We start from the raw sequence: 57,671 nt of genomic DNA, 5'->3' as shown, positions 1-57,671 counted from the left end.
TGGAGTCGGAACTGTTCGGCCATGAGCGCGGCGCCTTCACCGGCGCGCAAGCGACGCGCCGGGGCCGCTTTGAACAGGCCGAGAACGGCACGCTCTTCCTCGACGAGATCGGCGACATGCCCTTCGATTTGCAGACGCGCCTGCTGCGCGTGCTGTCGGACGGCCATTTCTACCGCGTCGGCGGGCACCAGCCATTGAAAGCGAATGTGCGCGTGATTACGGCCACGCACCAGAACCTGGAACAGCGCGTGCGCGATGGCCTGTTCCGCGAAGACTTGTACCACCGTCTGAACGTGATCCGCCTGCGCCTGCCGAGCTTGCGCGAACGGCGCGAAGACATTCCGCTGCTGGTGCGCCACTTCCTGCTGCAAAGCGCGCGCCAGCTCGGCGTGGAAGCCAAGCGCATGAGCGAACCGACCCTGGCCTTCCTGTCCAGCCTGGACTTGCCGGGCAATGTGCGCCAGCTGGAAAACCTGTGCAACTGGATCACGGTGATGGCGCCGGGCCAGACGGTCGAGGTCAAGGACTTGCCGCTGGAACTGAGCCAGGGCAAGGAGAGCATGGGGCAGGGCGGGGTGCTGGAACCAGCCGCCTCGGCGGGCCTTGCCTTGGCGGCCGGCGCCGCTGGCGCGGCCGGTGGCCAAGCGGCGGCGGGCGTTGTTGGGCAGGCGCATCTGCCCGATGGCTGGCTGGGTCTGCTCGAACAGGAGGCGGCCGCCATGCTGGCCGCCAACCAGCCCGAGGTGATGGCCGTGCTGGGCCGCCAGTTCGAATCAGCTCTGATCCGCATGGCGCTGCGCCACACGCATGGCCGCAAGAACGATGCCGCCGTGCGCCTGGGCATCGGCCGCAACACGATCACGCGCAAGATCGCCGAGCTGGGCATCGCCGGCGCGCGTGAGGACTGAAGCTGTTGGTGCAAGCGACGGTGCAGTCCGCACTGCTTTGGTGCAACGCACGGCCGCTGGAATCGGGTAAGCTCTGGGCTGCAAGGCCTGGAGCTTTTTTTATGATGGAAACCGTATGCTGATTAATTGCGTGGCCTATCAGGATGGCCGCAAGCTGGCAGATATCCCGGTCGAGGATATCAGCGACTATGTCGCCCGCCCCGAATGCTTCGTCTGGGTGGCGCTGCGCGACGCCGAGCAGCATGAACTGCTCAAGATGCAGGAAGAGTTCGGCCTGCACGAGCTGGCCGTGGAAGACGCCAGCCGCGGCCACCAGCGTCCCAAGATCGAGGAGTATGGCGATTCGCTGTTCGTGGTGGTGAAGATGGCGGCGCTGGAGCTGGACGAGCTGGTGATCGGCGAGGTCGATATCTTCGTCGGCCAGAACTATGTGCTGTCCTCGCGCCAGAACAGCGAGCAGGGCTTCCTCGGCGTGCGCGCCCGCGCCGAGCGCGAACCGCAGCTGCTGCAGCAAGGCCCGGCCTTCGTGCTGTATGCGCTGATGGATGCCGTGGTGGACCGCTATTTCCCCATCGTCGACGCCATGGAGACCGAACTCGAAGCGATCGAGGAGCGTATCTTCATCCGTGGTTCCCAGCGCAATAATATCGAGCGCCTGTATGCCCTGAAGCGCAAGGTGATGACCCTGCGCCATGCCGTCGCGCCGCTGCTGGACGCCATCGGCAAGCTGCACGGCGGCCGCGTGCCCGCCGTGTGCCAGAACACCCAGGAGTATTTCCGCGACGTGCACGACCACCTGCACCGCATCACGGCCTCGCTCGACACCATCCGCGACACCATCGGCACGGCAATCCAGGTGAACTTGTCGATGGTGGCGCTGGAAGAGGGTGAGGTCAACAAGCGGCTGGCTGCCTGGGCCGCTATCTTCGCGGTATTGACGGCATTTGCCGGGATCTGGGGCATGAATTTCAAGAATATGCCGGAACTGGACTGGCGCTTCGGCTACCCGCTGGCCTTGAGCGCCATGGCCTCGGTCAGCTTCTACCTGTACCGCCGCTTCCGCCGCGCCGGCTGGCTGTAGCGTTCCCGCCAGAAATACCGTTCCGTCTGTCAAAACCGTCAAGCTTCCGATGTACAATCATTAATGTACTGCCGGTAATACGGCCGGCAGCTTCGTCCGCGGCCCTGCGCCGCACGGAGGGTGGGATGGACGACGATATGCTGTTTGACGACGAGGCCGCTGCCGAGGCCCGCCCGCGCTTACCGCCCTGGCAAGTGCTGATCGTGGATGACGAGGAGGCGGTGCACCAGGTCACCAAGCTGGTGATGTCCGACTTCGAATTCGACGGCCGTCCGCTGCACTTCACCGACTGCTATTCCGGCGCCGAAGCGCGCGAAGTGCTCGGGCGCGGCGCCGAATTCGCCCTGATCCTGCTCGATGTGGTGATGGAAAGCGAGCACGCCGGCCTCGACCTGGTACGCCATATCCGCGAAGAGCTGGGCAATATCTCGGTGCGCATCGTGCTGCGCACGGGCCAGCCGGGCCAGGCGCCGCAAGCCTATGTGCTCAAGGCTTACGATATCAACGATTACCGCGAAAAGACCGACCTCACGCATGCCAAGCTCAGCGTGGTCTTCTATTCCGCTCTGCGCGGCTACCGCGACCTGATGCGCCTGGAGCGCGCGCGCAGCGGCCTGCGCCGCACCATCGACGCCATCACCCAGGTGTGCGAGGCGGAAAACCTGCCGCATTTCTGTTCCGCCGTGCTGGACCAGGCCGGCGCCTTGCTCGGCCATGGCGGCGAGGGCGTGTGCGCCAGCCGCGTCGACGCCTATGCCGCCGTGGCGCGCCAAGGCGGCTTAAAGGTGCTGGCCGTCACGCCGGGCTTCGCCGCATTGCAGGGCGAGAGCAAGATGGAGGGCTTGCCGCCCGAGGTGCGTGCCGCTTTCGAGCGCTGCATGCAGGAACGGCACGGCCACCACGGCGACCTGCACCATGCCAGCTACCACCGCACGCGCGATGGCAGCGAAAGCTTCCTGTATATGGCGTTCTCGGCGCCGCTGCGTGCGGAAGACCGCGAACTCCTGTCCCTGTTCTCGGCCAATGTGGCCGTCACGTATGAAAAGCTGCAGCAGCGCGAGGAAACCATGAGCACCAAGCCTGTCTCCCTGTTCGAGGAAAGCGATGGCCGCATCCTGGCCGAAGCGGCCTTGCGCTCGATTACCGCCTCGACGGCGCGCGCGCGCGGCGACGATTTCCTGCGCATCCTGGTGCGCGACCTGGGGCAGGCGCTGGACGTGCGCTATGTGATCGCCGGCCGCGTGATCTTGATGGACGATGGCGGTGAGGGCATCCGCACCCTGGCCGTGTGGGGCGGTGAAGACTATCTGCCGAATATGGATTACAGCCTGAAGCACACGCCCTGCCAGGACGTGACGGACCAGAGCATGTGCTTCCACGGCTGCGGCATCCAGGCCGATTATCCCGAGGATACCTTGCTGGTCGATATGCAGGCCGAGAGCTATATCGGCATGCCCATGGTCGATACCGAGGGCAAGACCCTGGGCATCCTGTCGGCGCTGGACACGCGGCCGATCGACGAAAACAAGCGCTTGCTGGCGCTGTCGCTGCTGTCGATTTTCGCCGCGCGCTGCGCCGCCGAACTGCAGCACCAGGACCGCGAAGCGCTGCTCGAAGAAAAGGTGCAGCAGCGCACGGAAGCCTTGCGCGCGGCCCAGGCCAATATGGTGGAACAGGAAAAGATGGCGGCGCTGGGCGCCCTGGTGGCGGGCGTGGCGCACGAAGTCAATACGCCGGTGGGCGTGGCCGTCACGGCCGCCTCCGGCCTGGCCAGCTATGCCGAGCAGATGGTGAGCATGCTGAGCGGGGAAAAGGTCAGCCGCTCGGAACTGACCGGCCTGGCCACGCGCCTGAAAGGGGCGGCCGGCCTGGTCGAACAGAATCTGGCGCGCGCCGCCCAGCTGATCGGCAACTTCAAGCAGCTGGCCGTGGACCAGGGCACCGAACATATCAGCGAGCTGGTGCTGCATGAGTATGTGCAGGGCGTGGTCTCGGCCCATAGTCCGGAATTGCGCAAGGCGCAGATCGAGGCCAAGATCGAGATCGCGCCGCAACTGCGCGTGCGCCTACCGGCGGGCAAGTTCTCGCAAGTGTTGTCGAATCTCTTGATGAACTCGGCCAAGCACGCCTATCCCGATGGCGGCCCCGGCCAGGTGAGGATCGCGGCGCGGCTGGAAGAGGACGAGGGCGGCGCGCCCTGGCTGCACGTGCACTTTGCCGACGATGGCATCGGCCTGGCGCCCGGCATCCGCGAGCGCGTCTTCGAACCGTTCTTCACCACCAAGCGCGGGCAGGGCGGTTCGGGCCTGGGCATGCACATCGTCTACACCATCGTGCACCAGATGGGCGGCCAGGTTGCGCTCGACGACCAGGCCGAGCGCGGCTGCGCCCTCAAGGTCAAGCTACCGCTGGCGCGTTTTGCCGCCAACGTGGAGTAGGGCGGATCAGGAAGCGGCGGCCATCGACAGGGCCACGGCTTCGGCCACCTTGATGCCGTCCACGCCGGCGGACAGGATGCCGCCCGCGTAGCCGGCGCCTTCGCCGGCCGGGAACAGGCCGCGCGTGTTCAGGCTTTGCAGATCGCCGTCGTTGCGCTTGATGCGGATCGGCGAGGAGGTGCGGGTTTCCAGGCCGGTCAGCACGGCGTCTTGCTTGAAGTAACCGCGGACCTGCTTGTCGAAGGCCGGGAAGGCTTCGCGCAGCGCTTCCACCGCGTAATCGGGCAGGATGCTGGCCAGGTCGGTCAGGTGCACTTGCGGTTTGTAGGACGGCACCACGGCGCCGAACTCGGTGGAGGGGCGGCCGGCCACGAAGTCGCCCATCAACTGGCCCGGCGCGCTGTAATTGCTGCCGCCCAGCACGAAAGCCTTTTCCTCCAGGCGGCGCTGGAATTCGATGCCGGCCAGCGGATGGCCCGGATAGTCTTCCGGACTGATGCTGACCACGATGGCGCTATTGGCATTGCGTTCGGCGCGCGAATACTGGCTCATGCCGTTGGTGACGACGCGGCCCGGCTCGGAGGCGGCCGCCACCACGGTGCCGCCCGGGCACATGCAGAAGCTGTAGACGGCGCGGCCATTCTTGGCATGGTGCACCAGCTTGTAGTCGGCCGCGCCCAGGATCGGGTGGCCGGCGTTCGGGCCGAAGCGGCAGGTGTCGATCAGCGACTGCGGGTGTTCGACGCGGAAGCCGATCGAGAAGGGCTTGGCTTCGATATACACGCCGCGCGCATACAGGGTTTCGAAGGTGTCGCGCGCGCTGTGGCCGATGGCCAGCACCACATGGTTGGTGACGATGTGCTCGCCATCGGCCAGGGTCAGGCCGCGCAGCTGGCGCTGGCCGTCCTTTTCTTCGATCTCGAAATCGGCCACCTTGGCTTCGAAGCGGATGTCGCCGCCCAGGGCCACGATTTCCTCGCGCATCGCTTCCACCATCTTGACCAGGCGGAAAGTGCCGATATGCGGCTTGCTGACGTAGATGATTTCCTCCGGCGCGCCGGCCTTGACGAACTCGGTCAGCACTTTGCGGCCGTAGTGCTTGGGGTCCTTGATCTGGCTGTACAGCTTGCCGTCCGAGAAGGTGCCGGCGCCGCCTTCGCCGAACTGCACATTCGACTCGGGATTGAGTTCGCGCTTGCGCCAGAAGCCGAAGGTGTCCTTGGTGCGCTCGCGGACGGTCTTGCCGCGTTCCAGGATGATGGGACGCAGGCCCATCTGCGCCAGGATCAGGGCGGCGAACAGGCCGCAGGGACCCATACCGATGACCACCGGGCGCGGCTGGCTGCCGTCGGCGTTGACCTTGTGCGCCACGTATTTGTATTCCATATCGGGCGAGGGCATCAGGTGCACGTCGTGCTGGCGGCGCGCCAGGATGGCCGCATCGTCGGTGGTCTCCACATCGACCGAGTAAATCAGCACGATCTGGGCTTTCTTGCGGGCGTCGTAGCTGCGTTTGAACACGGTAAAGCCCTGCAGCATTTCCGGCGGGATGTCGAGGCGGGCCAGGATGGCTTCGCGCAGCTCGGGTTCGGCGTGGTTCAGGGGGAGTTTGACTTCGTTCAATCGCAGCATGGTGTTCTTTCTCAAGCGGGTGGGGCGCGCAACGGGCCCAATCCGCCATTTTACCTTGCCTGACCCGGCCGCCCAAGAGCGGGCCGGCAGCCGCTCATTGTTGTTTTTGGGATGAAACTTGCATTTTGGTATTGACGATTATGCTTTTGCTATGGTTTTATTGAGGGCTTCAAATGTCCGGTCCCCGCCAATCGGAATGGATTCCTGCAAAGATAATCATCGCGCTGGAATTGGTTTTGACATCGAATTAAAAAGTACGGCGTTGATGTTTCAAATCCGGCGCTAATCCAGTTTCCCTTCCTGTTTTAAATCCCCTCTGCAAGAAAATTGGTTTTTCGAATAAGAAAAGCCGCAATTCACATATTTCTGCTTGCGATTCTGTGTTGAATTAAATTTTGAAAAATAAGTAATATTTCGAATTTTATTCCGATGAAATCCCGGAGAATCCATGCATATCGGCGGAAATCGTGGAAGATCGCCGCTGCTTTTTTCGCTCATTGTTGTAATCTTGCAGCGGAAAAAGGACGATAGTGTTGTTTTCTGCCCCGGCGAATTCTTGCGTGATTGACAGGCTTGCCATCTGCATGTTCCCATGCATTTCGTAAGTCGCTAGCATTTCAATATGCGCGGCGGCTTATTGGATTCTTTCCCGCTCTATTTGATCGGGAAGTAGTCGGGACAATAAAAATACGTGATTAAAATAAACAGCAAGATAGCTTGAGATAGGAAATCACAATGATTAGAAAGACCATTCTTGTTCGTGCTTTAGCAGTGGCTTTTGGCGCCGGCGCGCTGACGGTGGCGATGCTGCCGTCGGCGCTGGCGCAGTCGAATGCCGCCGGTAATATCTTCGGCCGTGTGGACGGCGCCGCCGGCGCTGCCGTGGTGCTTAACAACGTCGATACCGGCGTGAAGCGTACCGTCACCCTCGATGCCAGCGGCCGCTACAACGCGACCGCCATGCCGCCCGGCCACTACAAGGTCGAGCTGCAGCGCGAGGGCAAAATCGTCAACACCACCGAAGTCGATGTGATCGTCGGCCAGGGCGTGGAAGCGTCCTTCGGCGCCATCCAGGCGGTGCAGGTGACGGGCCGCCGCAGCCGCATCGACATCTCCAACACCAATAACGGCGCGGTGTTTACCGCCAAGGAGCTGGCCAAGCTGCCGGTGGCCAATAATGTGGACGCCATTATCCAGCTGGCGCCGAACACCACCCGCGCCGACTCGCGCTACGCGGCCGGCGCTTCCTTCGGCGGCGGCGGCGCGTCCGAGAATGCTTACTACATCAACGGTTTCCCTGTCACCAATCCGCTGACCCAGCTGGGCGGTTCGGAACTGCCTTTCGGCGCCATCGCCCAGGCCCAGATCCTGACCGGCGGCTTCGGCGCCGAGTTCGGCCGTTCCGTGGGTGGCGTGGTCAACGTCACCACCAAGAGCGGCACCAATAACTGGGAAGCCGGCGGCACCTTCAGCATCGAGCCGAATGCCCTGACCGCGCGCAAGAAAGACCAGTACTATCCGGTCACCGGCTCCAACCCGGCCACCGACGGCACCCTGTTCCGCCGCAAGTCGGAAGATTCGAGCACCAAGCGCACCTTCGGTGGCTATGTGGGCGGCCCGATCATCAAGGACCAGCTGTTCATGTTCGTCGCCGTCGAGCGCAAGAAGGATGACCTGGCCGGCGTCAACGCCTACGCCAACACCGTCGGCATCGTCGGCAGCCCGACCCTGGCGACCACCGGCTGGGCCGAGCGCCAGGACGTGTCGGACCGCTATCTGGCCAAGTTCGACTGGAACATCAACGATAACCACCGCCTGGAAGCGACCCTGATCGGCGACAACAACAAGGAAGACCGCCAGCTCTACGGCTACGACTATGTCAACGGCCGCGGCAGCAAGCAGACCTCGTCCGAGCACTACAAAAACAACTCGAACTACACCCCGGTCGGCGCCGATTCCAAAATCCTGCGCTATACCGGTAACCTGACCGACGACCTGACCGTGTCGGCCCTGTACGGCAAGAGCAAGACCAAGATCAGCAACACCTATGACGGCGATCTGAGCAGCATGTTCCAGATCAACGCCGCCTCGCGCGCCCGCGTGCCCGGCCTGAACTACAGCACGCCGCAAGTGTTGGTGAGCACCATCTTCCCGAACGGCGCTAAGAACGAAACCACCTCCTCGCGCATCGACCTGGAATACAAGATTTCCAGCCACACCATCCGCGGCGGTTTCGACCAGAACAAGCTGAAGTCGCTGGAAGCCGGTGACGTGACCGCCGGCGGCGGCATCTGGTTCTACGACAAGGTGGACAATCCCACCGCGGTCAACAAGCTGAACGGCGTACCGGTCGTCATCGCCAATGGCGGCGGCTACGGCACCCAGGGCTACTTCGTCAGCCGCCGTCTGTTCAACAGCGCCACCAATGCCTACTCCGACCAGGACGCCAAATACCTGGAAGACCGCTGGCAAGTGAACAAGGATCTGCTGGTGACCGTCGGCATCCGCAGCGAAGGCTTCAAGAACAAGAACGGCGACGGCGAAACCTTCCTGGAAGTGAAGAATCAGATTTCGCCACGCCTGTCCGCCGCCTGGGACGTGAACGGTGACGCCTCGTTCAAGGTCTTCGGTAGCGCTGGCCGTTACGCGCTGCAGATCCCGACCCACTTGGCCGTGCGCGGCGCCAGCCGCTCGACCAACACCCGCGAGTACTTCACCTATACCGGCACCGACGCCAACGGCGCGCCGCTGGGCCTGAAGAACCTGACCGGCGTGACCTCGACCAACAACGAGTTCGGCCAGGCCAAGGACGTCAACACGCTGACGGCGCTGGACATCAAGCCGACCTACCAGGATGAAATCACGGCCGGCTTCGAAAAAGCCCTGTCCGCCGACCTGAACGTGGGCGCGAAAGCCACCTTCCGCAAGCTGAAGCAGACCATCGACGATTACTGCGACGACCGCGCCGTGGCCGCCTGGGCGGAACGCAACCACGTCAACACCGACCACTGGAGCGGCCTGGGCTGCGTCACCTTCAATCCGGGCAAGGACAACACTTTCAATGTTGACTTCAACGGCGACAAGAAATACACCCAGGTCAAGCTGAGCAAGGAAGACCTGGGCTTCGAGAAAGCCAAGCGCGACTACGTGGCGCTGGACTTCTTCGCCGAGCACCCGCTGCGCAATGGCTGGTATGGCCGCGTGAACTACACCTGGTCGCGCAGCAAGGGTAACACCGAAGGCCAGACCCGTTCCGATAATGCCCAGACCGACGTGGCGGCCACCTCGACCTGGGATACGGCGGAACTGATGCGCGGCGCCAACGGCTTGCTGCCGAACGACCGCAAGCACCAGATCAAGGCCTACGGCTTCTATGAGCTGAATCCGGAATGGACCCTGGGCGGCAACTTCCTGGCCGCTTCCGGCCGGCCACGCAGCTGCTTCGGCAACGATCCTAACCTGCCGGACGATGCGCCGGACTACGGTTCGGTCTACTTCTGGTGCGGCACCAAGGCAGCGCCGCGCGGCACCTTCGGCAACCTGCCATGGGATATCCGCCTGGACATGAACCTGGCGTACCGCCCGGCCATGCTGAAAGGCCTGACCCTGAAGCTGGACGTGTTCAACGTGGCGAACAAGCAAACCACCCAGAACGTGGAAGAAACCTACAACCTGACCGGCACCACGATCAACCCGAGCTACCAGCGCGTGATCAGCTACACGGCGCCGCGTTCGGCCAAGTTCACGGTCGAGTACAACCACCGCTTCTAACCCTGCATCCGGCCGCCTGCGGGCGGCCGCTTGTTCGAACCGCCGCGTTTGCGGCGGTTTTTTTTCGTATGGCAAGCTATATATATGGATGCGGGGCGCTGGGCCGGCTTTTCAGCCAGGCAATGGCAACATCAGTCGATCTGGCCCCGGTTGTGCTTGGCAAAATGTTGTAAAACAGCCTCATTATGACGTTTTTTTTACATATTTTTGCTGACTTTTTCATTTGTTGGTGAAATTATCTACTATTAGTCCATAGCTTTTGGTTATTGGATAATGCACTTTCGTGGTGCAAGCATGCTTCTCTGGCATGCATCTTTGCTCACGTTCTCCAGTTTTCCTCAGTTTTTGTGCCGAATTTGCATATTTTCTAAGCGTAAATATGTGAATCACAAATTTCCTTATCTGGCAAGCTTTTCGTGTTGTTGTTTCGCAACAACTTAATCCGGGAAACTGACTTTCCACTGCCTGGAGTGTTTTCATGCCCCCCTTCGGTGATCCAAACGGATCACTGGACGATGCTTTATCACAGAAAACGCATTTCAAGCGGAGAGAGTTTTGAAACATAACCTGGTTCTCAAACAAAGCGTGATCGCGGTCGCGCTCGCAGTGGGCGGCGCCCAGTTCGCCGTTGCACAACAAGCTGCCGAGCCGGCAGTGCAGAAGGTCTTCGTGACCGGTTCCAACATCAAGCGCGCGGAAAAAGAAGGTTCGTCGCCGATCCAGACCGTAAACGCGAAACAAATCGCCGCTTCCGGCGCCAACACCGTGGCCGAACTGCTGAAGACCATCCCCGCCTTCGGCTCGGGCGCGTCCTTCGACACGTCCGCTGGCAGCTTCACCAGCGGCGCCGCCACCGCGTCGCTGCGCGGCATGGGTTCGTCCTCGACCCTGGTGCTGTTGAACGGTCGTCGCATCACCGCTTCCGCCTACGCTGACCCGAACCAGGGCAAGTCGGCCGTGTATGACTTGAATTCGATTCCGGTTTCGGCCCTCGAGCGCGTGGAAATCTTCAAGGATGGCGCTTCCGCCGTCTACGGTTCCGACGCCATCGCCGGCGTGATCAACTTCATCACCAAGTCCGACTACCGTGGCCTGGAACTGAGCGCCAGCGTGGCCGCCAACGATGACGGCGAATTCGGCAAGCGCACCGTGAGCGGTGTGTGGGGCTTTGGCGATCTGGAAGAGAACCGTTTCAACGCGCTGATCTCCTTCGACGTATCGAAACGCGACAGCACCAATGTCTACGACCAGAAGGACGTGGAAAACGGTCTGTACCGCGCCATCAACGGTCGTCTGAACCCCTACTCCAGCGCCCTGAGCGGTTCGCCTTTCTTCTACAAAGAGAAAACCCCTGGTTCGAAGGCCTTCGCCACCACCTACGCTGACCGCGCCAACATCGTCAACCGTCTGGATTGCGACAAGAGCCAGCAGATCACCGGCAACGCTGCCGCCCACATCCTGCAAGCTACCGATCCGCTGATCGGCCGCACCTTCTGCAACTACGACACCAACGGTTTCAACGAAGTGCAGAGCGCCGGCAAGGACGCCAATATCCTGTCGCGCTTCACGCTGAAGCTGAACGACAACCTGACCGCCTTCGCCGAAGCCGGTTATAGCCGCACCGAGCGCACCTATACCGGCGCGCCGATCGCCATGCGTTCGACCGCCTCGTCGTCGATCTTCACCGCCGACGGCAAGCCTGCCCAGCAATACCAGCTGATCCTGCCTGTGGGCCACGTGGACAATCCCTTCCCGGATGCCCGCTCGGCCGTCGGCCTGCGCATGGTTAACGCGCGCGGCGGTTCCGAGAACCTGAACGAATCGTTCCGCGTGCTGACCGGCCTGAAAGGCACGACCGGCAACTGGGATTGGGAAACCGGCCTGCTGTGGAACCGCAGCGAGCGTGAAGGCACGAGCTACGGCCGCCTGCACATGCCAACCCTGAACCGCATCGTGACCGAAGGCCGCAGCATCGCCGACACGATCAAAGACCCGAATGTGACCCGCGACATCGTCAACAAGGGTTACGCGCAAGTCAAACAGCTCGATGCCAAAGCCTCGACCACGCTGGGCAAACTGCCTGGCGGCGATATCGGCTTGGCCATCGGCGGCGAATTCCGCAAGGAAGAAATCAGCCTGTCCCCGGATGCGCTGACCGCCAGCGGCCAGATCATCGGTGTGGCGAACACCAGCCTGAACGGCGAGCGCAATGTGCGTTCGGCCTTCGTCGAACTGCGTACGCCTTTCCTGAAAAACTGGGAAATGGACTTCGCTGGCCGCTACGACAAGTATCCAGGCGAAAAGAGCTTCGTGCCTAAGGTTGGCAGCAAGTGGACCATCAGCGAGCGCGTCGCCCTGCGCGGCTCCTTCGCCAAAGGCTTCCGCGCGCCTGCGCTGCTGCAAGTGGCGCCAGGCGGCGTGCAATCGTTCACCAGCGCGATCGACTACCTGCGCTGCCCTGACGGCCAGAAATTCCTGGAAAACGGCGAGAAAGCCGACTGCAAGAAGAGCTTCTCCAGCCTGTCCGCGTCGACGCCTGACCTGAAACCGGAAAAATCGAAGTCCTACTCGCTGGGCCTGATCCTGAACCCGATGAAGGATCTGGACGTCCTGGTTGACTGGTACCGCATCAAGAAAACCAGCGAAACCGCGCTGATTGGCGCGCAAGCGGTGATCCAGAACCCAGGCCGCTACCCGACCGCCGCCGTAATCCGCGACACCAACCCAGCGACCTGGGTCAAGGACGCCAACGGCGTGGTGATCCCGAACTCCGGTCCGATCCAGCAGGTGAACCGCGCCTGGGTCAACCAGGGCAGCACCGAAGTGAGCGGTCTGGACTTCGAAGTGGCTTACCGCAAATCGCTGGGTGACTGGGGCCGTCTGACCCAGAACCTGAGCTGGAGCCACCTGATGGAGTTCCGCCGTGCCGAACGTCCTGGTTTCCAGGCGCACAACATCGCTGGTTCCTACGGCAATTACGCCGACCGCGCCACCAATGTGGACGACAATCCGCGTAACCGTGGTTCCTACTCCATCAACTGGAGCAAGGCGGTGCACTCGGTGACCGCTACCGTGGATTACGTCGGTCCGGTGTCCCTGGTTACGCGCTGGGACAACACCACCACCTACAATCCACCAGTCTGCTACTACGGCTATAACGCCAATGGCAAGCTGGGCGAAGGTGGCCTCGAGCACTACAGCGAGTACTTCCAGGGCTTGAACAACTGCAGCGTGAAGAGCTGGACCACCGTGGGCGTGAACTACACCTACACCGGCATCAAGAACCTGACCCTGTCGTTCAACGTCAAGAACCTGTTTGACAAGAAGGCGCCTTACGACCCACGTTATGGCGACACGACCGACTTCCAGGGCTTCGATCCTCAGCTGCACAATGGCATGGGCCGTTACTTCCGCCTGAGCGCCAGCTATAAGTTCTAATAGCAAGCAGGCTTGACCGGGCAGTCGCCCGGTCATCTGGCCACGATGCCGTCCGCTATGTTGCGGGCGGCATTTTTCGTTTACGGCCGCCATCCACGCTGTTGCACAGTGTGGCGAAATGTTAACAACTGAGCTAAGATTTTTTCCTGAAGTAAAAATTTGTAACGAAAAGTTTATGCGATGAACTTATTGATCTATAACTTTATGGAATGGATTAAATGTTCATTTACTAATGAATAACAATTTTTCTTACAGGAACGGCACTGATTTCCATTCTTTTGTCAGAAAAGGGGCCGATTCACATTCACTTCTATTTGGCAAGTATGTTCTGTATCTTGCATGCAACAGTTGATATTTGATACTGATTTTTACCGCCGGTAGTGTTCTGATCATTCCTTCGGCAAACCCTAGGGGCTTCCGAAATGGACTTCATTAAAAAAGCATTTCAAGCGGAGAGAGTTTTGAAACATAACCTGGTTCTCAAACAAAGCGTGGTTGCCGTCGCCCTGGCTGTCGGTGGCGCCCAGTTCGCTATGGCGCAACAGGCCGCTGAGCCGGCCGTGCAAAAGGTCTTCGTGACCGGTTCCAACATCAAGCGCGCGGATAAGGAAGGCTCTTCGCCGGTCCAGACCGTGGGCGCCAAAGAGATCGCTGCCAGCGGCGCGAACACTGTGGCGGAATTGCTGAAAAATATTCCCGCCTTCGGCTCCGGCGCTTCGGTTGACGGTTCCGACGGCGGTTTTTCGAACGGCGCTTCCACCGCCTCGCTGCGCGGTTTGGGCTCATCCTCCACTCTGGTGCTGCTGAACGGCCGCCGCATCACCTCGTCCGCCTACGCTGACCCGAACCAGGGCAAATCGGCGGTGTACGACCTGAACTCCATCCCGGTCTCCGCCATCGAGCGCGTTGAGATCTTCAAGGATGGCGCTTCGGCCGTGTACGGCTCCGACGCGATCGCCGGCGTGATCAACTTCATCACCAAGTCCGACTACAAGGGTGCCGAACTGGGCGCCAGCATCAGCGGCAACGACGACGGAGAATTCCGCCGCAAGACCGTCAATGGCGTCTGGGGTTTCGGCGATCTGGAGAAAAACCGCTTCAGCGGCCTGATCTCCTTCGACGTATCCAAGCGCGACAGCACCCTGATGAGCGACAAGGACGTGCAGCAAGACCTGTACGGCCCGATCAACGGCCGTTTGAACGCCTTCTCCAGCTCGCTGACCGCTTCGCCGTTCTTCTACAAGGAACGCAGCCCAGGCTCGAAAACCTTCTACAACAGCTATGCTGACCGCGCCAACGTCATCAACCGCGTGAACTGCGACGCGTCGCAACAGATCACCGGCAGCATCGCCGCCCACAATCTGCTGCCGACCGACACCCTGGTCGGCCGCACCTTCTGTAACATTAATCTGAATGACTATAAGGAAGTGCAGGGCGCAGGCAAGGACGGCAACGTGCTGTCGCGCTTCAATGTGCAAGTCAGCGAGAACGTGACTGCCTTCGCCGAGCTGTCCTACAGCCGCACCGAGCGCAGCTACCTGGGCGCGCCGATCGCCACCCGTTCGACCTCGGCCACTAGCGTGTTCGCCGCCGGCCAGCCGGTGCAAAACTTCCAGCTGATCCTGCCGGTCGGCCACCCGGACAATCCGTTCCCTGACGCGCGTTCGGCTGTCGGCTTCCGCCTGATGAACGCCCCTGGCGGTTCGAAAAACGTCAACGAGGCATACCGTGGCCTGGTCGGCCTGAAAGGCACGACCGGCAACTGGGATTGGGAAACCGGCCTGCTGTGGAACCGCAGCGAGCGTGAAGAGCTGAGCTACGGCTACATCCTGAAAGACCAGATCGCGCGCATCATGACCGAGAACCGCACCATTGCGGCCACCATCGCTGATCCGGGCGTGACCCACAACACCCTGAACACCGGCTTTGCGATGGTGAAACAGATCGACGCCAAAGCGTCGACCACCCTGGGCAAACTGCCGGGCGGCGATATCGGCCTGGCCTTCGGCGGCGAGATCCGCCAGGAATCGATCGGCCTGACCCCGGATTCGGCCATTGCCGCTGGCAAGATCACCGGTCTGGTGGGTTCCAGCCTGAACGGCGAGCGCACCGTGAAATCGGGCTTCGTCGAACTGCGCACCCCATTCCTGAAAAACTGGGAAATGGACTTCGCCGGCCGCTACGACAAATACCCGGCCGCTAAGAGCTTTGTGCCTAAGGTCGGCACCAAGTGGAGCATCACCGAGCGCGTCGCGTTGCGCGGCTCCTTCGCCAAGGGCTTCCGCGCACCGGCGCTGATGCAGATCGCCGAAGGCGGCGTGCAGAGCTTCAGCACGGCCATCGATACCCTGCGCTGCCCGGACGGCCAGAACTATCTGACCGGTGCCGACCGTACCGACTGCTCGAAGAGCTTCTCCAGCGTTTCGGCTTCCGATCCGAACCTGCAGCCGGAAAAATCGAAGTCGTACTCGCTGGGCCTGATCCTGAACCCAATGAAGGATCTGGACATCCTGGTCGACTGGTACCGCATCAAGAAGACCAACGAGACCGCACTGCTGAGCGCGCAAACCGTGATCGACCACCCGACCCAGTACCCGAAAGGGCAGGTCGTGCGCGACAACAATCCGGCGAACTGGGTGAAAGACGCCAACGGTGTGGTGATCCCGAACTCCGGTCCGATCCTGCAGGTGAACCGCGCCTGGGTTAACCAGGGCAGCACCGAAGTCAGCGGTGTCGACTTCGAAGTGGCTTACCGCAAATCGCTGGGCGACTGGGGCCGTCTGACCTCCAACCTGAACTGGAGCTACCTGCACGAGTACCGCCGCGCCGAGCATCCTGGCGACGTAGCGGCCAACACCGCCGGCTACAATGGCGGCCTGTCCGACTGGTCGACCACGGCTGATGACAATCCACGTAACCGCGGCAAAGCTTCCGTCACCTGGAGCAAGGACGTGCACGCTGTGACCGCCACCGTCAACTACGTCGGTCCGGTTTCCCTGCTGCGCCGTACCAACAACACGGAAACTTATGCAGCACCGTTCTGCCACTACGGCAAGAACGCCGCCGGCAAGACCAATCCAGGCGGCAGCGAAAAATTCAGCGACTTCTTCCCGAACCTGAACGATTGCGAAGTGAAAAGCTGGACTACCTTTGACGTGAACTACGCGTACACCGGTATCAAGAACTTGACCTTGACTTTCAACATCAAGAACCTGTTCGATACCAAGGCTCCGTATGACGTGCGTTATGGCACCACGACTAACTTCCAGGGCTATAACACCCAGTTGCACAATGGTATGGGTCGTTATTTCCGATTGGGTGCCAATTACAAGTTCTAATTCCTTTCGTCATCTGTGATAGCAAAACGCCAGTCTGAAAGGGCTGGCGTTTTTACTATTAGGGGACACAAACGGTTATGGTCTATCGGCTCCAGTTCAACTTATGCCGTTACTCGACCACCGCCATTTATCCTAGAAGATATCGGCAACAGACTCTAGCTTATATTTTGCACTCGATTGTTTGCGTATGGCTTGAGGTGGAAAATGTAGACGCCGGAGGGAAGATGATTGAGCCCTAGATAGGGCTCATATAACACTTCCTGATTATGTTTTAACTTCAGAACTTTCACAGCAGCCCGCAGTCGAATAGCCATCGATAGGTTTCTCGTGGAGGATCAATCATGGCGATCAATGAAATTCAGTTCCAGGAAGGACTGTCGCTGGCTCAGTTTATGAAGGAGTGCGGTACAGAGGAGCAGTGCGAAGCAGCGCTGGCAACGGCACGGTGGGGCCGCGGTTTCAAGTGCCCGCACTGTGACCACGGCGCAGCTTACGAGTTCAGACGCAATGGCAACCGCTACTGGGAGTGCAAAGCCTGCCGCCATCAAACCAGCCTGCGCGCCGGCACCATCATGGAACATGGCCGGCTGCCGTTGACGACCTGGTACCTGGCGATTTACCTGATGACGCAGTCGAAGACCAATATCGCGGCGCTGGCGTTGATGCGACAGCTGGGCATATCGTGGAAGGCAGCATGGCTGCTTAAGCACAAACTGATGGAGGTGATGGTCCAGCGCGAGGCGCGCTACCCATTGGAAGGCGATGTGCGGATTGACGATGCCTACCTGGGCGGCGAGCGCACCGGCGGCGGCCCAGGACGCGGCTCTTCGAACAAGGTGGCGTTCGTGGCGGCCGTCGAAATGCGCGAAGGGCGCCCGCAGCGCGTGCGCTTCGATCCGGTCAACGGCTTTTCGTTCGCCGCACTGACACCGTGGGGCCGCACGCGCGATTGTGCCAGGAAGTTGCGTCATCTCCGACGGCTTGTTGGGCTTCGAAGTACTAAGGAAACTGGGCTATGTGCACAAGACAGTGATCGCTCCCAAGGGCCAGGCCGGGACGGAAATCGAGCCGTTCCGATGGCTTAACGTCCTGCTCGGGAATCTGAAAACGGCTTTGTCCGGCACTCATCATGCGTTCAAATTGTCCAAGTATGCGCAGCGCTATCTGGCCGAGGTGCAATACCGCTTCAATCGCCGGTCTGACATGCCCGCGATGGTGCCGCGCATGGCGGCGGCCATCGTCAGCACACCGCCGTGTTCGAGCGGCGGATTCTGGGGCATCCTGAGATAAGAACATAATCAGGTAACACTTAATACTTTTATTTCCTTACAATAGGGACCTTGCATTCAATGGTCCATATTTCCGGTTTTTCCCCATCAGCAGCCTTGTATTTTATAACAAACGAACCACCGCACTCTTCCACTGCTTTTATTGCTTCCTCTTTACTGTTGACGGTTGTTACGGCTTTGTTTCCCATAACCACTCTATTCTTCAGATCAAAGGAGTAAGAGTCGAAAAAGCCATCCGAAAAATTGGTATAGTATTCCTCCGTTGCAGCGCTTGGCCATTCAATTGATTCATAACCCCCAGACACAAGCTGGGTTTCGATTTCGTTTAGTACTCTCATGTTTCCTCTTTTTGAAAATATTATGCCGCAACCAATTCAGGTAAAAATTGAATTTCTGAAATTTTCCCATCCTGTAATTTGATAATTCTGTGTGCTGACTGAATTACTTCAGGACGGTGAGCAATCATTATCTGTGTGAAATCGTCCTTTCTTAATGTTGAGATTATGTTTTTTTCATTATTTATGTCTAAATGGCTAGTGGCCTCATCCAAAATAAGAATTTTTGGATTTTTGTAGAATGCTCTCGCAAGTAATATTCGCTGCTTTTGGCCACCTGATAAGCTGCTCCCCATATCACCAACTAAAGTATAGTACGCCATTGGCATAGCTGAAATTTCATCGTGAATGGCAGCTGCTTTGCAGCATGCTACTACGCGCTCTACGTCCATAAGCGTATCAAAGAAAGAAACATTCTCTTGTATGGAGCCAGCTAGTAAAACATCATCTTGCATTACCGTCCCGACTTGTTTGCGGTAAGTATTCATGCCGATTTTACGTATTGGTACACCATCTAATAAAATTTCCCCTTCGATCGGCTTTAGAAGACCCAATATAATCTTACATAGGGTTGTTTTTCCGCAGCCACTATCACCTACTAAAGCCAATTTTTGCCCTGGAGGGATAGTCATAGTTATGCCATCTAAAATCCAAGGCTCTCCTTCTGCGTACCTAAATTTCACGTCTTTTAGTTGAATTTCATACCCAATCTTAGAGATGTCGAATTCTTCAATTGGGTCCTCCTCGATTTCCTCCATAACAATATCACCCAACCTTTCGCAGTGAAGGCTAAGCATTTTCATATTTGTAAATAAGTCAACCAAATTTAATGCTCGAGATGAAAATGTATTGGAATAGCTTGAAAATGCCATGAGCATACCTACAGTCAAACTTCCCTGCATGACCGAGTTCCCTCCTACGTAAAACAGTAGCAGGTTTTGAGTTCCAAATATAAGTGTGCTGAATACCTTAAAGAGCAAGGAAATTTTTTGCGTTTTAATATCACGATTCATTACGTCGGTTCGTAAATTAAGCCACTTTGAACGGCGATTATCTTCACGGCAAAAGAGTTTTAATGGGGATATGGCTCTAATTGTCTCTAGAAAATAACTATTTTCTTTTGAGGAGAGAACGAGTCTTTCCTGCGATGCCGCTCGAAATGAACTATAAAATGCTGCTCGGAGGGCTGTGTATAAGAAGATAGAAATACAAATTAATAGTGTAAGCTTTGGGCTGTATAGCAGCATCATGCAAAATGCAACTATTGCCATTAACCCATCTAGCGCTGATTCCAGAAAAATACTACTAAGAGTAACCTGAATGGCTCCAGTGCTAGAAAATCTGGATACGATATCCCCAACATGACGTTTTTCAAAATAGGAAACAGGGAGTTTTGTTAAATGATAAAAAATCCTTGCTCCCCATTGAAAATTAAGGCTCATTCCCCAACGCATCAAAAACCAGCTTCTAGCAAATCCAATAAGATTTTGTATTATTAATAAAATTCCAAAGCCTATAACTAAGGTTGTGAGTAGCTCCTGATCAGAGCTAACTATGACCTCGTCGATGACATATTGATTAAATAATGGGCTTATAACGGAAAAAACTTCCAGAGCCATCGCTAATAGCACAATTTGTACTGCTGCCTTCTTAAGGCCAATAACAGGCCCAGTAAGATCTAATATTTTTAACGACTTAGGTTTTTCTATGCGCTTAAAGGACGGAGTTGGAGTTAACTCTAATGCTACTCCAGTAAAACATGAAGAAATTTCCTCTCGTCTTAATTTTCTCTCCCCGATTGCAGGATCGACTATGTGATACGAAAATCTTCCTCGCAGGTCTTTAGATACTTTTTTTAAAACTATAAAATGGTTTAAATTCCAATGCAATATGCATGGAAGTTGCAACATTGAAAGTTCATTAATTTCTAAACGAAGCGGGCGGCTTGCAAACCCTAGAGATGAGCTATGTCTAATGATTTGAGCTAAGGTGGCTCCCTTTAAGCTTACAGAGAACCTTCTTCTGAGTTCGCCAATTTCTATTTCAAACCCATAACGATTGGCTATCATGGCTAGACAAGCAAGGCCGCATTCACTGGATTCTGATTGTAATATTACCTTCATTACTTTTGGCCTGTTTGATTGACTTAAGGAGGAGAAATTCTCTCCTCCTTTTAATTTTATTTACGCACTATCTTGGCCTTACAATCGATTTCCCATTCCATTGGCTTTTCGGTACCGCCAGTAACCTTTACCTTACATTCAGCCTCGCCTTTAGGGAAGGCATCAGAAATAGATTTGAGTACTTCGGCCACACTTGCAGCAGACTGAACAGTTACTCGTCCATAAATTACCCCTTCTTTCGAATTGTAAATGTAGGAATCAAAACAGCTATCAGCAATGGAAGTGTAAAATTCTTGAGTGCGCTGGTCAGGCCATTCTCCATTGTCAACGTAACCGCCAGCAACAAAATTCAATTCGGAATCGCTAAGTATTCGCATGAAAGACCTTTCATTTATAAAATTTTATGCGAAATGCACAAAATTGGGAAGCCTCTAATTAGAGGAATGTATCAGCGTATTTTTTTTGCTGAATTTTAAATTCTTTTTGACATCGCAATTGCTGGTTCTAAAATCCATTCCCATATTCTTCTATTATCTTGAATAATGTCTGCATCAACCACCATTCCCGGCTTTAAGTGAAATGATGTCTCGTGGAAATGTGTGCCTTCCACATCAATTTTTACTCGAATGCGATACAACGCTTCTTCGATAGATGGATTTTGGTCTTTTGCGCGATGGTAGCTGAGAATTGTGCTCGCCATATTTGCTGGCAGCTCATTTGGAGCAAATGGCGTACTGCTCACATCTACAACTGTGCCTTTTCTTAGCCCAAATTTTTGATAAGGGTAAGCTTGGTATCTAAGCATAACGGTCTGTCCAGGAGTAACAAATCCCGTTGCCTTGCTTGAAGCATACAAATGTACTTCTAGATCTATATTTTTATTAGGCTGGCATTGCAAGTTTTTTCCACCACTTACTTGGCTACATGCTGCGAATGGGACTATGGATGCCAAAAGCTGTCCAGCTGAAACCGACTGGCCTGGCTTTATCATGATGTTAGAGATGACTCCAGATTTTGTTGCATTACTAAGATTTTTTAATTTATCTTGGTTTTCAATTATTTCCTGCTTAATTCCTGCTATAGCTCTTCTAATTTGACTAGATTCCATTTCAAAAATACTACTGATACTGCTTATCTCCTCCTCAAGAGCAATTTTTGAGGATTGGAGTTGTTGTTTGCTACGTTTCATAGCCATTTCCTTAGATGCTAAGTCTAAAGAGATCTCTTTTTTTTCTTGTGTTTGAGTGCTCGAAATGAATCCATTTTTTTCCAAAAGAGAATATTTGTTTTCAGTTAAATTTGCGAGATTTCTTCTGCTTTCCAATATCTTTAACTCTTGCGTAAGATTTTGATCTTCAAGATCGAGATTTTTAAGGCGAAGCTTGAGGCTTTGCTTCTTTTCTTTCATTTGCAATTCTTTTATGTATAGCTCTTTCTCAAGACTTTCTTGTCTAACTGAAAATTGTTGATTTAGCATAAGGGACACATCTCCCAAAGAAGTGTGTCTGTCGGATGAAATGTCAAATAACAAATCTCCTTCAGAGACTTCCTGACCTTCAGTGGCATGAATATGCGAAATTATCCCAGATATCTTTGAGGTTACATTAATTATTCCCTGAGCTGGCGTAGTTATGCCAGATACGTGGGCCTTTTTTGTAATAGTTCCAAACGCAATATAAATTATCGCTAATGTCCCTAATGCCACGGATAGTGCGACAACTAACGCAGCGGAAATTGGTTGAGATAGTTGTATTGAGCCTAGCCATTGATTTTGGCGGCTCTCAAATAATTCATGACGGAAAAGTGAGGTATTTTTTTCTTGCATAGTAGTATCCTGTACCTTCAAATATAATATTTGATGTATGGAAATATTCTATCCATTTGTCACGGACGCCATGAATTTCAAAAAAAAAGATAATTTTGTCGTAATTTTTCAACAATGGTGCATTTTTGTTAATTTTGCTGTATCGATGGTTGATTATGACTTGGGAGATGAGTCTATTATTTTGATAGTTGCATATTTTTGTATCAATCGATAAAACTTCGCTGCTTGAAATTTAGATCTGAAAGAGCCGAAATAATTACTGATATATTGATTAGCACCATCACCTACGTACACCGTTCTGCCACTACGGCAAGACCAATCCAGGCGGCAGCGAGAAGTTCAGCGACTTCTTCCCGAACCTGAACGATTGCGAAGTGAAGAGCTGGACCACCTTTGATGTGAACTATGCATACACCGGCATCAAGAACCTGACGCTGGCGTTCAACATCAAGAACCTGTTCGACACCAAGGCGCCGTATGACGTGCGTTATGGCACCACGACCAACTTCCAGGGCTATAACACCCAGCTGCACAATGGCATGGGTCGTTACTTCCGTATGAGCGCGAACTACAAGTTCTAAGTTCGCCACGCGCCGCCGGCTTGCCGGCGGCACAGCAAAAAAGCCGCCGGACCTCGCAGTCCGGCGGCTTTTTTTATGGATGCGGCGCCGGCTTAAGCGGCTTGGCGGCGGTTCCAGGGCATCTTCATCAGTAGGCGGGCCAGGCCGCAGAAGCCGGAAACGCCGGCGAACACCAGGCCGCAGCCGATGAAACCGGGCAGCAGGTACAGCCAGGGCGTGAGCGTGGCGCCCAGCACCGTTCCCAGCACGATCATGGAACCGGCGGCGATCTGCACCTGCCTTTGCAATTCCAGCGGCTGTGCGGCGTCGCGCAGGACGGGCAGCCCGGCCTGCTTCCAGCCATCCAATCCCCCTTCCAGCACATACGCGGCGCCGGGCGCGCAGGCGGCCAGGGCGGCTGCCTGCTGGCGTGTGCGCTGGCCGGAGCGGCAATGGAAGATCACGTTCCGTCCCGCCGGCAGAGCGCCGTCCGTGCCGGCCAGCAGGCGTTCTAGCGGCAGATGGCGCGCTTGCGCGATGCGTTCGCGCGCATGTTCGTCCGCCGTGCGAATGTCGATCAGCAGCGCGCCTTGTTCCAGGTGCTGGCGGGCGGCGGCGGGGGTAAGGGTGGGCAGGGCCATGCTGGCTTCCTCTCGGTCTAGGGGCAAAAAATCTGTTTGAGCGTGCCGACCAGCTGGATCACCTGCGGATTGTCGATCCGGTAGTACAGGGTCTGGGCTTCGCGGCGGAAGGCCACCAGGCCGTCCTCGCGCATGCGCGCCAGGTGCTGGGACAGGGCCGACTGGCTCAGGGCGACATAGTCGTTGAGCGCGCTGACCGCCATTTCGCCATGCGCGATCAGCAGGCACAGCACGAGCAGCCGGTGCTCATTGCCCAGGGCGCGCAGCAGGGCGGCCGCCTGGGCCGCGCTTTGCTGCAGAAAAAGATGATCTGGATTATCTGTTGGCATCTTCGAATTGTATATTAGATTTTCCTAAATTAGTATACGCTAATTTAGATGGCCTTGCACCGGGCAGGCCAGTTTTCTTGGGAGCAGGTGAGATGACGATTGAATACGGTGAATTGACGCAGGAAATTTCGGCCAATCTGGCGCCGCTGCGCCAGGGCATTCCCCATGTGATGAAGGCGTTTAACGAACTGGGCAAGTCGGCCATCGCCGACGGCGTCCTCGACGCCAAGACCAAGGAGCTGATCGCGCTGGCCATCGGCGTGGCGGCGCGCTGCGACGGCTGCCTGGGTTTCCACAGCAAGGCGCTGGTGCGGCTGGGCGCCAGCGAAGCCGAGGTGCAGGAAACCCTGGGCGTGGCCATCTATATGGGCGGCGGCCCGTCGGTGATGTATGCGGCCAATGCCATGGCGGCCTTCCAGGAATTTGCCGCCGCCGCCGCTGAGCCGGCGGCGGCGTGAGCGCGGCGCGCGGACGCGGAACTAGCGCGGCATCAGGCCGGGTCCCAGGCGCCGTTGAGGATGGCGAGCGCGGCCAGGGCGGCCGTTTCGGTGCGCAGCACGCGCGGTCCCATGGACAGGGGCAGGGCGCCGGCGGCGATGGCGGCGTCTTCTTCCTCGGTCGTGAAGCCGCCTTCGGGGCCGACCAGCAAGCTCAGGTCCTGTGGCGCATTGCGCTGCGCCCATTGCGCCAGCGAGGCGTCGGCGCGCGGGCTGAGCAGGATGCGCCGCGGCGCCGGTCGTGCCAGCCACTCGCGCAGTTCGAGCGGCTCGGCCAGGCTGGCCAGGCGGTTGCGTCCGCTTTGTTCGGCCGCGGCCACGATCACGCCCTGCCAGTGCGCGAGCTTTTTCTCGGCCCGTTCGGCCGACAGGCGCACCACGCAGCGCCGCGCCGCCAGCGGCTGCACGGCCGCCACGCCCAGTTCCATGGCTTTTTCGATAATCCAGTCCATCTTCGTGCCTTCAGGCAGGGCCTGGGCCAGGGTCACGGCATACGGCAGTTCCGCTTCGCGCGCATGGAAGCCGCCGAGGGTGGCGGTGGCGCGCTTCTTGCCGACCTCGTCCAGCACGGCCGCGTATTCGCCGCCGCGGCCGTCGAACAGGTTCAGCGTTTCGCCCGGCGCCAGGCGCAGCACGTGGACGTGGTGGGCCACTTCGGGCGGCAGGTCGAGGGTCAGGCCGGGGGAGAGCGGCTGGGCGCAGTAAAAACGGGGCATCGCGGATTTTCCGGTGTGATTTGAATGCGCAATTTTAAAGCGCGGCCCCCCGCTCTGGTAAAATATCAGGTTCAGCAGGTAGCGCCGGTTTAGGCCGCGCCCGCGATGCAGCACCTGGCAACGAATTCCAAACCTTCCGCGACAAACCACGATGAAATCTACGCTCCCGACTACTCAGATGGCCAACGCGATCCGCGCGCTGGCAATGGACGCAGTACAGAAGGCCAATTCCGGCCACCCCGGCATGCCGATGGGCATGGCCGAGATTGCCGTTGCATTGTGGAGCGGCCACCACCGCCACAACCCGGCCAATCCCAAATGGCAGAACCGCGACCGTTTCCTGCTGTCCAACGGCCACGGCTCCATGCTGCATTACGCGCTGCTGCACCTGAGCGGCTACGCGGTGTCGATGGACGACATCCGCAGCTTCCGCCAGCTGCACTCGAAAACCCCGGGCCACCCGGAAGTGGACATCACGCCCGGCGTGGAAACCACCACCGGTCCGCTGGGCCAGGGCATCGCCAACGCGGTCGGCATGGCGCTGGCCGAGTACCTGCTGGCCGCTGAATTCAACAAGCCTGGTCACGACGTGGTCGACCACTACACCTACGCCTTCCTGGGCGACGGCTGCCTGATGGAAGGCATCTCGCACGAGGTGTGCTCGCTGGCCGGCACCCTCGGCCTGAAAAAACTGATCGCCCTGTACGACGACAACGGCATCTCGATCGACGGCAAGGTGGAAGGCTGGTTCACCGACGATACGCCGAAGCGCTTCGAGTCCTACGGCTGGAACGTGATCCGCAATGTGGACGGCCATGACGTGGCCGCCGTGGCCGCCGCCATCGCCGCCGCCAAGGCCGCCGACAAGCCGACCCTGATCTGCTGCAAAACCATCATCGGCAAGGGTTCGCCCAATCTGCAGGGCGGCGACAAGGTGCACGGCGCCGCGCTGGGCGACAAGGAAATCGCCGCCGTGCGCGAGTACATCAGCTGGGGCGCCGAGCCTTTCGTGATTCCGGACGACGTCTCCGCCGCCTGGGACTTCAAGGCCCAGGGCGCCGCCCACGAAGGCGAATGGGATGCGAAATTCGCCGCCTACGCCGCCGCCTACCCGAGCGAAGCGGCTGAACTGAAGCGCCGCATGGCCGGCGATCTGCCCGCCAACTTCGAGGCCACGCTGCAAGCGGCCATCGCCGCCTGCGTGGACAAGAAAGAAACCATCGCCACCCGTAAAGCCAGCCAGAACGCGATCCAGGCGCTGGCGCCGGTGCTGCCGGAATTCCTGGGCGGCTCGGCCGACCTGACCGGCTCCAACCTGACCAACTGGAAAGAATGCATCGCCGTGCGTTCCGGCCAGCCTGGCAACCACATCAACTACGGCGTGCGCGAGTTCGGCATGAGCGCCATCATGAACGGCGTCGCCCTGCACGGCGGCTACATCCCGTTCGGCGCCACCTTCCTGACCTTCTCCGACTACAGCCGCAACGCCCTGCGCATGGCCGCGCTGATGAAGCAGCGTTCGATCTTCGTGTTCACCCACGATTCCATCGGCCTCGGTGAAGACGGTCCGACCCACCAGTCGGTCGAGCACGTCTCCTCGCTGCGCCTGATCCCGAACCTGGACAACTGGCGTCCGGCCGACACCGTCGAATCGATGGTGGCCTGGGGCGAAGCCGTGAAACGCAAGGACGGCCCGAGCACCCTGATCTTCTCGCGCCAAAACCTGCCGTTCCAGGAACGCAGCGCCGCGACCATCGCCAATATCGCGCGCGGCGGCTATGTGCTGGCCGACGCGGCCGACGCCAAAGCCGTGCTGATCGCCACCGGTTCCGAAATCGAGCTGGCGCAAGCGGCGGCGGCCGCCCTCAAAGAGCAGGGCGTGCCGGTGCGCGTGGTGTCCATGCCGTCGACCGATGTATTCGACCGCCAGGACGCCGCCTATAAAGCGGCCGTGCTGGGCAAAGGTCTGCCGCGCGTCGCCATCGAGGCGGGCGTCACCGATTTCTGGTACAAGTACGTCGGTCTGGAAGGCGCTGTGGTGGGCATCGACAGCTTCGGCGAGTCGGCGCCCGCAGGCGTGCTGTTCAAGCATTTCGGCTTCACCGTGGAGAACGTGGTGGCCAAAGTCAAATCTGTTCTGGTTGCATAAGAAGACCCATTTTTTTAATCAGGAGCACATGTATGACGATCAAAGTAGCAATTAACGGTTATGGCCGTATCGGCCGCAACATCCTGCGCGCTTTCTACGAAGGCGGTAAAAAACAAGACATCCAGATCGTGGCGATCAACGACCTCGGCAACGCCGAATCGAACGCCCACCTGACCCGCTACGACACGGCCCACGGCAAATTCCCCGGCACCGTGACGGTGGAAGGCGAGAACATGATCGTCAATGGCGATCCGATCCGCGTGTTCGCGCAGCGCAATCCGGCTGAAATCCCATGGGGCGAGCTGGGCGTGGACGTGGTGCTCGAGTGCACCGGCTTCTTCACCACCAAGGAAAAAGCGTCGGCCCACCTGAAAGGCGGCGCCAAGAAAGTGATCATCTCGGCCCCGGGCGGCAAGGATGTGGACGCGACCGTCGTGTACGGCGTCAACCACGGCGTGCTGAAAGCCACCGACACCGTGATCTCGAACGCGTCCTGCACCACCAACTGCCTGGCCCCGCTGGTCAAGCCCCTGCATGACGCCATCGGCCTGGAAACCGGCCTGATGACCACCGTGCACGCCTACACCAACGACCAGGTGCTGACCGACGTGATGCACGAAGACCTGCGCCGCGCCCGTTCCGCCACCCAGTCCATGATCCCGACCAAGACCGGCGCCGCCGCCGCGGTGGGCCTGGTGCTGCCTGAGCTGAACGGCAAGCTGGACGGCTACGCCATCCGCGTGCCGACCATCAATGTCTCGATCGTCGACCTGTCCTTCATCGCCAAGCGCGACACCACCGTGGACGAAATCAACGCCCTGATGAAGTCGGCCGCCGACGGCGCGCTGAAAGGCATCCTGACCTACAACACCGAGCCGCTGGTCTCGGTGGACTTCAACCACAACCCGGCTTCGTCCAACTTCGACGCCACCCTGACCAAGGTCTCCGGCCGTCTGGTCAAGGTTTCGTCCTGGTACGACAACGAGTGGGGCTTCAGCAACCGCATGCTGGACACCACCGTGGCCCTGATGAACGCCAAGTAATCCCCGGCGCCTGCATCATGAAAAAACCCTCACGGCTCGCGCCGTGAGGGTTTTTTTACGTCCGCTGTTTCAGGCGTCCACGGTCAGTACCTGGCCCGTGATGAACCCGTCGACGCTGCGCTGGAAAGCCTTGCCCACCAGGGCGCCCGGCACCGGCTGGAAGCCCGGCATCATGGGGCCGTAGGCAGCCCAGGATTCCTCCAGCACGGTGGGATTGATGACATTCACGCGGATGCCGCGCGGCAGTTCGAAGGCCACGCATTTGACGAAGGTTTCGATGGCGCCGCTGGCGGTGGCGTCGGCAATGGCCATGGGCAGCGGCTTGCTGGACAGGATGCCGGAAATCAGCGTGAAGGAGCCGCCGTCGGCGATATGGCGGGCGCCGACGCGCACCACATTCATCTGGCCCAGCAGCTTGCTGTCGAGGGTGGCGCGCCATTGCGCCTCGCTCATGTCGAGGAAGGGCGCGTATTCGCAGAAGCCGGCGGCGTTGACCACGGCGTCGAAGTGGCCGACGCGCTCGAACAGGCGCTCCAGCGAGGCGGCGTCGCTGATGTCTACCTGGTGCTCGGCGTCCTGGCCGGAGCGGTTGGCGCGGACGATGCGGTGTTGCCGCAGGCCCGATAGGGCGGCTTGGCCGATGGCGCCATTGGCGCCGATGACGATCACGGTTTTCATGGGAGGGTGCTCCAGTGGTGGAAAAGGCGCATCCTACCATCGGTAACTTACGAATGGTAGGATTTTTTGCCCGGCGTGCTACAATCGGCGCATGAAAAAACGCATGAGCGCCGAATCGCGGCGCGAGCAATTGATGGATTGCGCCCTGGAGCTGGTCGGGGAAGAGGGCGCCAATGCCATGACCCTGGCCCGTGTCGCGGAGCGGGCCGGCGTCTCCAAACCCATCGCCTACGAACACTTCCAGACCCGGGAAGGCTTGCTGGCGGCGCTGTATACCCGCTGCTGCGAACGGCATCTGGCCGTCACGGCCGCCGCGCTGGACCAGGCCCAGGATGGCGCGCAAGTGGCCACGGTGCTGGCGCAAGCGTATATCGACTGCGTGCTGTCCTCGGATTCCGCCTCGCTGGCGGTGGAGGCCGCCATGTATGGCGCGGCCGAAACGGAGGCCGTGCTGCGCGCCAATGACGAAGCCTTCCTGGCCTTTTGCGCGGCGCGGATGGCGGCGTTCCGGCCCGGGACGCCCTGTCCCGCGGCCATGATTGCCTTTCTCGGCGCGGCCAGGGCGTTGGCGCTGGCGGTGGCGGCCGGCACGCTGCCGCCGGCCCTGGCCCTGAGCAAGCTGCGCGCGCTGCTGCTGGCGGCCTGGGAGCAGTAAGCGCTGATGCCCGCGGCGCCTAGGCGCGGCTGGCCAGGCGCTGCAGGCGGGCCGCTTCGTCCAGCAAGGCGTCGCGCAGGGCCTGCGGTTCGCGCACCGTGAAATCGAAGGTGGTCGAACCGAGCAGGCGGGCAAACCAGGCATAGCTGGTGGTGCTGGCCTGCAGCAGCACGCCGCCGCCTTCCTGCACCGTCAAGGTGCCGACCTGGCGCCCCAGCTCGCGCACGGCGGTGGCGTGGTCGGTGTGCAGCAGCACGCTCAGCGTGAGCGGGCGGGGCAGGGTGGCCATGCTGTGCGCCAGATGTTCGGCGGCGTCGAAATCGTTGGGCCGCTCGAAAGCTTCGCCGGTTTCCTGTACCAGGCCGATGCGGTCGAGACGGAAGGAGCGCAAGGCCAGGCGCAGGCGGCACATGCCGATGGTGTACCAGCGGCCGTGGCTGAACACCAGGCCATAGGGATCGAAAGCGCGCCACACCGCCTCGCCGGCCGGCGGCCGGTATTCGAAGCGCACGCGGTGCTGGGTCTGGGCCGCCAGCGCCAGCGCCGTCAGCTCGCCGGTCAGGGCCGGGCGCGTGACGCCATGGCCGGCCCAATACGGTTCCGGCGTTTCCAGCACGGCCGTGGCGCGCAGCGCCTGCACCCCGCTTTGCAGCGCCGGCGGCATCACGCGTTCCAGCTTGGCCTGGGCGCTGGCCACGGCCGGCGCCGTGTCGGCCAGGCGCAGCGAGCGCACCGCCAGCAGGCCCAGCGCCACGGCCGCCGCTTCCTCATTGGTAAACATCAGCGGCGGCAGCTTGAAGCCAGGCACCAGCATATAGCCGCCGTAGCGGCCCCGCTCCGCGGTGATGGGAATGCCCAGCTCTTCGAGCGCGGCGATATAGCGGCGCAGGCTGCGGCGGTCGATGCCGACCCGCTCGGCCAGTTCGGCGCCGGAAATCTGGCGCTGGTTCTGCAGCATTTCCAGGATGGCCAAGGCCTTGGTCGCCGGTTTCGACATTTATTTTCCGCTCGCGATTGAATGAGGGGTAATTATGTCCTATATCGCCGCGACAATGTTTCCCGATACACGATGACGGTCCGGGCAAGGCCGTCCTGACCACCAGAAGAATAGGGAGCATGCATGGAACCCGTACTGTTTTACCGCGCCGAGCAAGGCTGCGCCTTCGGCAATATCGTCGCGCTGGAGTGGCTGTGCCAGCCATACCGCCTGAGCCGGCTGGACGAGGCGGCGCGGCCGGCGCCGGCCCTGCTGGCGGGCCGCCGCACCATCCGCAACTGCCGCGCCATCCTGCGCCACCTGGGCGCGCGCCGCGGCCATCTGCTGGGTTACCGCGCCGGCACGCCCGAGCGCGCGCGGCTGGACCAGATGATGCATTTCCTCGACACCGAGCTGCTGGCCGAGCAGCCGCGCATGGAAGCGGCTTGCGCCCGCCTGGACGAACTGCTGCGCGACCGTGAGTGGCTCGACGGCAACAAGCGCACCGTGGCCGATGCCAATTTCGTCGCGCTGGGGCGCTGGGCCGAGCGCTATGCCGGCCTGGATACGCGGCGCTATCCGCATTTGCGCCGCCATCTGCATGAGCTGTGCGGCGATCCGGCCGTGTACTTCGCCGACGCCATCGAGCAGCAGCGTCCGGCCGTGAGCAGCGGCCGCTTCCTGGGCCACGTCAGCCTGGCCGAGCTGGAGCCGCGCCTGGCGGCCTGAACGCCGGCCAGGCGGCAGGTTCAGCATGCAGTTATACCCGGTCTTTCGGCGGGCATTAGCAGCCGCAGCCTGTTGCCGCCTGCCGGGAGGAGCGTAAAGGCCGCGCGCTTATTTATAAATGCCGGACCCAATCAGGATATCGTCGACCTTTTCCACATAGCCCGATTTATGGTCGACGGTCTTGGTGGCGGGATTGGGCCACTTGTAATCGACCCAGCCCTTGCCCTTGGCTTTGGCGATGTCCACCATTTCCTGGATCATGGCCTTGCCCTCGTTATCCTTCATCGACAGCAGATTGCGCCCCACCATCTTCGGATTATTGCCGTGCGCCAGGGCCACGCCGTTCAAGTCATACACATAGATGTACAGGTCGCGGTCGTGGAAATCCTTGTTGGCCGGGTCGGCGAAGGCGGCGAAGGCCTTGTCGCGGCCGTCGGCCTTGTACAGCGCGACGGCCTTTTTGACCATGGCGATGGCTTCGTCGGCCGAGCCCTTGTCGGCGGCCGTGGCAGGCAGGGCGAGGATGCCCAGGGATATGGCGATGCCACCCAGTATGGCTTTCATTGCGGTCTCCTGTGTGCGGATGACAGCGCGGCAGCGCTGTCATTCTGTTTTATAAGGCGCTACACAGTCACTATAGGCGAATTACTCTTCCGCATCAGCAAATATTTCCTCCCATAAACGTTTTACGGGTTCAATATGCAACGCCACCCGCGCCGGATCGACGCGCGACTGCTCCTGGCCCTGCAGGCGCAGTTGGTGTTGCAGCTTGCGCAGGGCGCGGTAAGCGTCGGCCACGGCGCCCGCCAGCGCGGCGTCGATCAGGCCCAGGCCGGCGCACAGCTTGAGCAGGGCGATATTGCCGACATTGCCGGTCAGTTCGGCGTAGGCGGCGGCGTGGCGCAGCACCAGGTATTGCACGATGAATTCGATATCGATCATGCCGCCGGCATCCTGTTTCAAGTCGAACAGGTCGCCGCGGCTGGGATAGGCTTCGGCCATGCGGCGGCGCATGGCCAGCACTTCGCGCTTCAGGGCCGCCTCGTCCGGCCGCGCCTGGCGCAGCACCTGGCAGCGGATCTGCTCGAAGCGCGCGCCGATGGCGGCGTCGCCGGCGCAGAAGCGGGCGCGCGTCAGCGCCTGGTGCTCCCAGACCCAGGCCGAGGCTTGCTGGTAGCGCTCAAAGGCTTGCACGCTCGACACCAGCATGCCGCTGGCGCCGTCCGGACGCAGCGCGGTGTCGACATCGAACAGGATGCCGGCCGAGGTGTGCGAGGTCATCCAGGTGATGAAGCGCTGCGCCAGGCGCGCGTACAGGGCCGGGGCGTCCTGGTCCTCGTCGTCGAACAGGAAGATCACGTCGAGGTCGGAAACATAGCCGAGCTCCTTGCCGCCCAGCTTGCCATACGCGATGACGGCAAAGCGCGGCACCTCGCGGTGGCGCTTGGCCACGGTCTGCCAAGCCGCCTTCACGACGGCCGCGACGATGACGTCGGCCAGGGCCGACAGGTGGTCGGCCAGGCGCTCGACGGTCAGGTCGCCGGCCAGATCCTGGGCCAAGAGGCGGAACAGCTGGGCGTGATGCACCTCGCGCAGGATGTCGAGCTGGCGCTCGGTATCGTCGGCGTCGACGGCCAACTGGGCTTCCAGTTCCACGGCCAGCGCGGCGGGATCGAAGGCGGCGCTGCGCACGCGGTCGTCGAGCAGTTCGTCGAGCAGGATCGGGTGCTGGTTGAGGAAGGTGGCGGCCCAGCCGCTCGCGTGCATCATGCGGATCACACGTTCCAGCGTGTGCGGGTACTCGGTCAGCAGCGACAGGTAGGCCGAGCGGCGCGCGATCGCTTCCAGGAAGTCGAGCAGGCGGCCCAGGGTGGCGAGCTGGCTGCCCAGGCTCGATTCCTGGGCGATGCGGGCGATCAGCGGCAGCGCAGCGTTGACCAGGGCCACCAGGCGCTGGCGGCTCGCTTCGGGCAGGCTCTGCAGGCGCGGCGCCTGCCAGGTGGCGATCAGGCGCTGGGCCGCCGCCGCCGGGTCGTCGTAGGCCAGGGTGGCGAAGCGCGCCTCGATCGCTTCGCGGTTGTCGGGATCGGCGCAGGCGTCGCTGGTGTCGGGGTCGATATGCTGCTCGGAATTGCCGCCGCTCTTGTCGGCGAAGATGGCGTCGAACTGCTCGGCGACGAAGCGGCGGTGGCCGGCCAGCGTGGCCAGCAGGGCGTCCTCGTCGGCCAGGCCCATCCACTGCGCCACCTGCAGGCGGTCGGCCGGGTTGGGCGGCAGCGTGTGGGTCTGGGCGTCTTCCAGGTATTGCAGGCGGTGCTCCAGATTGCGCAGGAAGGTGTAGGAGGCCAGCAACTGCTCGACCACGGCGGCGTCGAGCAAGCCCTTGTCCGGCAGCAGGCGCAGGGTGGCGCGCGTCGAGCGGGCGCGCAGGCTGGGGTCGCGCCCGCCGCGGATGAGCTGGAAGACCTGGGTCAGGAATTCGATTTCGCGGATGCCGCCGCGGCCCAGCTTGACGTTATGGCTGCGGTCCGGGTGCAGACGCTCCTGGCGGTTGACCTCGGCGCGGATCTGGGCGTGCATGCTGCGGATGGCGTCGATCACGCCGAAGTCCAGATAGCGGCGGAAGCAGAAAGGGCGCACGATGGCGTCCAGCGCCTCGATGTCGGCGGCGCGGCCGGTGACGGCGCGCGCTTTCAGCCAGGCGTAGCGCTCCCATTCGCGGCCCTGGACGATCAGGTATTGCTCGACCATGCCCAGGCTGGCCGCCAGCGGGCCGGAGCCGCCGTTCGGGCGCAGCGCCATGTCGACGCGGAAGGTGAAGCCGTCTTCGGTGATTTCGGACAGGGCGGCGATCAAGCGCTTGCCGAGGCGGACGAAATACTCGTGGTTGGACAGGCTGCGCTGGCCCGGCGCCGTGGCGACGGTGTCGCCATCCTCGGGGTAGACGAAGATCAGGTCGATGTCCGAGGACACGTTCAGTTCGCCGCCGCCCTGCTTGCCCATGGCCAGCACCATCAATTGCTGTTCCTGGCCCGACTCATGGCCGGTCGGCACGCCGTGGGCGGCGCGCAGCTCGGCGTCGAGTTCGGCCAGGTGGCGCTGGATGGCGAAATCAGCCAGGGCCGTCATCGTCCCCACCACCTCGGCCAGGTCGGCCCGGCCTTCCAGGTCGCGCCGCAGCAGCGTGGCCACCAGCAAGTTGCGCAAACGCCGCATGCCGCGTCCCAGGGGCAGGGGCGGGGCGGTCCCATTTTCCTGCTGCGCCAGCAAGGCGGCCCCCAAATCGAGCCCGGCCAGCGATAATTGGGATAAAGCATCCACCTGGGCTGGCCGCCCCGGATCGGCGCTGAGCCAGCGCTGGTAGAAACGGGAGGCGGTAGCGGGGGAGGGCAAGCTCATTATGTCGGTAAGGTCGTGTAATTGGGGCATGATGGGGCCGGGTATGCGGTAGAATGCCGTCGCAGGCTGAGCCGCTCGCCGGGCGTAGCAGGAACTGAACTGATTTCGCGACTTATTTTACGCCAGGGTGACGACCTGGCCGGGCCTGACAGATTATTTTGATGCAGAATTCGCCGCAGCATACCGACGCAGACGAAGGGCCGCTGGCTGCGCGCTGGCACCGCGTGCGTGCCGCCTACCGCGTCGCCAACCTGGCCACCCACCACCTGCTGGGCTTCACGCTGAAGCTGGCGCTGCTGCTGTATTTCCTGTTCGCCCTGCTGTTCCTGGTGCTGCGCTACGCGGTGCTGCCCAATATCGACCATTACAAGGGCGATTTCGAGCGCCTGGCCAGCCGCGCCGTCGGCAATCCGGTCAGCATCGCCCGCATTTACGCCTCCTGGTCCGGCCTGCGTCCCACTTTCTTCCTGGGCGATGTGGTGCTGCGCGACCGCCGTGGCGGCCAGGCCTTGCACCTGCCCAGCGTCTCGGCCACCCTGTCCTGGTGGAGCGTGGCGGCGGCCGATGTGCGCTTCGATGCGCTGGAACTGATCCGTCCGCGCCTCGATATGCGGCGCGAAGCCGACGGCAAGCTGTATGTGGCGGGCGTGCTGATCGACCTGGAAAAAGAGGGCGAGGGCCGCGGCGCCGACTGGCTGCTGGCCCAGCACGAGGTGGTGATCCGCGAAGGCCGGGTGGACTGGACCGACGCGCGCCGCGCCACGCCCACCCTCTCGCTCGAGAATGTGAACCTGCGCATGCGCAATCAATGGCGGCGCCACCAGCTGGCGCTGAACGCCACGCCGCCGGCCGCCTATGGCGCCCCGGTCGATCTGCGCGCCGATTTCACCCACCCGGCGTTTGCCGCGCGCCGTTCCAACGTCAAGCTGTGGAAGGGCGAGCTGTATGCCGATGTGCGGCGCGCCGACTTGACGGCATGGAAAGATTATCTGGCCTATCCCTTCAACCTGGAACGCGGCAAAGGCAATGTGCGCGCCTGGTTCACGCTCGACCATGCGCGCCTGGCGGCGTTCACGGCCGATGTCGGCCTGCAGGATGTTTATGCCCAGCTCGGCAAGACCCTGCCGCCGGTCGAGCTGGCTGAATTGAGCGGACGCGTCGCCGCGCGCGAAGTGGCGCCGCCGGCGCGCGCCACGGCGGCCCCGGCCGGCACGCCCGCGCCCGCTTTTGGCGCGCACGGCTTCGACGCCAGCCTCAATGGTTTCTCCCTGCGCACCCCGGACGGCGTGGCCTTGGCGCCGGCCGCGCTCCAGCTGCACCATGTGGCGGCGGCCGCCAGCAAGCCGGCGCGCACCAGCGTCCAGGCGCAGGACTTCGACCTGGCGGTGCTGGCCCAGCTCGCGTCGCGCCTGCCCTTGCCCGCCTTCCAGCAGGAGGTGCTGGCCGAGGCCGCGCCGCGCGGCCGCCTGCTGCAGGGCAGCGCCGAATGGCAGGGCGGCGTCGCGGCCTTCCAAGCCGTGCGCCTGAAGGCCCAGGTCGAAGGACTCGGCATGAACGCGCTGGCCGCGCGTGCGGCCCAGGCCGCCACCGAGGCCCAGCCGGCCACGCCCGCGCTGCCGGCCCTGCCCGGTTTCGAACAATTGAGCGGCGCCTTCGAGGCCGGCAGCGACGGCGGCCATGTCGACTTCGACGCGCCCGGCCTGGCCCTGCATCTGCCGGCCTGGCTCGACGGCCCGCCGCTGCGTTTCCAGCAGCTCAAGCTGCGCGGCGACTGGTCGCGCGCCGATGGCAAGAATCTGCGCGTCCAGCTCGACACCCTGCAGTTCGAGCAGGATGGCTTGAACGCCTCGATTTCCGGCAGCCACCTCCTGCCGCTCAACGGCAAGGGACCGGGCGTGGCCGATTTCGGCGGCAAGCTCGACGGCTTCCAGCTCAACACCATCGCGCGCTATCTGCCGCTGCAGACGCCGGAACACCTGCGCCACTGGCTGACTGGCGCGCTGGAAGACGGCACGGCGCACGAGGTCAGCCTGCGCCTGCGCGGCGACCTGGCGCATTTCCCCTTCAAGGCCGACAGCCCGGACCGCGGCAAGGGCGAGTTCCGCGTCGCCGGCCGGCTGGAGAACGCCAAGCTCAATTACGATCCGGGCTTCTACGCCAAGGACGGCAAGTCGCCGCTGTGGCCCCAGGCCGAAAAGATCAAGGGCCATTTCGCCTTCGACCGCGCGCGCATGGAAATCGTCGGCGACACCGCGCGCACCCTGGGCGTGGCGCTGTCGAATGTGAAGGCGGTGATTCCCGACCTGACCATCCACGACAGCGTGCTCGACATCGACGGCACGGCGGCCGGCCCGATGCAGGATTTCCTCAAATACATGGCGGCCAGCCCGGTGCTCGAATGGATCGGCCATTTCACCGACGAGACAACGGCCAGCGGCAACGCCAGGCTGGCGCTCAAGCTGCACCTGCCGCTCAACCACATCATCGAGAGCAAGGTGTTGGGCAGCCTGCAATTGCAGGGCAACGATGTGGTGCTGTGGAACGATATGCCGCCCGTGCAGCAAGCCACGGGCAAGATCGAATTCAATGAAAAAGGCGTCAACCTGAACAATCTGGCCGGCAACCTGCTGGGCGGACCGGTGGCCATCAATGGCGGCAGCCAGCGCGACGGCGCCATCGTCGTCAAGCTGGGCGGGGCCATGACGGCCGAGGGCTTGCGCAAGGCGTATCCGATCCCGCTGGTGCAGCGCTTGACCGGCCACGTCAATGGCGGCGCGCGCTACAGCGGCCTGATCTCGGTGCGCGACCACCAGTACCAGGTCAGCATCGAATCGCCGCTCAACGGCCTGGGTCTGGACTTGCCGGCCCCGCTCAAGAAGGCGCCGGCCGACAGCCTGCCGCTGCGCTTCGTGCTCAGCGGCAGCGCCGCCAACGAGGCGGGCCTGGCGCGCGACGAGATCCGCCTGGGCCTGGGCGGCGGCATCAGCGCGCGCTACCAGCGCCAGCGCCAGGGCAAGGCTCCGTGGAAGATGGTGCGCGGCGGCATCGGCGTGAATGTGCCGGCGCCCGAGCCGGACAGCGGGCTGGCGCTGAATGTCAGCCTGAAGGCGCTCGACGTCGATGAATGGCTGGAGCTGGGGAGCGCCATCGGCGGCAAGGGCGAGGCTGGCAAGGAGGCCGACGGCCCCGAGCTGGGCCAGTACGTGGTGCCCGACAGCGTGGCCGCGCGCGCCGGCGAACTGCTGCTGGGCGAACGCAAGCTCGATGAGGTGGTGCTGGGCGCTTCGCGCCAGAAGGGCGTGTGGCAGGCCAGCGTCGATGCGCGCCAGGTGTCGGGCTATGTGACCTGGAGCGAGGCGGCCAGCGGCAGCGGCGTGGGCAAGGTCACGGCGCGCCTGTCCTCGCTGATCATTCCCGAATCGGCCGCCAACGAAGTCAAGGATTTGCTGGAGAGCTCGACCACCTCGCCCTCGATTCCGGCGCTGGACATCGTGGCCGAGCGCTTCGAACTGTTCAACAAGCCGCTCGGCAAGCTCGAACTGCAAGCGTATAACGCCCTGATCACCTCGGCGCGCGAATGGCGCGTGAACAAGCTGGCGCTGAGCAATGCCGACGGCGAACTGACGGGCACGGGCCGCTGGCTGAGCAAGGATGGCCAGCACAATAGCTCGCTCAACTTCAATCTCGATATTCATAACGCCGGCAAGCTGCTGGAACGCTTCGGCTTCGCCGACACCCTGCGCAACGGCAAGGGCAAGCTGAATGGCGAAATCAGCTGGAAGGGCTTGCCCTATGAATTCGATACGCCAAGCCTGGCCGGCACCATCAGCATGAATGTGGAGAAGGGCCAGTTCCTCAAGCAAGACCCGGGCGCGGCCAAGCTGTTGGGCGTGCTCAGCCTGCAAGCGCTGCCGCGCCTGCTCAAGCTCGATTTCAACGATGTCTTCTCGGAAGGCCTGGCCTTCGACGGCATCCGCGCCAACGCCAGCATCAGCCGCGGCATCGTGCGCACCGAAAACTTGAAAATGCATGGGGTCGCCGCTACTGTACTGATGGAGGGCACGGCCGATATCGCCAACGAAACGACCAATCTGCACGTGGTGGTGATCCCCGAGGTCAACCTGGGCACGGCGCCGCTGGTGTATGCGCTGGCCGTCAACCCGGTGATCGGCCTGGGCGGCTTCCTGGCCCAGCTGTTCCTGAGCCAGCCGGTGATGAAGGCGCTGACCTACCATATGCAAGTGACGGGGCCGTGGAAGGCGCCCGTGGTGACCAAACTCGACGGCGCGAAGCAGGAGGGCGCCCCCCAACGCAAACCACAAGGATGAGCATGCATACCGTTGCCGCCGTACAGATGATTTCCACGCCCGACGTGGCCGCCAACCTCGCCACGGCGCGCCGCCTGGTGGCTGATGCGGCCGCCACCGGCGCCAAGCTGGTGCTGCTGCCCGAATACTGGGCCATCATGGGCTTGAGCGACAGCGACAAGGTGGGCCAGGCCGAGCAGCTCGGCCATGGTCCCATCCAGGATTGCATGGCGGCCATGGCGCGCGAGCACGGCGTCTGGCTGCTGGGCGGCACGCTGCCCCTGGCTTCGGACGACCCGGAGCGCGTCATCAACACCACCCTGGTTTACGACCCGGCCGGCCGCCATGTGGGACGCTACGACAAGATCCACCTGTTCGGCTTTACCAAGGGGACCGAATCCTACGACGAGGCGCGCACCATCGTGCCCGGCCGCAGCGTCGGCACGGTCGACACGCCGCTGGGCAAGGTTGGCCTCTCGGTCTGCTACGACTTGCGCTTCCCCGAGCTGTACCGCGCCATGGGGCCGCTGTCCCTGATCGTGGTGCCGGCCGCCTTCACCTACACCACCGGCAAGGCGCACTGGGAAGTGCTGCTGCGCGCGCGCGCCATCGAGAACCAGTGCTATGTGCTGGCGGCGGCCCAGGGCGGCCAGCACGTCAACGGCCGCCGCACCTGGGGCCACAGCATGCTGATCGACCCCTGGGGCGAAGTGAAAGCCGTGCTGGCCGAGGGCGAGGGCGTGGTGCACGGCCAGGTCGACCTGGATTTCCTGGGCACCGTGCGCGCCAGCCTGCCGGCGCTGCAGCATCGCACCATGTAAAACGCCCGATTCCACTACAATGCAGCCATACCCGTTTCGGCTGCCGATAAAAAGAGAATTCCACTATGAAACCATTTGAACCCAATCTGTCCTCGCTGGCGGTGGCGCGCGAGGTGCTGCTGACGCCTTTCGGCCTGGACGAGGGCAAGCTGCTGAAAGCCCTGGGCAGCATGTTTACGCACAAGGTCGATTACGCCGACCTGTACTTCCAGTTCACCAAGAACGAGGGCTGGAGCCTGGAAGAGGGCATCGTCAAGACCGGCAGCTTCTCGATCGACCAGGGCGTCGGCGTGCGCGCCGTGTCGGGCGACAAGACCGCCTTCTCCTATTCCGACGAGATTTCCGAACGCGCGCTGCTGGAAGCGGCGGCGGCCACGCGCACCATTGCGCGCGCTGGCGCCGGCAAGATCAAGGTCGCCTCCGCCATGCAGCCGCAGGGCGTGCGCTCGCTGTACCTGCCGCATGACCCCATCGATTCGCTCGACGCCACGGCCAAGGTCAAGCTGCTGGAACGCGTCGAAAAGATGGCGCGCGCCAAAGACCCGCGCGTGGTGCAGGTGATGGCCGGCCTGGCCGGCGAATACGATGTGGTGCTGGTCACGCGCAGCGACGGCGTGCTGGCGGCCGACATCCGCCCGCTGGTGCGCGTCTCGGTGACGGTGATCGTGGAGCAGAACGGCCGTCGCGAAATGGGTTCGGCCGGCGGCGGCGGCCGCTACGACTACAGCTATTTCAGCGACGCCCTGTTGCAGCAGTATGCCGACGAGGCCGTGAAATCGGCGCTGGTGAACCTGGACGCGCGTCCCGCGCCGGCCGGCCCGATGACCGTGGTGCTCGGCCCAGGCTGGCCCGGCATCCTGCTGCACGAGGCGGTGGGCCATGGCCTGGAGGGCGACTTCAACCGTAAGGGTTCGTCCACCTTCTCCGGCCGCATCGGCGAACGCGTGGCGGCCAAGGGCGTGACCGTGGTCGACGACGGCACCCTGGCCGACCGCCGCGGCTCGCTGAATATGGACGACGAGGGCAACCCGACCCAGTGCACCACCTTGATCGAGGACGGCATCCTGAAAGGCTATATCCAGGATACGATGAACGCGCGCCTGATGAAGATGCCAGTGACCGGCAACGCGCGCCGCGAATCCTTCGCCCACCTGCCGATGCCGCGCATGACCAACACCTATATGCTGGGCGGCGACAAGGACCCGGGCGAGATCCTGGCCTCGGTGAAAAACGGCTTGTACGCGGCGAACTTCGGCGGCGGCCAGGTCGACATCACCAATGGCAAGTTCGTGTTCTCGGCCAGCGAAGCGTATATGATCGAAGACGGCAAGATCACCTACCCGGTCAAGGGCGCGACGCTGATCGGCAACGGCCCGGAAGTGATGAATCGCATCTCCATGATCGGCAACGATATGCGCCTCGACCCCGGCGTAGGCGTGTGCGGCAAGGAAGGCCAGAGCGTGCCGGTCGGCGTCGGCCAACCGACCCTGCGCATCGACGGCGTGACGGTCGGCGGCACCGCCGGCTAAGCGGCGCCGCGGCGCGGTCCCGCTCCCGGCGGGCCGCGCCTATTTCCCGGCCTCGGCTTCGAGCGCCTTGCCGCGCGCGGCGCGCAGCCGCTTCAGGTCGATCGCTTGCAGCGGCTGCTGCGTGGCGCCGATCACCCGGCTCTTTTCCCCCTCCAGCTTGAGCGGCGCTTCCTGCCGCGTGCGGTGCTCGACGATGGCGCCGGTGCGCACATCGATGCGGCTGTCTTCCACCATCCCGTTATCCCAGCGCCGCGTGCGCAACAGATAGTTATCCTCCATCCTTTCGCTTTGCTGGAACTGGGCCGCCGCCCGCGGCGCGTCAAGCTTGGCCGGCGGCGCGGCGGGCGCCTGGGCGTGGGCCGTGCCGATCAGGGCCAGCGGCAGCGCCGGCGGCGCCAGCGGGCGCGGGAAGGGGAACCATTGCGTCGACTGGCCGTATTCGACATACACATCGCCCTCGTCATACACCGAGAACAGGGCCTGCACGGCGCCGCGCTCCTGCTTGACGGTGACGGGGATGGTGACCAGGGGCTGCTTGTTGAAGTATTTGACGAAGAGGCGCTGGTTGTCGGCCTGGGCCGCCGTCTTCGGTTTGCCGCTCAGGCTGGCATATGCCTGGTAGCCGGCCGTGGCCAGCGAGGGCACGACCAGCACGACGGCGGCGATCCGGGTCAGCGACCCCTTGAGGCCGTCGAGCGCCGTGTCGACACAGGCGAAGGCGGCCTTGATGCGTTCGAGCAGGGACGGGTGAGCTTCCATGATGAGCTCCTTGAGAATCGCAGGGCGGGAGCCGCTCCCACCTTGCACTATAGGCGGTGGGGTCGAGCAAATATACACGGATTGTCACGCCGGCGGCGCAAAAAAAAGTCCCCGCGCGGGGCGGGGACTTGGGGGCTGGCGGGCTAAACCTTAGAAGGTATAGCGTGCGCCCAGGCTGAAGTAACGGCCCATGGCGCCGCTGTAGTCAGCCGGGTTGTAGCCGGAAGCGCCGTAGGTCTTCGTGTCCAGTGGCGGTTCTTTGTCGAACACGTTCTGGATGGTGCCGAAGATTTCGGTTTTGCTGTCGAACTTCCAGCGCGCGGTCAGGTCCAGCGTGGTGAAGGACTTGATTTTGCAACCGTTCGGCGAATCGTCGCCATTGGCGTAGTGGCTGGCGCAAGCGGTGGCGGCTTTCTCCGTTTTATTGTCGAAAGCGCCGCGGTAGTTGACCGTGCCGGTCACGCGCCAGGCGCCGCGATCCCAGCTCAGACCGAAGTTGGCGCGGTTGTCGGGCGTGCCCATGCAGTTACTCACGTCGCAGTTGCCGTGGGTGCCAGCATAGTCGAGCACGGTGCCATCGCGTTCGGTGCGGCGCCATTGGAACATATGCGTCCATTTCGCGTCGGCGGTCAGATTGCCCCACTCGTTCGGCAGCGTGAAGGTCTTGCGCGCATCGAGGTCGACGCCGCGCACGGTGGTCGAGGCCGAGTTGATGTAGTTGGTCAGCACGGCAACCAGCGGGCCTGGATCGCCTGGCACGGTTGGCACGGCGCCGCCTTTATCGCGTACGACGTGGCCGGCCGTGATGGCGGCGTCGGTGGTTTCCTGGTTGATCTCATTGGTACGCTTGATCTGCCAGACGTCAACCGACAGGCTGGTGCGCGGCATTGGATCCCACACCACGCCGACGGTATAGCTCTTCGATTTTTCCGGCGCCAGAGCAGCGTTCGGGCTGGTGATTACCGACAGGTTGGCATCGCTACAAGCGCTCTTCACACCGAGCGCGCAGCGCACGGAGTCGGTGGCGGAGCTGTAGGCGGCCAGACCGCCACGGCCGTTTTCGGCCGCGTTCGGTGCGCGGAAGCCACGCGCCACGGTGGCACGCACGGCCAGTTCGCGGGTTGGCGTCCATTTTGCGCCGAGTTTCGGCGTATAGGAATTGCCGACGCCGTTCGAGAAGTGGTCGAAGCGCAGGGCGGTCGACAGTTCCACGGTCGGCAGCACGGGGGCCAGCAATTCGGCGAAGACGGCCGTCGATTTGCGCTCGCCGTTATAGGCGGAGTAGCCGAGGCCGATGATATTGCCGATCTCGGTGCCCGAGGTTGGGTCGAGGCGGGTTTCTTCCTTGCGGAATTCGGCGCCGACCGCCAGGCCGAAGGCGCCGCCTGGCAGTTGACCGAATTCACGCGAGGCGCGCACGTCGACCTGGGCGATGCTCGTTTCGGCGCCGCTGCTGATGGTTGGCGACAGCGCTGCATACAGGGCAGCCGAGTTCAAGCCGGCGTTCTCGCCAATGCGCCAGTAGGTACCGGCCGGCAGTGCCGCGTAGGCCGGGTTGGTGGCTTTGGCCGCGGCGATATTGGCGGCGGTCGGGTTCAGCAGGGCGAAGGCGACATTGCGCTGCAGGAAACCCATGCGCTCATTGGTCACTTTGCTGCGCGAATACAGCAGGGAGCTGTCGATATCCCAGCCCTGGATCGTCGATTTCACACCCACCAGTGCGCGCACGAAATCGGAATCGACTTTGCTGCCGGTCGGGCCCACGTCGGCGGCCAGATAACGCAGACGCGCGGCGCCGGTGCCGAAGTAAGGGTTGTCGGGGTGGTTGATGCCGAGCGCAACGCCGCTGTTGATCACCGGGCCGCCAGGATAGCCGACACTGCTGTGCACGGCAGTCGGGGCGCCCGAGGAGTTCGATTTGCTCTTGTAGTAGTTCAGCTCGGCGTAGGCCTGGGTCTCGGCATTCAGCTGCAGGGTCAGACGGCCGAACAGGTTGGCGGTCTTTTGCTCCGGCTGCATCTGGCTGTAGGCTTGCGCGGTGTCGACCAGGCAGCCGCCGCCCGGGTCGCCTTGCGTGTGGTTGGTGAAGTTGGAGCAGGCCGCGCCCGGGAAGGTGCGGGTGAAGCCGTCGCCCTTCAGATTGCCGCGGTTAAACCATTCGAGGGTGTCCGGATTGCGCACGTTGCCGTTGATGGCGCTGGTGGCCGCCGACAGGTCGGGCAGAATGTAGCCGGCGCCGCTCAGGTTTTCGTTGGCGGAGAAGCCGTAGTCGCGCAGGTCGCCGCGGCCGACGGCGCCGCGGCCGGCCCGGTCCTTGTACCAGACTTTGCGTTTCTTGCCGAATTCGGCGCTGAACAGGGCGTTGTAGCGGTCGCTGTCCAGATTGCCGAAGCCATGGGTGATCGACAGGCGGGTATCGCCGCCGTCGCGCTCTTGCGACAGGCCTTGGCTGGCGCGCACGGTGGTGCCTTGGAAGTCGCGGCGCAGGATGACGTTGACCACGCCGGCAATCGCGTCCGAACCGTAGATGGCCGAGGCGCCGTCTTTCAGGATTTCCACGCGTTCCACGGCTTCGGCCGGGATGATGTTCAGGTCGGCGAAGACTTTCTGGCCGTCGTCGGCCAGACCGTACGGCGCGATGCGGCGGCCGTTCAGCAGCACCAGGGTGGACGAGGTGCCCAGGCCGCGCAGCGAGATGCCGGACGCGCCTTGGGCGAAGCCGGAGGCGAAGGTGGTCGGTACCGAGCCTTGGTTATCGACGGCCAGCGTTTGCAGCAGTTCGGCCACGGTGCTCTTGCCGGTTTTTTCGATGTCGGCACGGGTCACGGTCTGCACGGGCGAGGCGGTTTCGGCCTGGGCACGGCGGATGTGGGTACCGGTGATTTCCACCCGGGTAATCGGTTGGGTCGATGGCGCCGATTGTGCCATGGCGTTTTGCGCCAGCACAGCGAGCATCAGGGGCGCCGCGAGCGGGAAGGCGCGGCGCAGGCTCAGGGACATCGGGTGCGGTTGCAAGTCTTTCATTACTGTACGTCTCCACAAAAGATCGGTGAATGAAGCTCTCCAGAAGATTTTTCGGTAGCTCTCCGTGAGGCTTAAACTTATATAATAATTAATCGGAAAAATCCTGTTTTTTACCTAATCTTTATTGGCGGGTAGCGAAATTAGCTTCATTTTGTGGTGGAAACGACACATTTGCTAAACCAAATGCAAGTCCATGATTTGATGGGCATATGTGGCGGCATTTAATAACTTTCATTTTGAAATGATCGTATTTCGATAATGTCTGAAGTCACAATTGTATTAATAGTTTCTCTATTTTGTGAGTTAATGTCGCTTACCGCGCCGGGCGAATGCTGGCAAGCCGCGAGCAGTGGGGGCTTGCCAAACGCGGCGAAAGATTGTTATAGTGGCTCGAACTTTTAGGAACTCACTACCATGCTGCGCTTCGTTTTCTTTACCAACTGGTTTTACTTTAGTCATTCCAGCCCCAAGGCGGTGGAGTAGCGGCCGGTTCACGTAAGCAGCACAACGAGATCCCCAGCAAATACCAAGAGACCGCCAGCGATGGCGGTTTTTTTTTACCCAGGCCTTTTTTCTCAGGAGAACCCATGCAACGCACCGACGATTTGCGCATCCGCGAAATGAAAGAACTGACCCCGCCGTCCCACCTGATCCGCGAGTTTCCGTGCAGCGAAGCGGCATCGCAGACGGCGGCGGGCGCGCGTGTGGCCCTGCACCGCATCCTGCACGGCCAGGACGACCGCCTGATGGTGGTGATCGGCCCTTGCTCCATTCACGATCCGAAAGCGGCCATGGAATATGCGCGCCGCCTGGCGCCGCTGCGCGCCCAACTCAAGGACGACCTGGAAATCGTCATGCGCGTGTATTTCGAGAAACCGCGCACCACCGTGGGCTGGAAGGGCATGATCAACGATCCGTATATGGACAATAGCTTCCGCATCAACGACGGCCTGCGCATGGCGCGCGAGCTGCTGCGCAATATCAATGAGTTGGGCTTGCCGGCTGGCACCGAATTCCTCGACGTGATCAGCCCGCAGTACGTGGCCGACCTGATCAGCTGGGGCGCGATCGGCGCGCGCACCACGGAATCGCAGGTGCACCGCGAGCTGGCGTCCGGCCTGTCCTGCCCGGTCGGCTTCAAGAATGGCACGGACGGCAATACCCGCATCGCCGTGGAAGCGATCAAGGCCGCCTCCCAGCCCCACCATTTCCTGTCCGTCACCAAGGGCGGCCACTCGGCCATCGTCTCCACCAACGGCAATGAGGATTGCCACATCATCCTGCGCGGCGGCAAAACGCCGAACTATGACGCGGCCAGCGTGGAAGAGGCGTGCAAGGCGATCGCCGGCCATGGCTTGGCGGCGCGCCTGATGATCGACGCCTCGCACGCCAACAGCTCGAAAAAACCGGAAAACCAGGTGCCGGTGTGCACCGATATCGCGCGCCAGGTGGCCGGCGGCGATACCCGCATCGTCGGCGTCATGGTGGAGTCGCATCTGGTGGCCGGGCGCCAAGACCTGGTGCCGGGCAAGGAGCTGGTCTACGGCCAGTCGGTAACCGATGGTTGCATCGACTGGGACGCCAGCGTGCTGGTGCTGGAAGATCTGGCGGCCGCCGTGCGCCAGCGCCGCCTGCGCGGCGAGGATCACTAACATCTTGCTAGCTTCTCCCGCCTATTGACGGCATCCTGCCGGCAACCTTTCCTTAACGCGCGTTCCCGCTTAAAAGCCGGGGCGCGCCGTCTGCGCCCCATTTCACACCAAACTTGCATGAAAGGATAGTGTTTCATGCAAATTTTGCCGTCTTTTTAGCACCTCTGTGGGATTTTCGTCGCATCCAATGTGTATTCGTTGACGACGGGAAGTCACCATGTTTCCATGCTTGAAAACTGAATATTGTTGCGCGAAAAGCAATGTACAGCCATTTACACACAAGAGGGGGAACATGATGATGAAAGAAAAAGTGCTGGCGCGCTCCTTGCGCCTAATTTGCTGGGGCGGCGTGGCGCTGGGCCTGGGCGCCGGGACGCCCGCCGCGCTGGCGCAAAGCGCCGACGGCGGCGACAAGATGACCCGCGTGGAAATCACGGGGTCGTCGATCCGCCGCATCGCCAAGGAAGGCACCTTGCCGGTGCAGACCCTGACCCAGGAAGACATCAAGAAAACCGGCGCCAGCTCGGCCACCGAACTGATCCAGAATCTGCCGGCCATGCAAGGCTTCGTGCCGGCGTCGAGCTCGGTCAATGGCGGCGGCAGCGGCGCCACCACCGCCGCCTTGCACTCGCTGCAATCGAAATACACCCTGGTGCTGCTCGATGGCCAACGTATGGCGCCGGTCGAACTGAACAATACCCAGGGCGGCGGTTACGCCGTCAATATCGAAAGCATTCCGCTGGAAGCGGTGGAGCGCGTCGAGATCCTGACCGACGGCGCTTCGGCGCTGTACGGTTCGGATGCAATTTCCGGCGTGGTCAACTTCATCCTCAAAAAGAACAAGACCGACGGCAACGCTTACGTCACGACGCACAAGCCGCAGCACAAGGGCGGCAGCAGCTGGTCGGCCGGCATCACCAAGGGCTTCGGCGACCTCGACCGCGACCGCTTCAACATCCTGTTCTCTTACAGCCACGAGAAACAGCAGGCGCTGGCCGCCTCGCAGCGCGAAGCCTCGCGCCGCGGCACGTACCTGCCTTTCAGCTATAAGGGCAAGAACTATGTCTACGACGCCGCCACCGAGAATACCGAGCCGGCCAATATCACCATCAATGCCCGGCCGGCCAACGCGCCGGCCGGCACCGCGCCGACCGCGTATTCGATCAATCCTTACTACAACAAGAACGGCAATTGCGGCAGCTCCATGGCCAATGCCCAGATCGATCCGCTCGGCTACAACGGCGTGTCTTGCCGCTTCAACTACGCGGCCATGGTGCAGACCATTCCGGAATCCCAGCGCGACAGCGGCCTGCTGAAAGGCTCTTTCCAGCTCAACGACAGCACCACGCTGTGGGCCGAGGCCGTGCTGTCGCGCTTTAAGATGCGCTCCCAGTATGGCTCGGCGGCCCAGCCGATGGGCATCAACGCCACCACCCGCTTCCCGGTGCTGTGGAATAAATATGTGCAGCCTTTCCTGACGGCCAATAATCTGGTGCCGGCCGATGCCGACCCCGACAACCCGAACGGCCCGCTGGGCACGCTGGGCTACCGCTCGGTGCTGGTGGGCGGGCGCGCCGACGACTACATCACCGATGCGCGCCACCTGTCTTTCGGCGTCACCGGCCAGGCCATGGGCTGGAGCTATAACGCCAGCGCGGTGCTCTCGCGCAGCCAGCTCAAGGACAAGGCGGCCGGCGGCTACACCGACTTCGACAAGCTGGTGAGCCTGGTTGCCAGCGGCAAATACGATCTGATCATGGGCACCGGGGCCGAGCTGCTGCGCGACGCCCTGGTGAATGGCACGGAGTTCCAGAAATCGGTCTCCACGCTGAACAGCCTGCATTTCGGCGCCCAGCACGATGTGCTGGAACTGCCGGGCGGCATGGCCATCGGCTCGGTCGGCGGCGACTTCGTGAAGACGCGCTACCGCACCGATTATCATCCGCTGATCCTGTCGCAGTCAGGTTTCGAGGGACAGCCGGCGTCGGCCAACTACCCGGTCGGCGGCAGCTATGGCCAAGTGCCTTTCGACGCGGAGCGCCAGAACTGGGGGATTTTGGGCGAGGCCTTGCTGCCCCTGCATAAAACCGTGGAGGCGAACGTGTCGGCGCGCTACGACAAGTATGACCGCGTGCACAGCCGGCACATCTTCACCAGCCTGCCCGACCCGGCCACCGGCCTGCAGATGCGCTTGCCGGCTGCCGACCTCGGCAACACCTTCAATTCCAGCACGTATAAGGTCAGCCTGCGTTGGACGCCGGTTGAAAACGTGCTGCTGCGCGCGGCCTATGGCACCGGTTTCAAGGCGCCCAATCTGAACGAAGTGGCCGGCGCGCTGACCTTCAACGGCAGCACTTCGGGCAACTATTCCTGCCCCTTCCCGGGCACCTCGGGCTGCCGCGGCGGACTGGCCCAGTACGATCTGCTCAAGGGGCCGAACAGCGCCAGCGGCGACCTCGGTCTGCGGCCGGAAAAATCCAAGCAATGGACTCTGGGCGGGCGCATCGAACCGCTGAGCGGCCTGTCGCTGGGCATGGATGTGTGGAATGTACAGATCCGCAACCAGATTCTGTCGGGCGGCATTCCCGAAGCCGAGGGCTTCCGCAACGCCGAGCAATATAAGCACCTATTCGTCAATCCGTATACCGATCCGGGCGGCGGCTTCACCACCATCGGCTACAAGCAGTTGCCGGTGAATGGCGGCGTCGCCAATTACCGCGGCCTGGACTGGGACTTCAGCTACCGTAACCGGAAAACCGGCCTCGGCAAGCTGTCCGCCACCTGGACCGGCACCCGCATGCTGCGCCAGAACTATACGATGGCGCCCAATGGCGAGGTGAAGACCGACCTCGGCGTCTTTGGTCCGGACAATGCCGTGGTCTTCAAATGGCAAAGCCATCTGACCCTGAGCCTGGACAGCGGCCCGTTCAACAATACCCTGAGCGCGCACTACAAGTCCGGCTACAAAGACCAGTCCTATGCGAAAGGCACGGCCATCTTCCCGGTCCTGGCCAATGGCCAGGTGGGAACGGAGGCGGTGGAGTTCGAAGGCTTGGATACCCCGTCCTACACCACCTTCGATTGGCAGGGCAAATGGACCCATAGCAAAGCCTGGAGCGTGACGGCGGGCGTGAAGAATCTGTTCGACCGCAAACCGCCGCTGTCGCTGCAAAGCGCCGGCGGCGGCAACCAGGGGGGCTACGATGGCCGCTACGCCGATCCGCTGGGACGCACCTTCTACCTGACGGCCGGCTACAACTTCTAAGCGGCACGCCAAAACAAAACCGCCGGCGGGGCGTGAGCCCCACCGGCGGTTTTTTCATGCCTGCGGCGTGATCAGAACTTGTAAGCGCCGCTCAGATAGAACTGGCGGCCCAGGGCGCTCGAATACGCCGGGTTGTAGCCGATCTGGTGCGGGCCGGTGTTGCGCAGCGAGAAAGGCGGCTTGCGGTCGAACAGGTTCACGATGCCGGCGGTCAGCTCCACATTCTTGAGCGGACGGTAAGCCGTCTGCCAGTCGAAGGTGGTGTAGCTCGGCACGCGCAGCGTGATGTCGTAGCATTCCTGGGCGGCATCGGCCGTGACCACGGCGCAGCTGCTGGCGCTCTGGTTCTTGTCGGTATAGCCGTTGCGGTAGCTGGCCGTCGCGGTGTGCGTGAACTGGGCCGATTCCCAGGAGCTGGTGGCGCGGATGATGTTGCGGAAGCTGACCTTGTCGTTATAGCCAAAGCGGTTCAGGCTGGTTTCCCATTGGTCGTTCGTGCCCGGACGGGTATAGCGCGAACGCAGCAGGAAGGTGCCGGCCAGGCGGCTGGTGAGCTTGCCGTCGAAGAGCTTGGCCTTGTGCGTCAAGTCATAGTCGATGCCGCGGTTTTCCACCCGGCCCACGTTCATCGGCAGCAACTTGATGGCCAGCACGTCCTGGCCGGTCGAACCGATATGCTTGGTGGTGAACAGGTCCAGGTACTGGTTCGGATAGGCGGCGATCAAGCCTTCGCTGACTTCGGCCACCTGGTCGCGGATGGAGACGTTCCACAGGTCGAGCGACAGGCTCAGCGAGTCGATCGGTTCGAACACGGCGCCCACCGACCATTGCTTGGATTTCTCCGGGCTCAGCTCGGTATTGCCGCCCTTGAAGGCTTCGAGCTGGGTGCGGTTGCGCGGGCAATACTTGGCCAGCGGGTGGTTCGCCAGGCCATTGGCGGCCGACAGCGGGCAGGCATAGGGGGAACCGGTGACGCCGAAGTCGACCAGCGGGCTGGCGATCTGCGACATGTCGGCGGCGCGGAAGCCGCTGCCGATGGCGCCGCGCAGCAGCAGGTTCTTGAGCGGGGTGTACTTGGCGCTGATCTTGTAGGTGGTCGCGTTTTCCGATTTGCCCACGTCGCGGCCAGTCAGGTTGTCCTTGACGGAGCCGATGCGGTCATAGCGCAGCGAGGTGGTCATTTCGAGCTGCTGCAGCAGCGGCGTGACCAGCTCGGCGTAGGCGCCGCTGGTGTCGCGCTGGTAGCCGCTGTCGACCTGCGGGCTGTCGAACAGGATGGCGGCATCGCGCGCGGTGTCGGACTGCTCCAGCTTGAACTTGGTCTTGCGGTAGTCGAGGCCCACGCCGAGCATGGCGGTGCCGGCCGGCAGTTGGAAGACGCTGCGCGAGCCGCGCGCGTCGAAGCCCGTCATGGTCACGGTCTGCACATTGTAGCTGCCGGTGTAGCCGGTGCGGTTCAGCGCATCGCGCATGGGTTGCGGCAGCTTGCCCTGTTCGTAGCCGAAGGGGTCGAACTGGCCGGCGTCGATGGCGGCGTTGAATAGCTTCTCGAGCGGGAAGCCGCCCAGGTATTTCTGGTCCTGCTTGTTCTTGGAATAGGTGAAGGCGCTGTTCACATCCCAGCCGAAGGCGCTGCCATCGACGCCGGCCACGATGTGGGTGGCAGTGGTGGCGTAGTCATAGCTGCGGTTGCCCATTTCGGACAGGCGGTATTTGGCGGACACCGAGGTCACGCCGGCCGCCTGTTCCGGGCTCAGGTAAGGCAGGATGTATTTGCTGTACAGCGGCGACGAGGTTTTCAGCGAGAACTCGGCCGGGTACGGGGCGATGCGGGCGATGATGCTGGCCTTGGTGTAAGCCAGGTCGAAGAAGCCGTTGAAGCCGCTGTTGCCGAGCTTCATGCTGCCCGAGCTGAACAGGGCGTCGCGCTTCGATTCCGGATTGATCTCGATGGTCGTGGTGTAGTCGTAGTAGCAGGAGCCGTCGCGGAAGGCGTCCACGTTGGCGCTGGCGCATTTGCCGCCATTCATGCGCGCGAACGGATTGAAGTCGATGGTCTGGCTCTCGCCCTTGGCGTCGTTGTAGATCACGCTGGCGTTGGCCGGCACGGCGCGCGGCGACCCGTTGATGAATTGCAGGGCCTTGCCGTTTTTCGGATCGGTGAAGTTGATGATGCCGGTCTTGGCGAAGTCGCGCTGCGACGCTTTCAGCTGCTTTTGCTTGTCGTGGCTCAGCGAGAAGAACAGGCTGTAGCCGTCTTCTTCCAGATTGCCGAAGCCCTTGCTCAGCGACAGCGATTCAGAGGCGCCGCCCGCTTCTTCGGGACGGTTGTACTTGGCCTTGATTTCCCACTGCGCCGCGCCTTTTTTCAGGATGAAGTTGACCACGCCGGCGATCGCGTCGGCGCCGTACAGGGCCGAGGCGCCGTCGGTCAGCACTTCAACGCGTTCGATGGCCGACAGCGGAATCGAATTCAGGTCGATGGTGGTGCCCGAGTTGGACGGCGCGACGCGGCGGCCGTTGAGCAGCACCAGGGTATAGGCCGGGCCGATATCGTGGATCGAGGCCGTGGTCACGCCGCCGCCGCCGCCGCCGACCGATTCGGCCGCCACATTGAAGCCTTGCATGGCCGGAATCTGCTGGATGAAGTCGGTCACGCTGGAAACGCCGGACTTCAGGATGTCTTTCTGGCTGAACGATTGCACCGGCAGCGCGGCTTCGGCCGCGACCCGCTTGATGCTGGAACCGGTGATTTCCACGCGCTGCATGGCTTCCTGGGCGCTGGCGTGCATGCCGACCAGCAGACCGCCCGCGCACATCAGGCGCAGGGAACGGGACAACACTTTCTCGATCATCTTGTTTTCTTTCTTGAGGGCGGATACAGACTGCGGCGCCGGGGCGCCGCGTAACTGGCAGTTGGCAGTCCCCGTGATTCTGTATAGAAAATCGCGGGGGAACCATGTAAGCACCGGCCAAACAGGATTGTCAATTTAGCGACCTGGTTTTTTGGATAAACGACGTTTTTATACAAATAAATTCATCAAAAAAACAACATTTTTGCGTATTCTTGTTAATTAATTAATGTACTGTTGGTTAATGGGAAATGACAAGAAAAACGGCTCCGCAGGGGAGCCGTGGCCAACTACAGCCGGCGGGACGGGCCCGCCTGCGCCTTAGAAGAATTTGTAGTGCGCGCCGACCTTGAAGTAGCGGCCGATGGCGCCGCTGGCATCCATCGGGTTATAGCTCATGCCGCCATAGGTCAGCGGGTCGAGCGGGGCGATCTTGTCGGTGACGTTGTTGACCGATGCGAACAGGGTCAACTGGTTGCCGAATTTCCAGCGCGCCGACATGTCCAGCGTGGTGAACGAGGGGATGCGGCAATCGCCGGGCGCCCCACTGCCATTGGCCAGGCGCGAGGCGCAAGGGCCGCCCTGGAAATAGATGTTCTTCATGCTGTCGCGGTAGTTCACCGTGGCGCTCAGATTCCAGGCCGCGATATCCCAGCTGCCGTTCAGCGTGCCCTTGTTCTTCGGCGTGCCGGCGCAGTTCGAGGTATCGCAGTTGCCGTGGGTGCCGGCGTACTGGTACTGGGTGGTGGCCGATTCGGCGCGCAGCCAGGACGAGACATGGCTCCAGGTCAGGCCGACGGTGGCGCGGCCCCAGTCGCCCAGGCGCAGGCGCTGTTTGATGTCCAGGTCCACGCCCTTGACTTCGGTGAAGCTCGAATTGCGGTAGGGCGCTTTGCTCAGCAGCAGGGTGCCGCTGTTCGGGATCACGACGCCGTTGACGACCAGGTTGTTATCGTTGCGCACCGCCGTCGGCAGGGTGGCCGCCTCGTTGTACGGCAGCGGATTGATCTCGTTGGTGCGCTTGATCTTCCAGGCGTCCAGCGACAGGCTCAGGTTGTCGACCGGGTCCCACACGATGCCCACGGTATACCCCTTGGATTTCTCCGGCGCCAGGTTGGGATCGCCGACCTTGACCGCGGCGACGCTCGCTTCGCAGTCGTTCGAGGTGCCGCCGCCCGGGGCGGGCGTGTTGTTCGGGCAGCGTATCGGATCGCTGGTGGTGGCGGTGCCCGTCGATTGCGAGCGCGGGTCCGATTCGGCCGGGCCGGGCGCGCGGAAGCCCTTGGAGAAGGTGCCGCGCAGGGCGAAGCTCTTGATCGGGGTCCATTTCGCGCCCAGCTTCGGCGTGGTGGAATTGAACTTCTCGTATTTGTCGTAGCGGATGGCGCCCGACAGTTCCACCGTCTTGAGCACCGGCGCCAGCAGCTCGGCGTAGATGGCCGAGACCTTGCTGTCGCCGAAGGCCGCCACATAGCTCGAGTTGATCGAGCCGTCCATGGTGCCGCTCAGGGAAGGATTGTCCAGCTTCTCGCGGCGGTGCTCGGCGCCGATGGCCAGGCCCAGGTTGCCGCCCGGCAGCGGCATGAGTTCGCGCGAGGCCTTGAAGTCGATGATATCGAGCTTGGTGCTGGAATCGGAGGTGGCGATGGTGGCCATGGCCGCGTACAGCGAGGCCGGGTTCTTGCCGGCCTGCGCCCCCAGGTAGTAGGGGAAGAATTTGCTGGTCGGGTCGCTCAGGCCGGCGCGCACCACGGCCATGTTCAGCATATTGGTGTAGTTCAGCTCGAGCTTGGACTGGCTGTGGGTATAACCCACATCGTAGTCCCAGCCCATGGCCTGGCCCTTGGCGCCGACAACGAAGCGGGTGAAGCGGTTATTCGCCTGGCGCTCGCTGGGGCCGACGTCGAAGGCGGCGTAGCGCACGCGCACCGGCACGTCGTAAATGTTTTGCGGGTGGTTGGCGGCCATCAGGATGGCCGTGCTGCCGGAACCGTAGTTGATCAGGCCGGCGGGGTACTGGGCATTGGCGGGGAAGGCCACCACGGGCGTGATCGAGGGCGGCACCAGGGTGAAGGCGGTATTGCGCTTGGAGTAGCCCAGTTCGGCATACACCTGGGTGCTGTCGTTGACTTGCCAGGTGCCGCGCGTGTACAGATTGACCGCCTCGATTTCCGGCTGCATGTCGCGGAACTGGTCCTGGTGCCAGATACAGCCGGTCACGCCGGCCTGCGGCGAGCGCGACAGCCCGTCGCAGCTGGTCAGCGGCACATAGTCGAGCGTGGTCGGATTGCGGATCAGGCCGGCGGGCGAGCCGAGCGCGTCGTTATTGCCGCGCACCTGGCCCGAGGCGAACTGGGTATTGACCGGATAGCCGTAGGGGCGCAGATCGCCTTTGCCGATATGGGCGCGGTCCTTGCGGTCGCTATTGTGCAGGCGGTCGGACTGGAAGTACTCGGCGTTGACCACCCAGTTGAATTTATCGGTTTCCAAGTTGCCGCGGCCATAGGTCAGCGACGCCTTGTTCTGCTTGCCGTCGCTGTAGCGCGAGCTGCCGGTGTCGCCGCGCACTTCGAGGCCTTCGAAGTCCTTGCGCAGGATGATGTTGACCACGCCGGCGATGGCGTCGGCGCCATAGGTCGAGGAGGCGCCGTCCTTGAGGATCTCGATGCGCTCGACGATCTGCATCGGCACGGTGGACAGGTCGGTGAAGCTTTTCTGGCCGTCGTCGGCGCGCGCGAACGGCGCCATGCGCCGGCCGTTGAGCAGCACCAGGGTGGAGGTAGCCCCCAGGCCGCGCAGCGAGATGGCGGTGGAACCGGCCGCAAAGCCATTGCCGAAGCCGGTCGGCAGCGAGCCGGCGCCGTCCACGGTCAGGGTTTGCAGGTATTCCGATACGGTGGCTTTGCCCGAGCGCAGCAATTCATCTCGGCTGATCAGTTGCACCGGTGAAGCGGTTTCGGCCGTGGCGCGCTTGATCGCCGAGCCGGTAATTTCCACGCGCTGGATCGCGTCCTGCGCCAGCACGGGCTGGGCCAGTAGCCCAAGGCCCAGGGCTGCGGCCCCGCCCGAAAACACCAGGCGCAGGGAACGGGATAGAACTGTTTCCATCATCATCCTAAAGACCTCCAATTGTGTTGAACAGGCAAGCGCACTGACTGCCGGCGGTGGCGCCGGCGGACGCTTCCGGTGTGGAAAGCCTCGGGCTTTCCAGCATCAGCTATGTAATCATTCGGTCATCTTGCCGTCAAACCGGCAAAAAAATGCGGCATACCAAGAAAGTGCCATGTTTTACATGGGGGATGCCCTTATTTTTATGATAACTTCATGGAAAAGGCCCGCAATTGCCCCGAATTGCGCTGAACAGCGCGGCGCCCACCCTGGTCGCTTCGCCATGGTTTGGCTTGCAAAAAAGCCGGCAAGTGTAAGTATTTAACAACAATGCTGAGTAGAAAAGAAAAAGGGCAAGGCCGCAGCCTTGCCCTTTTAGGCGCTACAACGCTTCAATTTAGAAGGTGTAGTTCGCGCCCACTTTGAAGTAGCGGCCGACGGCGCCCGAGTTGTCCATCGGGTTGAAGCTCATGCCGCCATAGGTCAGCGGATCGAGCGGCGCCACTTTGTCGAACAGGTTGGCCACGGAAGCGGTCAGCTGCAGTTGCTTGCTGAAGTTCCAACGGGCCGACAGGTCGACGGTGGTGAAGGACGCCAGTTTGCAACCGGCTGGCGCGTCGCTGCCATTGGCCAGCTTGCTGGCGCAGGCGGTGGCGCCTTCGTAACGGATGTTCTTCATGCTGTCGCGGTAGTTCGCGGTCGCGGTGAAGTTCCAGTTGGCGATATCCCAAGAACCGGTCAGGTTGATCTTGTTCTTCGGCGTACCGGCGCAGTTCGAGGTGTCGCAGTTGCCGTGGGTGCCAGCGAACTGGTACTTCAGCGATTCGGACTCGACGCGCAGCCAGGAAGCGGTGTGGCTCCAGTTCAGGCCGATGGTGGCCTTGCCCCAGGCGCCCAGGCGCAGACGCTGTTTCACATCCAGATCGACGCCGCTCACTTCGGTGTAGCTCGAATTGCGGTAAGCGCCTTGCAGCACCAGCAGGGTGCCCGTGTTCGGGATCACATTGCCGTTGGCGTCTTTCAGGTTGTTATCGTTACGCACCACGTCCGGACGGGCCGCCGCTTCGGCGTAGGAGACTGGATTGATCTCGTTGTCGCGCTTGATCTTCCAGGCGTCCAGCGCCAGGCTGGTGTCCGGCAGTGGATCCCAGACGATGCCCAGGGTGTAGCCTTTGGACTTCTCAGGCTGCAGGTTCGGGTTGCCGATCTTGATCGCGTTGACGTTCAGCGAGCAGTCCGCCGAGCTGGCGCCGAGGATTGGCGTACCGTTCTTGCAACGCACCGGATCCATCACCGAAGCCGAACCGACGGCCTGGCTGCGTGGATTGCTTTCCGCCGCGCTCGGTGCGCGGAAGCCCTTGGTGAAGGTGCCGCGCAGGGCGAAGGTCTTCAGCGGGGTCCATTTCGCGCCCAGTTTCGGGGTGGTCGAGTTGAAGTTGTCGTAGTGGTCGTAACGCAGGGCGCCAGTCAGTTCCACGGTCTTCAGCACCGGCGCCAGCACCTCGGCGTAGATGGCCGAGACTTTGCTGTCGCCGAAGGCGGCGGTGTAGCTGCCGTTGATGGAACCGTCTTCGGTGCCGCTCATGCTCGGGTTGTACAGCTTCTCTTGACGGTGTTCGCCGCCGATGGCCAGACCCATATTGCCGCCTGGCAGGGCGAACAGTTCACGGCTGGCTTTGAAGTCGATCACGTTCAGCTTGGTGCTCGAATCGGAGGTCGAAGTACGGCGCAGGGCGTTGTACAGGGCCGGCGAGTTCTTGCCGGCTTCAGCGCCCAGGTAGTAAGGGAAGAACTGGCTCTTCGG

At 61.6% G+C, this 57,671-nt stretch carries 35 protein-coding genes and 1 pseudogene (2 of these 36 cut by a window edge); 18 read left to right on the top strand and 18 right to left on the bottom strand.

The window, feature by feature from the left end; all coding sequences use genetic code 11:
- The 3 genes from ntrC to FHS03_RS20640 all read left to right on the top strand — a co-directional run.
- A protein-coding gene (gene ntrC, locus FHS03_RS20650) for a nitrogen regulation protein NR(I) (RefSeq protein ID WP_183442820.1) crosses the window boundary here: on the top strand, positions 1-908 show its 3' portion. It extends 601 nt beyond the left edge of the window; only the last 908 of its 1,509 coding nucleotides appear in the window; its start codon lies off the left edge, out of view; its stop codon occupies positions 906-908.
- 115 nt (positions 909-1,023) lie between these two features.
- Positions 1,024-1,989 (top strand): magnesium/cobalt transporter CorA, encoded by a 966-nt coding sequence (gene corA, locus FHS03_RS20645; protein WP_050409172.1) that lies wholly within the window; start codon positions 1,024-1,026, stop codon positions 1,987-1,989.
- Between the two features lie 125 nt (positions 1,990-2,114).
- Positions 2,115-4,427, top strand: a complete 2,313-nt coding sequence (locus FHS03_RS20640; RefSeq protein ID WP_183442819.1) for a DUF3369 domain-containing protein — start codon at positions 2,115-2,117, stop codon at positions 4,425-4,427.
- A gap of 6 nt (positions 4,428-4,433) precedes the next feature.
- Here FHS03_RS20640 and FHS03_RS20635 read toward each other — a convergent pair whose 3' ends face one another.
- Together FHS03_RS20635 and FHS03_RS20630 are read right to left on the bottom strand one after the other, a co-directional pair.
- A complete protein-coding gene (locus tag FHS03_RS20635) occupies positions 4,434-6,059 on the bottom strand; it encodes an NAD(P)/FAD-dependent oxidoreductase (RefSeq protein WP_183442818.1) in 1,626 nt (541 codons plus the stop codon).
- Positions 6,060-6,480: 421 nt separating this feature from the next.
- On the bottom strand, positions 6,481-6,675 hold the full coding sequence (locus tag FHS03_RS20630; RefSeq protein WP_183442817.1) for a hypothetical protein: 195 nt from the start codon (positions 6,673-6,675) through the stop codon (positions 6,481-6,483).
- A gap of 119 nt (positions 6,676-6,794) precedes the next feature.
- Between FHS03_RS20630 and FHS03_RS20625 the strand changes: the two genes are divergently transcribed.
- The 4 genes and pseudogenes from FHS03_RS20625 (at position 6,795) to FHS03_RS20610 (ending at position 17,896) form a co-directional block, all read left to right on the top strand.
- On the top strand, positions 6,795-9,830 hold the full coding sequence (locus tag FHS03_RS20625; protein WP_183442816.1) for a TonB-dependent receptor: 3,036 nt from the start codon (positions 6,795-6,797) through the stop codon (positions 9,828-9,830).
- Between the two features lie 555 nt (positions 9,831-10,385).
- Complete coding sequence (locus tag FHS03_RS20620) at positions 10,386-13,268, top strand: TonB-dependent receptor (protein ID WP_183442815.1); 2,883 nt, start codon at positions 10,386-10,388, stop codon at positions 13,266-13,268.
- A gap of 461 nt (positions 13,269-13,729) precedes the next feature.
- Positions 13,730-16,606, top strand: a complete 2,877-nt coding sequence (locus FHS03_RS20615; RefSeq protein WP_183442814.1) for a TonB-dependent receptor — start codon at positions 13,730-13,732, stop codon at positions 16,604-16,606.
- Positions 16,607-16,947: 341 nt separating this feature from the next.
- Positions 16,948-17,896: pseudogene (locus tag FHS03_RS20610) on the top strand (IS1595 family transposase).
- A 28-nt stretch (positions 17,897-17,924) separates the two neighbouring features.
- Here FHS03_RS20610 and FHS03_RS20605 read toward each other — a convergent pair.
- The 4 genes from FHS03_RS20605 to FHS03_RS20590 form a co-directional block, all read right to left on the bottom strand.
- Complete coding sequence (locus FHS03_RS20605) at positions 17,925-18,233, bottom strand: hypothetical protein (RefSeq protein WP_183442813.1); 309 nt, start codon at positions 18,231-18,233, stop codon at positions 17,925-17,927.
- Between the two features lie 20 nt (positions 18,234-18,253).
- Positions 18,254-20,353 (bottom strand): peptidase domain-containing ABC transporter, encoded by a 2,100-nt coding sequence (locus tag FHS03_RS20600; RefSeq protein ID WP_183442812.1) that lies wholly within the window; start codon positions 20,351-20,353, stop codon positions 18,254-18,256.
- A 56-nt stretch (positions 20,354-20,409) separates the two neighbouring features.
- Positions 20,410-20,730 carry a hypothetical protein gene (locus FHS03_RS20595; protein ID WP_183442811.1) on the bottom strand — a complete coding sequence of 107 codons (321 nt, stop codon included), beginning with the start codon at positions 20,728-20,730 and terminating at the stop codon, positions 20,410-20,412.
- A 95-nt stretch (positions 20,731-20,825) separates the two neighbouring features.
- Positions 20,826-22,178, bottom strand: coding sequence for an HlyD family secretion protein (locus FHS03_RS20590; protein WP_183442810.1), 1,353 nt, complete (start codon positions 22,176-22,178; stop codon positions 20,826-20,828).
- A 374-nt stretch (positions 22,179-22,552) separates the two neighbouring features.
- On the opposite strand from FHS03_RS20590, the gene FHS03_RS20585 reads away from it, so the two are divergent.
- On the top strand, positions 22,553-22,759 hold the full coding sequence (locus FHS03_RS20585; RefSeq protein ID WP_183442809.1) for a TonB-dependent receptor: 207 nt from the start codon (positions 22,553-22,555) through the stop codon (positions 22,757-22,759).
- Between the two features lie 92 nt (positions 22,760-22,851).
- Here the strand turns inward: FHS03_RS20585 and FHS03_RS20580 are convergent, their stop codons facing one another.
- Positions 22,852-23,379, bottom strand: coding sequence for a rhodanese family protein (locus tag FHS03_RS20580; protein WP_183442808.1), 528 nt, complete (start codon positions 23,377-23,379; stop codon positions 22,852-22,854).
- Positions 23,380-23,396: 17 nt separating this feature from the next.
- The gene (locus FHS03_RS20575) at positions 23,397-23,708 is read right to left on the bottom strand and encodes an ArsR/SmtB family transcription factor (RefSeq protein ID WP_183442807.1); all 312 of its coding nucleotides are present in this window, start codon (positions 23,706-23,708) and stop codon (positions 23,397-23,399) included.
- A gap of 92 nt (positions 23,709-23,800) precedes the next feature.
- On the opposite strand from FHS03_RS20575, the gene FHS03_RS20570 reads away from it, so the two are divergent.
- Entirely contained in the window at positions 23,801-24,166 is a 366-nt protein-coding gene (locus FHS03_RS20570) for a carboxymuconolactone decarboxylase family protein (RefSeq protein ID WP_183442806.1), read from the top strand.
- 32 nt (positions 24,167-24,198) lie between these two features.
- On the opposite strand, the gene FHS03_RS20565 is transcribed toward FHS03_RS20570, so the two are convergent.
- Positions 24,199-24,921: a 16S rRNA (uracil(1498)-N(3))-methyltransferase gene (locus FHS03_RS20565; protein ID WP_183442805.1), complete on the bottom strand. Its 723-nt coding sequence runs from the start codon at positions 24,919-24,921 to the stop codon at positions 24,199-24,201.
- Between the two features lie 151 nt (positions 24,922-25,072).
- On the opposite strand from FHS03_RS20565, the gene tkt reads away from it, so the two are divergent.
- Positions 25,073-27,070 carry a transketolase gene (gene tkt / locus FHS03_RS20560; RefSeq protein ID WP_183442804.1) on the top strand — a complete coding sequence of 666 codons (1,998 nt, stop codon included), beginning with the start codon at positions 25,073-25,075 and terminating at the stop codon, positions 27,068-27,070.
- A 32-nt stretch (positions 27,071-27,102) separates the two neighbouring features.
- Positions 27,103-28,113, top strand: a complete 1,011-nt coding sequence (gap, locus tag FHS03_RS20555; protein WP_050409162.1) for a type I glyceraldehyde-3-phosphate dehydrogenase — start codon at positions 27,103-27,105, stop codon at positions 28,111-28,113.
- A gap of 69 nt (positions 28,114-28,182) precedes the next feature.
- Here gap and FHS03_RS20550 read toward each other — a convergent pair whose 3' ends face one another.
- Positions 28,183-28,791, bottom strand: coding sequence for a short chain dehydrogenase (locus FHS03_RS20550; RefSeq protein ID WP_183442803.1), 609 nt, complete (start codon positions 28,789-28,791; stop codon positions 28,183-28,185).
- A 103-nt stretch (positions 28,792-28,894) separates the two neighbouring features.
- On the opposite strand from FHS03_RS20550, the gene FHS03_RS20545 reads away from it, so the two are divergent.
- The gene (locus FHS03_RS20545) at positions 28,895-29,446 is read left to right on the top strand and encodes a TetR/AcrR family transcriptional regulator (protein WP_183442802.1); all 552 of its coding nucleotides are present in this window, start codon (positions 28,895-28,897) and stop codon (positions 29,444-29,446) included.
- A 19-nt stretch (positions 29,447-29,465) separates the two neighbouring features.
- Here FHS03_RS20545 and FHS03_RS20540 read toward each other — a convergent pair whose 3' ends face one another.
- On the bottom strand, positions 29,466-30,443 hold the full coding sequence (locus tag FHS03_RS20540; protein WP_183442801.1) for a helix-turn-helix transcriptional regulator: 978 nt from the start codon (positions 30,441-30,443) through the stop codon (positions 29,466-29,468).
- Positions 30,444-30,566: 123 nt separating this feature from the next.
- Here FHS03_RS20540 and FHS03_RS20535 point away from each other — a divergent pair, with 123 nt between their 5' ends.
- Positions 30,567-31,151 (top strand): glutathione S-transferase family protein, encoded by a 585-nt coding sequence (locus FHS03_RS20535; RefSeq protein ID WP_183442800.1) that lies wholly within the window; start codon positions 30,567-30,569, stop codon positions 31,149-31,151.
- A 108-nt stretch (positions 31,152-31,259) separates the two neighbouring features.
- Here FHS03_RS20535 and FHS03_RS20530 read toward each other — a convergent pair whose 3' ends face one another.
- Together FHS03_RS20530 and glnE are read right to left on the bottom strand one after the other, a co-directional pair.
- Positions 31,260-31,715, bottom strand: coding sequence for a cache domain-containing protein (locus FHS03_RS20530; RefSeq protein ID WP_183442799.1), 456 nt, complete (start codon positions 31,713-31,715; stop codon positions 31,260-31,262).
- An 81-nt stretch (positions 31,716-31,796) separates the two neighbouring features.
- Complete coding sequence (gene glnE / locus FHS03_RS20525; protein ID WP_183442798.1) at positions 31,797-34,550, bottom strand: bifunctional [glutamate--ammonia ligase]-adenylyl-L-tyrosine phosphorylase/[glutamate--ammonia-ligase] adenylyltransferase; 2,754 nt, start codon at positions 34,548-34,550, stop codon at positions 31,797-31,799.
- 161 nt (positions 34,551-34,711) lie between these two features.
- Here glnE and FHS03_RS20520 point away from each other — a divergent pair, with 161 nt between their 5' ends.
- The 3 genes from FHS03_RS20520 to tldD all read left to right on the top strand — a co-directional run bounded on the left by FHS03_RS20520 (position 34,712) and on the right by tldD (position 41,207).
- On the top strand, positions 34,712-38,878 hold the full coding sequence (locus FHS03_RS20520) for a YhdP family protein (protein WP_183442797.1): 4,167 nt from the start codon (positions 34,712-34,714) through the stop codon (positions 38,876-38,878).
- A 2-nt stretch (positions 38,879-38,880) separates the two neighbouring features.
- Positions 38,881-39,678, top strand: coding sequence for a carbon-nitrogen hydrolase family protein (locus FHS03_RS20515; RefSeq protein WP_183442796.1), 798 nt, complete (start codon positions 38,881-38,883; stop codon positions 39,676-39,678).
- 65 nt (positions 39,679-39,743) lie between these two features.
- Positions 39,744-41,207, top strand: coding sequence for a metalloprotease TldD (gene tldD / locus FHS03_RS20510; RefSeq protein WP_183442795.1), 1,464 nt, complete (start codon positions 39,744-39,746; stop codon positions 41,205-41,207).
- A 39-nt stretch (positions 41,208-41,246) separates the two neighbouring features.
- On the opposite strand, the gene FHS03_RS20505 is transcribed toward tldD, so the two are convergent.
- Both FHS03_RS20505 and FHS03_RS20500 read right to left on the bottom strand, forming a co-directional pair.
- The gene (locus FHS03_RS20505; protein ID WP_183442794.1) at positions 41,247-41,966 is read right to left on the bottom strand and encodes a hypothetical protein; all 720 of its coding nucleotides are present in this window, start codon (positions 41,964-41,966) and stop codon (positions 41,247-41,249) included.
- A gap of 150 nt (positions 41,967-42,116) precedes the next feature.
- Positions 42,117-44,990 carry a TonB-dependent receptor gene (locus tag FHS03_RS20500; protein WP_183442793.1) on the bottom strand — a complete coding sequence of 958 codons (2,874 nt, stop codon included), beginning with the start codon at positions 44,988-44,990 and terminating at the stop codon, positions 42,117-42,119.
- A gap of 587 nt (positions 44,991-45,577) precedes the next feature.
- On the opposite strand from FHS03_RS20500, the gene aroG reads away from it, so the two are divergent.
- A complete protein-coding gene (gene aroG, locus FHS03_RS20495; RefSeq protein WP_183442792.1) occupies positions 45,578-46,642 on the top strand; it encodes a 3-deoxy-7-phosphoheptulonate synthase AroG in 1,065 nt (354 codons plus the stop codon).
- 292 nt (positions 46,643-46,934) lie between these two features.
- The gene (locus tag FHS03_RS20490; RefSeq protein ID WP_183442791.1) at positions 46,935-49,907 is read left to right on the top strand and encodes a TonB-dependent receptor domain-containing protein; all 2,973 of its coding nucleotides are present in this window, start codon (positions 46,935-46,937) and stop codon (positions 49,905-49,907) included.
- A 71-nt stretch (positions 49,908-49,978) separates the two neighbouring features.
- Here the strand turns inward: FHS03_RS20490 and FHS03_RS20485 are convergent, their stop codons facing one another.
- From FHS03_RS20485 to FHS03_RS20475, 3 genes are all read right to left on the bottom strand, one after another.
- Entirely contained in the window at positions 49,979-52,762 is a 2,784-nt protein-coding gene (locus FHS03_RS20485) for a TonB-dependent receptor (RefSeq protein ID WP_183442790.1), read from the bottom strand.
- 318 nt (positions 52,763-53,080) lie between these two features.
- Complete coding sequence (locus FHS03_RS20480) at positions 53,081-55,873, bottom strand: TonB-dependent receptor (RefSeq protein ID WP_229426320.1); 2,793 nt, start codon at positions 55,871-55,873, stop codon at positions 53,081-53,083.
- A gap of 391 nt (positions 55,874-56,264) precedes the next feature.
- Positions 56,265-57,671, bottom strand: partial view of a TonB-dependent receptor gene (locus FHS03_RS20475; RefSeq protein WP_229426319.1) — the 3' portion only. 1,377 nt of this gene lie beyond the right edge of the window; only the last 1,407 of its 2,784 coding nucleotides appear in the window; the start codon falls outside the window, past its right edge; its stop codon occupies positions 56,265-56,267.

This window comes from Pseudoduganella violacea, assembly GCF_014191875.1.
GTDB lineage: Bacteria > Pseudomonadota > Gammaproteobacteria > Burkholderiales > Burkholderiaceae_D > Rugamonas > Rugamonas violacea_A.
This window is presented reverse-complemented; position numbering and strand designations above follow the sequence as displayed.

Excerpts from the sequence above, each read along its gene's own strand:
- FHS03_RS20535 (WP_183442800.1), top strand. The coding sequence starts at position 30,567 with ATGGAACCCGTACTGTTTTACCGCGCCGAGCAAGGCTGCGCCTTCGGC.
- FHS03_RS20550 (WP_183442803.1), bottom strand. The coding sequence starts at position 28,791 with ATGAAAACCGTGATCGTCATCGGCGCCAATGGCGCCATCGGCCAAGCC.
- FHS03_RS20530 (WP_183442799.1), bottom strand. The coding sequence starts at position 31,715 with ATGAAAGCCATACTGGGTGGCATCGCCATATCCCTGGGCATCCTCGCC.
- FHS03_RS20595 (WP_183442811.1), bottom strand. The coding sequence starts at position 20,730 with ATGCGAATACTTAGCGATTCCGAATTGAATTTTGTTGCTGGCGGTTAC.
- FHS03_RS20580 (WP_183442808.1), bottom strand. The coding sequence starts at position 23,379 with ATGGCCCTGCCCACCCTTACCCCCGCCGCCGCCCGCCAGCACCTGGAA.
- tldD (WP_183442795.1), top strand. The coding sequence starts at position 39,744 with ATGAAACCATTTGAACCCAATCTGTCCTCGCTGGCGGTGGCGCGCGAG.
- corA (WP_050409172.1), top strand. The coding sequence starts at position 1,024 with ATGCTGATTAATTGCGTGGCCTATCAGGATGGCCGCAAGCTGGCAGAT.
- FHS03_RS20540 (WP_183442801.1), bottom strand. The coding sequence starts at position 30,443 with ATGTCGAAACCGGCGACCAAGGCCTTGGCCATCCTGGAAATGCTGCAG.
- FHS03_RS20505 (WP_183442794.1), bottom strand. The coding sequence starts at position 41,966 with ATGGAAGCTCACCCGTCCCTGCTCGAACGCATCAAGGCCGCCTTCGCC.
- gap (WP_050409162.1), top strand. The coding sequence starts at position 27,103 with ATGACGATCAAAGTAGCAATTAACGGTTATGGCCGTATCGGCCGCAAC.
- glnE (WP_183442798.1), bottom strand. The coding sequence starts at position 34,550 with ATGAGCTTGCCCTCCCCCGCTACCGCCTCCCGTTTCTACCAGCGCTGG.
- FHS03_RS20480 (WP_229426320.1), bottom strand. The coding sequence starts at position 55,873 with ATGATGATGGAAACAGTTCTATCCCGTTCCCTGCGCCTGGTGTTTTCG.
- FHS03_RS20545 (WP_183442802.1), top strand. The coding sequence starts at position 28,895 with ATGAGCGCCGAATCGCGGCGCGAGCAATTGATGGATTGCGCCCTGGAG.
- FHS03_RS20600 (WP_183442812.1), bottom strand. The coding sequence starts at position 20,353 with ATGAAGGTAATATTACAATCAGAATCCAGTGAATGCGGCCTTGCTTGT.
- FHS03_RS20605 (WP_183442813.1), bottom strand. The coding sequence starts at position 18,233 with ATGAGAGTACTAAACGAAATCGAAACCCAGCTTGTGTCTGGGGGTTAT.
- FHS03_RS20520 (WP_183442797.1), top strand. The coding sequence starts at position 34,712 with ATGCAGAATTCGCCGCAGCATACCGACGCAGACGAAGGGCCGCTGGCT.
- FHS03_RS20575 (WP_183442807.1), bottom strand. The coding sequence starts at position 23,708 with ATGCCAACAGATAATCCAGATCATCTTTTTCTGCAGCAAAGCGCGGCC.
- FHS03_RS20485 (WP_183442790.1), bottom strand. The coding sequence starts at position 52,762 with ATGATCGAGAAAGTGTTGTCCCGTTCCCTGCGCCTGATGTGCGCGGGC.
- aroG (WP_183442792.1), top strand. The coding sequence starts at position 45,578 with ATGCAACGCACCGACGATTTGCGCATCCGCGAAATGAAAGAACTGACC.
- FHS03_RS20590 (WP_183442810.1), bottom strand. The coding sequence starts at position 22,178 with ATGCAAGAAAAAAATACCTCACTTTTCCGTCATGAATTATTTGAGAGC.
- FHS03_RS20640 (WP_183442819.1), top strand. The coding sequence starts at position 2,115 with ATGGACGACGATATGCTGTTTGACGACGAGGCCGCTGCCGAGGCCCGC.
- FHS03_RS20635 (WP_183442818.1), bottom strand. The coding sequence starts at position 6,059 with ATGCTGCGATTGAACGAAGTCAAACTCCCCCTGAACCACGCCGAACCC.
- FHS03_RS20515 (WP_183442796.1), top strand. The coding sequence starts at position 38,881 with ATGCATACCGTTGCCGCCGTACAGATGATTTCCACGCCCGACGTGGCC.
- FHS03_RS20625 (WP_183442816.1), top strand. The coding sequence starts at position 6,795 with ATGATTAGAAAGACCATTCTTGTTCGTGCTTTAGCAGTGGCTTTTGGC.
- FHS03_RS20500 (WP_183442793.1), bottom strand. The coding sequence starts at position 44,990 with ATGAAAGACTTGCAACCGCACCCGATGTCCCTGAGCCTGCGCCGCGCC.
- FHS03_RS20565 (WP_183442805.1), bottom strand. The coding sequence starts at position 24,921 with ATGCCCCGTTTTTACTGCGCCCAGCCGCTCTCCCCCGGCCTGACCCTC.
- FHS03_RS20630 (WP_183442817.1), bottom strand. The coding sequence starts at position 6,675 with ATGCTAGCGACTTACGAAATGCATGGGAACATGCAGATGGCAAGCCTG.
- tkt (WP_183442804.1), top strand. The coding sequence starts at position 25,073 with ATGAAATCTACGCTCCCGACTACTCAGATGGCCAACGCGATCCGCGCG.
- FHS03_RS20490 (WP_183442791.1), top strand. The coding sequence starts at position 46,935 with ATGATGATGAAAGAAAAAGTGCTGGCGCGCTCCTTGCGCCTAATTTGC.
- FHS03_RS20570 (WP_183442806.1), top strand. The coding sequence starts at position 23,801 with ATGACGATTGAATACGGTGAATTGACGCAGGAAATTTCGGCCAATCTG.